Source organism: Kitasatospora sp. NPDC093102 (assembly GCF_040683915.1).
Classification (GTDB): domain Bacteria; phylum Actinomycetota; class Actinomycetes; order Streptomycetales; family Streptomycetaceae; genus Kitasatospora.
The window spans coordinates 115,344-160,370 of record NZ_JBFBFA010000014.1 but is presented as its reverse complement, the minus strand read 5'-3'; the positions used below and the strand labels follow the sequence as shown (position 1 = coordinate 160,370).

The following is a 45,027-nucleotide window of genomic DNA, read 5'->3' as shown; positions in this document are numbered from 1 at the left end:
GGACCGCCGCTCGGCCGCCGACCAGGATCCTGGTCGGCGGCCGATCGGCTACCGCTGTGAACTGTGGAGCATAGGAGACTCGAACTCCTGACATCTGCCTTGCAAAGGCAGCGCTCTACCAACTGAGCTAATGCCCCTCGACGGCACCGCGCGTACCAACGGGCACTAGCGTACCGGTTTCCGGCGCGATTCCCAGCGCCGTCCCCCCCGGGACAGTGCCGTTCCCTGTGGTCGGCCGGTCCGGTTCGTCGACCGGGCCGGCCGGCCCGGGAGGCGCCGACGGGCGCCTCCGGAGTTCGTCGATCGTCAGATCGCCGGGGGCTCAGCGACCGGCCGGGACCGGGTCGGTGGCCTCGGTCCACAGGTCCTGCTCGGCGCGGTCGGCCTGGACCTGACGGTAGACAAAGAAGCCGCCGAGGGCGACCAGGGCGACCAGGAGAAGCTTCTTCACCGCGGGACCTCGTCCTTCGTGCGTTGGTGGACTCAAGAGCGGGAACCGGCCGGACTGACCGGGCCGACGAGTCCAGTTGTGTTTCGAGCGCGAACGGGCGGCCGAGTACCAGACTGCCCTTGCGGCCGATGATACACACCGGTGTCCCAATCGTGACCAGCCGCCGTACGGCCAACCCGGCGGTGCGGTCCCAGGATTGACGCCGCACCTCCCGCCGGGCCGCCCGGCACCACCACCACGGCCGTGCCGTTCACCAGGTCCACCCTGGTCCGTGGCGGTGCCCCCTCGCCCTCCGGGGACGCCCATCGCCCGGAACACCCCCATGTCGTCACCAACCCTCCACCGTCCCTCCCCCGGGGGTAGCGAAAAAGGGCGGGCGGTTCCCGGTCCGGCGGCGGGGAACGCCGAAGGGCCCGGAGTGGATCACTCCGGGCCCTTCGGGGAGGTGGGCCTAACAGGACTTGAACCTGTGGCCTCTTCCTTATCAGGGAAGCGCTCTAACCGTCTGAGCTATAGGCCCTCACCGAACAGAGATCGTACCCGACTCCGGCCGATCCGTGTCCCGCTCGATTTCAGGAAGTGTCGAAGGGCCCGGAGTGGATCACTCCGGGCCCTTCGCGGTGGTGGGCCTAACAGGACTTGAACCTGTGGCCTCTTCCTTATCAGGGAAGCGCTCTAACCGTCTGAGCTATAGGCCCTTGCCGCACTGAAAGATTAGCGGACCGACGGCCGATCTCCCAAATCCGGGTCGGCCGGGGCCGCGGCGACGCCCCCCGCGACCAGCTGCGGCGCGGCGGCGGTGGGGCTCAGCAGCCACTCCTCGCGGGTCGGCGGCAGACCTGCCGCGCCCTCCTCGGTGCTGCGGACGGCAAGGACCTGGTTGATCCCGATCCGGTTCTGCTCGAAGGCGAGCGCGGAGGCCGCCATGTACAGCCGCCAGACCCGGGCCCGGCCGCGCCCGACCAGCCGGACCGCCTCCGTCCAGCGCGCCTCCAGGTTGGCCACCCACTCGCGCAGGGTCAGCCCGTAGTGCTCGCGCAGCGACTCGACGTCCCGGACCTCGAAGCCGGCCTCCTCCAACCGGGCCACGGTGGAACCGACGGGGGAGAGCTCGCCGTCCGGGAACACGTAGCGGTCGATGAACGGGCTGGTGCGGTGCGGCTCGCCGGGCAAGTCGGGGCGGCGGGCGATCTGGTGGTTGAGCAGCCGGCCGCCGGGCACCAGCATCCGGTACAGGCCCTCGGCGTAGACCCGGTACTGCTCGGAGCCGACGTGCTCGGCCATCCCGACGCTGGAGATCGCGTCGAAGGGCCCGTCGGCGATCTCCCGGTAGTCCTGGAGCCGGACCTCGACCCGGTCGGACAGCCCGGCCTCCTCGATCCGGGCGCGGGCCAGCGCGACCTGCTCCCGGGAGATGGAGACGCCGACCGCGGTGACCCCGTAGTGCTTCGCCGCGTGCAGCAGCAGCGAGCCCCAGCCGCAGCCGACGTCCAGCAGGCGCATCCCGGGGCGCAGGCCGAGCTTGCGGCAGATCAGGTCGAGCTTGGCCTCCTGGGCGGCCTCCAGGCTCTTCGCCTCCGGCGTCCAGTAGGCGCACGAGTAGACCATCGAGGAGCCCAGCACGATCCGGTAGAAGTCGTTCCCGACGTCGTAGTGGTGGCTGATGGCCGCGCGGTCCCGGCTGCGGCTGTGCAGCCGCCCGTCGGCCTTGCGGACCTCCTCGCGGGGCGGCTCGGGATCGAGGCCGACCGCTCCGGCCCGCAGCACGGCGGCGAGCACCCGGCGGCCCTTGGCGCCGAGCACGTCGCGCGGCCCGAGGGCCAGGGTGCGGATCTCCGGCCGCTCGGCGAAGCGGGCGACGGCGGAGAGCGTCTCGTACAGATCGGTGCCGGGGGCGAGTTCCAGGTCCCCCGCGACGTAGGCCCGGGCCAGTCCCAGCTCGCCCGGCTGCCAGATCAGCCGGCGCAGTGCCCGGCGGTTGCGCAGGACCACGGTGGGCGCGCCCGGCGGCCCGGCGACGCTGCCGTCCCAGACCTGTACCCGCAGCGGAACCGGGACCCCCAACAGCCCTTCCAGGGCCTCGACCAGTTGACCTGCGAGCTTCGCCACCGCGCGCCTCCGTCCAGTCGTCCTGCGGAACCTCAGCTGACCCGGTCGGGCGGACCGGGGGCGGCCTGCGGCACTCCCAGGCGCGGGACGGGCGGCACCCAGCTAATCCCACCGCGGCCGCCCGGTTTCCGGACGGCGCGCCGCGGGCGGCCGGCTGTCACCCGAAATGCCGACGGGCCCCACCGGCTGCAACAGCCCGCGGGACCCGTGCATTCCGTCCTCGGACGGAGAGCTGAGCGAGGGTCAGGATCCGGCCGGGATCAGTCCTCCTCGGCCAGGGTGAGCTCGACGCCGCCGGTGAAGCCGGCCGCCGCGTTGTAGATGAACGCGGAGAGCGTGGACAGGGCGGTCAGCAGGACGACGTCGACCACGGCGATCAGCGTGGTGAAGGTCATCACCTTGCCGAAGCCGATGTAGTCCATCAGGTTGAGGCCGCCGCTGCTGTCCGAGCCGGTGACGTCCTTGAGGGTCTTGGTCAGCGAGTCGAAGACGCCGAGCGAGTCCAGTGTCATCCACAGCACGGCCGAGGCCACGATGATGATGATGCCGACGGCCAGCGACAGCAGGAAGCTGACCTTCATCACGGACCACGGGTCGACCTTGGTCACCCGCAGCCGGGCCTTGCGGGTCCGGCCGAGCCCGGGGCCGCCACCCGCGGGGGCGGCGGCGGCCGGGCGGCGCGCCGCCCCGGCGGCGGGCGTACCGCCGACCGGGGTTCCACCGGCCGGGGTTCCACCGGCCGGGGTTCCACCGGCCGGGGTGTTGCCCGAGGTCCGGGTGCCCCGGGCCGGGGTCGGCTGCCCCTTGGCGTACGTGGTCGGCTGCGAGAAGCCGCCCGAGCTGCCCTGCGGCTGCCCCCCGTAGGTCGCGCCGCTCTGTCCCGCTCCGCCGACCGGTGGCATCAGCGAGGTGGACGCGGCCGGGTGCTCGGCCGGCGGCTGCGGCACGCCGTACGAACCCCCGCCCTGTGCGCCCGGACGGCCGCCGGAGGTTCCTCCCGCAGCACCCGTGGCTCCACTCACCTGGTCCTCCCGCACTTCCCACCAGGACGGCGGCGCCGCCCTGCTTCGTCACTCGTCATCCAGCGCCCGGCGGGATTGCCCGGAACTGGTCGGCGTCCGGTGCCGCCGCGTCCGTCTACCTTGACGCGGCGGAACCGGTCTGCGGTTCGGTTCAGGCCTCGGCGTCTCCGCCGACCACCGTCTCCGTACCCTCGGCCGTCTCGGTGGACTCGGTACCCGCCACCTCGTCCTCCGCCGTCTCCTCGTCCTCGGCCTCCGCGTTGCGGGCCATGCCCACGACCGCGTCGCGCTTTCCGAGGTTGATCAGTTGGACGCCCATGGTGTCACGTCCGGTTTCACGAACCTCGGAAACCCTTGTGCGGATCACTCCACCCGAGAGGGTGATCGCCATGATCTCGTCGGATTCGTCGACCACGAGCGCACCGACCAGCGAGCCGCGCCCCTCGACGATCTTCGCTGCCTTGGTGCCGTAGCCGCCGCGCCCCTGGACACGGTACTCGTCCACACCGGTGCGCTTGGCGTATCCGCCGTCGGTCGCAGTGAAGACGTAGGTACCCGGACGGACGACGTTCATCGAGAGCAGTTCGTCGTCCTCGCGGAAGGCCATGCCCTTGACGCCGGAGGTGGCGCGGCCGGTGGGCCGCAGCGCGTCGTCGGTCGCGGTGAAGCGGATCGACTGGGCCTTCTTGGAGACCAGCAGCAGGTCGTCCTCGGCGGAGACCAGCTCGGCGCCGATCAGCTCGTCGTCCCGGCCCTCCTCGTCCTGGCGCAGGTTGATCGCGATCAGGCCGCCGGAGCGCGGCGAGTCGTAGTCCTTGAGCGCGGACTTCTTCACCAGGCCGGCCCGGGTGGCGAGGACCAGGTACGGCTTGTCCTCGTAGGTGCGGACGGCCATCACCTGGGTGATGTGCTCCTCCGGCTGGAAGGCCAGCAGGTTGGCCACGTGCTGGCCGCGGGCGTCGCGCCCGGCGTCCGGCAGCTCGTAGCCCTTGGCCCGGTAGACCCGGCCCTTGTTGGTGAAGAACAGGATCCAGTTGTGGGTCGTCGTCACGAAGAAGTGGTCGACGATGTCGTCCTGCTTCAGCTGGGCACCGCGCACGCCCTTGCCGCCGCGCTTCTGCGAGCGGTAGAGGTCGGAGCGGGTCCGCTTGACGTAGCCGCCACGGGTGATCGTGACGACGATGTCCTCCTCGGCGATGAGGTCCTCGATGGAGAGGTCGCCGTCGGAGGGGATGAGGGTGGAGCGCCGCTCGTCGCCGTACTTCTCGACGAGCGCGGCGAGCTCCTCGGAGATGATCTCCCGCTGGCGGGTCGGCGAGGCGAGGATCGCGTTGTACTCGTCGATCTTGCGCTGGAGCTCGTCGTGCTCGTCCATGATCCGCTGGCGCTCCAGGGCGGCCAGGCGGCGCAGCTGCATCTCCAGGATGGCGTTGGCCTGGAGCTCGTCGATGTCGAGCAGGCCCATCAGGCCGGTGCGGGCGGCGTCGGCGCTCGCCGAGGCCCGGATCAGCGCGATGACCTCGTCGATCAGGTCCAGGGCCTTGAGCAGGGCGCGCAGGATGTGGGCGCGCTCCTCGGCCTTGCGCAGGCGGAAGGTGGTGCGCCGGACGATGACCTCGACCTGGTGGTTGACCCAGTGCCGGATGAAGGCGTCCAGCGACAGGGTGCGCGGCACGCCGTCGACCAGGGCCAGCATGTTGGCACCGAAGTTGGTCTGCAGCTCGGTGTGCTTGTACAGGTTGTTGAGCACGACCTTGGCGACCGCGTCGCGCTTGAGCACGACGACCAGGCGGGTGCCGGTGCGCGAGGAGGATTCGTCGCGGACGTCGGCGATGCCGGCGATCTTGCCGTCCTTGACCAGGTCGGCGATCTTCAGGGCGAGGTTGTCCGGGTTGACCTGGAAGGGCAGCTCGGTGATCACCAGGCACTGGCGGCCCTGGATCTCCTCGACCTCGACGACGGCCCGCATGGTGACCGAGCCGCGGCCGGTGCGGTAGTAGTCGTCGATGCCGCGGCGGCCGACGATCAGCGCGCCGGTGGGGAAGTCGGGGCCCTTGATCCGCTCGATCAGGGCCTCCAGCAGCTCCTCGTTGGAGGCCTCGGGGTTCTCCAGGTACCAGAGCGCGCCGGAGGCGACCTCGCGCAGGTTGTGCGGCGGGATGTTGGTGGCCATGCCGACCGCGATGCCGGTGGCGCCGTTGACCAGCAGGTTGGGGAAGCGGGCCGGGAGGACGGTCGGCTCCTGGGAGCGGCCGTCGTAGTTGGGCGCGAAGTCGACGGTCTCCTCGTCGATGTCGCGCATCATCTCCATGGCCAGCGGCATCAGCTTGCACTCGGTGTAGCGCATGGCCGCCGCCGGGTCGTTGCCCGGAGAGCCGAAGTTGCCGTTGCCGTCCACCAGCGGCATCCGCAGCGACCACGGCTGGGCCAGGCGGACCACGGTGTCGTAGATCGAGGTGTCGCCGTGGGGGTGGTAGTTGCCCATGACGTCGCCGACGACGCGGGCGCACTTGTAGTAGCCCTTCTCGGGCCGGTACCCGCCGTCGTACATCGCGTAGAGCACGCGGCGGTGCACCGGCTTGAGGCCGTCGCGGACCTCGGGGAGCGCCCGGCTGACGATCACGCTCATCGCGTAGTCGAGGTACGAGCGCTGCATCTCGGTCTCGAGCTCGACCGGCTCGATCCGCATGGTCGCCTGGGCGGTGGCCTCGGCGGCGGCTGCGGGGGTCTCGGGCTGTTCGCCTTCGGGACGGTTGTCGTCGACCACTGGTGGTCAGTTTCCTTTCACGCGGACTGGTACGTGCGGGGCCTGGGGTGCAGGCGTCACACGTCCAGGAAGCGGACGTCCTTGGCGTTGCGCTGGATGAAGGAGCGGCGGGCCTCGACGTCCTCGCCCATCAGCACGGAGAACAGCTCGTCGGCGCGGGCGGCGTCCTCCAGGGTGACCTGGAGCAGCAGCCGGTGCTCGGCGTCCATGGTGGTGACGCGCAGCTCCTCGGCGTTCATCTCGCCGAGACCCTTGAAGCGCTGGATCGCGTCGTCCTTGGGCAGTCGGCGGCCGGCCTCGACGCCGGCGGCGATCAGCGCGTCGCGCTCGCGGTCCGAGTAGGCGTACTCGAAGTCGTCCTTGCCCCACTTGATCTTGTACAGCGGGGGCATGGCGAGGTAGACGTACCCGGACTCGACCAGCGGCCGCATGAAGCGGAACAGCAGGGTGAGCAGCAGGGTGCGGATGTGCTGACCGTCGACGTCGGCGTCGGCCATCAGGACGATCTTGTGGTACCGCAGCTTGGACTCGTCGTAGTCCTCCTGGATGCCGCAGCCGAAGGCCGAGATCAGCGCCTGGACCTCGGTGTTCTGCAGCACCTTGTCGATCCGGGCCTTCTCGACGTTCAGGATCTTGCCGCGGATCGGCAGGATGGCCTGGGTGCGCGGGTCGCGGCCCTGCTTGGCGGAGCCTCCGGCGGAGTCACCCTCGACGATGAAGATCTCGCACTCGGACGGGTCCTTGGACTGGCAGTCGGAGAGCTTGCCCGGCAGCGAGGCGGACTCCAGCAGGCCCTTGCGGCGCGTCAGGTCGCGGGCCTTGCGGGCGGCGACGCGCGCGGTGGCGGCCTGGATGGACTTGCGGATGATGTCCGCGGCCTCGTTGGGGTTGCGGTCGAGCCAGTCGTTGAGCTGCTCGTGGACGACCTTCTGGACGAAGGTCTTGGCCTCGGTGTTGCCGAGCTTGTCCTTGGTCTGGCCCTCGAACTGCGGCTCGCCGAGCTTGACCGAGATGATCGCGGTCAGGCCCTCGCGGATGTCCTCGCCGGAGAGGTTGTCGTCCTTCTCGCGGAGCAGCTTCTTGTCCCGCGCGTAGCGGTTGACCAGGCCGGTCAGCGCGGCGCGGAAGCCCTCCTCGTGGGTGCCGCCGCCGTGGGTGTGGATGGTGTTGGCGAAGCTGTAGACCCCCTCGGTGTAGGAGGAGTTCCACTGCATCGCGATCTCCACCGAGATCGCCTTGTCCTTGTCCTCGGCCTCGAAGTCGATCACCGAGGGGTGGACGGGCTCGCCCTTGCGGGAGTTGAGGTGGGCGACGAAGTCGGCGATGCCGCCGTCGTACTTGTACGTGACGGAGAGCGGCTTGCCGTCCTCGTCCGCGTGCTCGGGGCGCTCGTCGGTCAGCGAGATGGACAGGCCCTTGTTGAGGAAGGCCATCTCCTGGAAGCGCCGGGAGAGCGTCTCGAAGGAGTAGACGGTGGTCTCGAAGATGTCCCCGTCGGCCCAGAAGGTCACCGTGGTGCCGGTGCGGCTGGTCTCCGCGCCCTTGACCAGGGCGGCGGTCGGCGCGCCCATCTTGTAGTCCTGGGTCCAGACGTGGCCGTCCTTGTGGATCTCCACCGAGAGCCGGGTGGACAGCGCGTTCACCACGGAGACACCCACGCCGTGCAGACCGCCGGAGACGGCGTAGCCGCCGCCGCCGAACTTGCCGCCCGCGTGCAGGACGGTGAGCACGACCTCGACGGCGGGCTTGTCCTGGCCGGGGACGATGTCCACCGGGATGCCGCGGCCGTTGTCGACGCAGCGGATCGCGCCGTCGGCCATGATCGTGACGTCGATGGTGTCGGCGTACCCGGCCATCGCCTCGTCGACGGAGTTGTCCACGACCTCCTGCACCAGGTGGTGCAGGCCGCGCTCACCGGTGGAGCCGATGTACATGCCGGGGCGCTTGCGGACGGCGTCGAGGCCTTCCAGCACCTGGATGTTGCTACCGGTGTAGGAAGCCTGGTCGGACTGGTCTGGGGTCTGGCTGGGGTTGCCGGAATCGGCCACGAAGCGCCCTCTCTGGCACAGCACGGGCCGCATGCCCACCCCGTGCGGGCGGGCGTGCGACCACAGCGTTTCGACTCGGTTGCCACTAGCAACAGTGTTTGGCTTCCAGTCTACCGGTACGACTGACAGAGATGGGCGTTTGGCAGCCCTTGAGGGCAGATATGCCGCCCTGAATCCCCTCTGCACATGTCCCGATACTCGCCCGGGGGGCCCAGGGCGCCTGGAAGGGCTGTCAGGGGTTCCGGAAGATCGCCATCCGATCCGCGCACCCGGCGGCCGTCCGACCACCCGCTCAGCCCCAGGTGTCGCCCGGCCCCTTGCTCCCCGGCGCGCGCAGCCGGCCGTAGCCGCGGGCGGGCGCCGCCGGGCCGAGCACCTTGATGGTCTTGACCGTCCCGTGCCCCAGCTCGTGGTTCAGTCTGGCCACCAACTGCCTTGCCAGCCAGCGCAGTTGGGTGGCCCAGGCGGTGGAGTCGCACTGCACGGTGAGCACCGCGGCCGCTTCGTCGTAGGAGGAGGGGTGGCAGTGCGCGGCGATGTCCGGGCCGACGATCTGCGGCCAGCGGCCCATCACCCCGCCGACGGCGGCCGAGGACTCCCAGCCGCGCTCGGTCAGCAGCCGGTTGAGCGCCGCACCCAGCGGGACCGGGTCGCGGCCGTCCGAACGGGCGCCGCTGCGCAGACCGTGCCGCTTCGCCTCGCGCTTCTCCCGGACCTGCTCGCCGCGCTGGCGGGCCTGGGCGCGGGCCGCCCGCAGCGCGGAGCGGGCGAGGTCGGCGCCGGTCGGCCCGGAAGCGCCGGGCCCGGGGGCTTCGGACTTGGGGGCTTCGGACTTGGGGGAGCGCTCCGCCGACTCGCTCACGGCGATCTCCTTTCCCCAGCCTGTGGACAACGGTCGCGGTCGCGCGCCCGCCGAGCCGTCCAGCCTACGGGAGCGGCCTGGCCCGTCGGGCCGGGGCGGGGGTGCGCGGAAGTGGTCGCGGTGCGGTGACGTCGGTGCGGTGGTGCCGGTGAAGCGGGCGCGGTCAGGCGTCGATCCGGCGCACAGCGCCGTCGGAGACCGCGAACCGGGCGCCGGACAGCGCCTTCGGGACGTCCTCGGCGACCGCCGCGGTCACCAGCACCTGCTCGCCGTCGGCCACCAGCTCGGCCAGCCGGTCCCGGCGGGCGGCGTCCAGCTCGGCGAACACGTCGTCCAGGATCAGCACCGGCTCGCCGCCGTCGGCGCGCAGCAGCTCGTACGAGGCCAGCCGCAGCGCCAGCGCGTAGGACCAGGACTCTCCGTGGCTGGCGTAGCCCTTGGCGGGCAGCGGGCCGAGCTTGAACAGCAGCTCGTCGCGGTGCGGGCCGACCAGGGTGACGCCGCGCTCGACCTCCTGCCTGCGGACCGCCTGCAGCGCGTGCAGCAGTTGCTCCTCGGCCTGCTCGCGGCTGGTCGGCAGCTCGCCCTCGAAGGAGCTGCGGTACTCCAGGGCGGTCTCGCCACCCCCGGGGGCCAGCTGCCCGTACGCGGCCGCCACCAGCGGCTGCAGGGCGGCCACCAGCTGGATCCGGAAGGCCGTCAACTCGGCGCCGGCGCGGGCCAGATGGCCGTCCCAGACCTCCAGGGTGGACAGGTCCGCACCCTTGCCGCCGCCGGCCCGGCGGGCCATCGCGGCGGTCTTCAGCAGGGCGTTGCGCTGCTTGAGCACCCGCTCGTAGTCCTGCCGCACCCCGGCCAGCCGAGGTGCCCGGGCGGTCAGCAGCTCGTCCAGGAAGCGCCGCCGCTCACCCGGATCGCCCTTCACCAGGCTGAGGTCCTCGGGAGCGAACAGCACGGTGCGCAGCAGGCCCAGCACGTCGCGCGGGCGGACGTTGTCGGAGCGGTTGATCCGGGCCCGGTTGGCCTTGCCCGGGGTGAGCTCCAGTTCGATCAGGGTGGAGCGGCCGCGGTCCACCACCGAGGTGCGGACCACCGCCCGCTCGGCACCCAGCCGGATCAACGGGGCGTCGGTGGCGACCCGGTGGCTGCCCAGGGTGGCAACGTAGCCGATCGCCTCGACCAGGTTGGTCTTGCCCTGACCGTTGGGTCCGACGAAGGCGGTCACGCCCGGGTCGAGGGGAACCTCGGCCCGGGCGTACGACCGGAAGTCGGCGAGCGACAGATGCGCGACGTGCATGGCTGTGGACTGCGCCCGCCTTCTCGTGGAGAACCGTCTGGTTACTTGGACTCGACCGCGTGGCCGCCGAACTGGTTGCGCAGCGCGGCGATCATCTTCATCTGCGGCGAGTCCTCCTGGCGGGAGGCGAAGCGGGCGAACAGCGAGGCGGTGATCGCCGGCAGCGGCACGGCGTGGTCGATCGCGGCCTCGACGGTCCAGCGGCCCTCGCCGGAGTCGGCGGCCCAGCCGCGCAGCTTGTCCAGGTGCTCGTCCTGGTCCAGGGCGCGGACGGCCAGGTCCAGCAGCCAGGAGCGGATGACGGTGCCCTCCTGCCAGCTGCGGAAGACCTCGCGCACGTCGGTGACCTCGGGGGCGGCCTCCAGCAGCTCCCAGCCCTCGGCGAAGGCCTGCATCATCGCGTACTCGATGCCGTTGTGGACCATCTTGGCGAAGTGGCCGGCGCCCACCGCGCCCGCGTGCACCGAGCCGAAGTCGCCCTCGGGCTTGAGGGCGTCGAAGACCGGCTGGACCTTGGCGACGTGCTCGGCGTCGCCGCCGTACATCAGCGCGTAGCCGTTCTCCAAGCCCCAGACGCCGCCGGAGACGCCGCAGTCCACGAAGCCGATGCCCTTGGCGGCCAGCGCCTCGGCGTGCTTGATGTCGTCGGTCCAACGGGAGTTGCCGCCGTCGACCACCACGTCGCCGGGGGAGAGCAGCTCGGCGAGCTCGTCGACGGTCGCCTGGGTGGCGGCGCCCGCCGGGACCATGACCCAGACCACGCGCGGGCCCTGGAGCTTGGTGACGAGCTCCTGGAGGCTCTCGACGTCGGAGATGTCCGGGTTGCGGTCGTAACCGATGACGGTGTGGCCGGCGCGGCGGATCCGCTCGCGCATGTTGCCGCCCATCTTGCCGAGACCGATGAGGCCGAGCTCCATGACCAAGTCCTTACCTGTGGTGAACGTGCCTGCCGGCGGCGCCGTTGCCGCACTCCTTGAGCCTACGCGCTGGAGCGGCCCCGGCCGTCTGCGGTCGGCCGAGCGGGGGAGACGTCCACAGGCTGTGCACAGCGGGTGTGCACAGCCTGTGGGTAACCGGACGCGGGTGGATCAGCCGGAGAGGCGGACCGGCATGATCAGGTACTGGTAGGCCTTGTCCTCCTCGGCGTCCACCGAGACCTTGCCGCTGAGCAGCGCGGGCTTGGTCGGGGTGGTGAAGCTGAGCTGGGCGAAGGGGGAGTCGATGGCCTTGAGGCCCTCCTCCAGGTAGCCCGGGTTGAAGGCGATCGAGATGTCGTCGCCCTCCAGGTCGGCCTCGATCCGCTCGGTGGCCTGGGCGTCGTCGCCCGAGCCGGCCTCCAGGGTCAGCACGCCCTGCTCGAAGTTCAGGCGGACCGGGGTGTTGCGCTCGGCGACCAGCGAGACGCGCTTGAGCGCCTCCAGGAAGGGCTGGGTCTGGATCGCGGCGACGGCGCTGAACTCGGTCGGGAACAGGCTGCGGAACTTGGGGAACTCGCCCTCCAGCAGCCGGGTGGTGGTCCGTCGGCCGGCGCCCTCGAAACCGATCAGGCCCTCGCCCGCGCCGCCCGAGGAGAGCGCGATGGAGACGTTGTCGCCGCTGCCCAGGGACTTGGCGATGTCCTGGAGGGTCTTGGCGGGGACCAGCGCGACGGCGGAGATGTCCGACTGCTCGGGCTTCCACAGCAGCTCGCGGACGGCGAAGCGGTAGCGGTCGGTGGCGGCCAGGGTGATCCGGTCGCCCTCGATCTCGACCCGGACACCGGTGAGCACCGGGAGGGTGTCGTCCCGGCCGGCGGCGACCGCGGCCTGGCTGACGGCGGAGGCGAAGACGTCGCCGGAGACGGTGCCGGTGGCGGTCGGCATCTGGGGGAGCGCGGGGTACTCGTCCACCGGGAGGGTGGGGAGGGTGAAGCGGGAGCTGCCGCAGACCACGCTGACCCGCTGGCCGTCGGTGGAGATCTCCACCGGCCGGTTGGGGAGGTTGCGGGAGATGTCGTTCAGCAGCCGGCCGGAGACCAGGACGGTGCCGGCCTCCTCGACGTCCGCCTCCAGCTCGACCCGGGCCGAGACCTCGTAGTCGAAGCCGGACAGCGCCAGGCTGCCCTCCTGCGCGGTCAGCAGCAGGCCGGCCAGCACCGGCACCGGAGGCCGTGCCGGGAGGCTGCGGGCAGCCCAGGCCACCGCCTCCGCGAGGACGTCACGCTCCACCCGGAACTTCACCGGTAACCGCCTCCTGGATCGAGCGCTCCCGCTCGCACTCTGGTTCGTCTGATCTTGATCGTCGGTTCGGCTGTCCGCCGAGCTCCGTCACTCCGCTTCCAGTCGCAAGGACAGTCTGACGTACTCCGCCGACAGACGGGGCAGACGGGCGGAAGCAACCCGAACGCTTGTCGGGGCGCGGTTGTCCACAGATTCGGGGCCCACCCACTTTGAAAGCAAGTCCGGGGTCTAAATGTGTAGTGGTAGTAGTAGGGCCTGTGGAAACCGTGGATAACCCCGTTTCCGCAGGTCAGAGCCCGAATTTTGTCCACAGCGGGTGTGGACGGCGGCTGTGGACGGACAGGCCTCGCTGTGGACAGCCGAGCGTTACCCACAGGCCACGCACGGTATCCACAGGTTATCCCCAGGGCTGTCCCCAGATCCGGGCCCGGTTATCCACGGGCGCCGGTCAACTTTTCGTGACGCCTTTCACACCAGGGTATGAACGCCAGCCCACGGTTGTCGAACTGTGGACGCGGCTGTGGACAACCTGGGGATAACCGCCCCTCCCCTGGGGACAACCGGTGGATAACCCGGACGGCCCACTGGTGGCCCGTCAATTGTCCACACCCTGTGGATAACCGTTGTGCACAAGTCCACAGGCACGTGACCTGCGCGGAAGAGCGTAGCGGCGACGGGCCTGTGGACGAATTCTGGATAACTCCGCACTCCCCACCCTGTGGACGGTGGAGAAGGGGCCGGTCCTGTGGACAACGGCCTTGCGCGCCCCGGGCTTTCGAATCACCGGTCAGCTGTTCGGCGCGGACTGTGGACTGGCGGATCGTCCGCCGACGGCATCCCTGCCCAGTCGGCGCGCGACGCACACCTGTGGATGCGCAAAAGGGCGTCAGGATTCGCTCCTGACGCCCTGAGGGCCCGTCCTGCCGGTCGTTCCCGGGGCCCGGGCCGATCGACGGGACGGGCCCCGGGCCGCACTGCGCGGCGCCGGCTAGCTCTTGATGCGGTTGGTGAGTTCGGTGACCTGGTTGTAGATCGAGCGCCGCTCGGCCATCAGCGAGCGGATCTTGCGGTCCGCGTGCATCACCGTGGTGTGGTCGCGGCCGCCGAACTGTGCGCCGATCTTCGGCAGCGAGAGGTCGGTGAGCTCCCGGCAGAGGTACATCGCGATCTGCCGGGCCGTCACCAGCACCCGGCTGCGCGAGGATCCGCAGAGGTCGTCCACACCCAGGCCGAAGTACGCGGCGGTCTGCTGCATGATGACCTGCGCGGTGATCTCCGGGCCGGCGTCCTCGTCCCCGCCCGGGATCAGGTCCTTGAGGACGATCCCGGCCAACTCCAGGTCCACCGGGGCCCGGTTGAGGTTGGCGAAGGCGGTGACCCGGATCAGCGCGCCCTCCAACTCCCGGATGTTGCGGGTGATCCGGGACGCGATGAACTCCAGCACGTCGGCGGGAGCGTTGAGTTGCTCCTGGATCGCCTTCTTGCGCAGGATCGCGATCCGGGTCTCCAGCTCCGGCGGGGTGACGTCGGTGATCAGGCCCCACTCGAAGCGGTTGCGCAGCCGGTCCTCCAGCGTGGTCAGCAGCTTGGGCGGCCGGTCCGAGGAGAGGACGATCTGCTTGTTCGCGTTGTGCAGGGTGTTGAAGGTGTGGAAGAACTCCTCCTGCGTGGACTCCTTGCTCGCGAGGAACTGGACGTCGTCCACGAGCAGGATGTCCATGTCCCGGTAGCGGCGGCGGAAGGTGTCCGCCTTGCCGTCCCGGATCGAGTTGATGAACTCGTTGGTGAACTCCTCCGAGGACACGTAGCGCACCCGGGTGCCCGGGAAGAGACTGCGCGAGTAGTGCCCGATGGCGTGCAGCAGGTGGGTCTTGCCCAGCCCGGACTCGCCGTAGATGAAGAGCGGGTTGTACGCCTTGGCCGGGGCCTCGGCGACCGCCACCGCCGCCGCGTGCGCGAAGCGGTTGCTGGCGCCGATGACGAAGGTGTCGAACAGGTACTTGGGGTTCAGCCGGGCGGCCGGCTCGTCCTTGCGGGAGCCGCCGGCCGGGGGAGCGCCGGGCGGGGCGGGCACCCCGGGGACGCCGGGACGCTCCGGGCGCTCCGGGGCGGCCTTCTCCGCCGGGCGGCCGCCGGAGGGACGGGAGCCGCCGGCCCGGCGGCCGGCGCCGGTGCGGGGCTGCTCGTTCGGGCCGGGGCCGTAGGCGCCGCCGAAGAGGTCGCCCTGGGTGGTCGCGGGCGGGCCGGGTACGGGCCGCGGCGCCGGGCGGGGCGTGGGCTCCTCCGGATCGCGGTAGGCGGGCGGCTGCTCGTGGTAGCCCTGCCAGCCCTGTCCGCCGCCGGGGCCGCCGTACGGGGCCTGGCGCGGGTCGTAGCCACCGGTGTCGTAGCGGGGGCGCTCGTAGTCCTGCTCGTACGGCTGCCCCTTCTCGTAGGGCTGGCCGTGCTCGTACGGCTGCCCCTTCTCGTAGGGCTGGCCGTGCTCGTACGGCTGCTGGTAGTCCTGGTCGCCGTAGTCGGGGGCGTGCTCCTCGGCCGGGCCCGGGTAGGGCTCGGCGGGGGCCTGGGCGGCGGGTGCGGGGGCGGTCGGCACCGCGTTGGCGTCGACCATCACGGCGATCCGGACCGGGCGGCTGAGCTCACGGCTGAGGGCCTCGGTCAGCTGCGGCAGCAGCCGGCCCTCCAGCACCTGCTTGGCCCGCTCGTTCGGGGTCGCCAGCAGGGCGGTGTCGTGCATCATCCACATCGGCTGGGTGCGCTGCACCCACTGCTTGTCCATCTCCCCGACATCGGGGTCGCTGACCAGCCGCTCGACGACCCTGGCCCAGACCGGGACGAGGTCGCTGTTGACATCAGCCACTGGTGCACGCTTTCCAAGAACAAACCAGACAAGTTCTACAACGGTAGTCAGCGAACAGGGCCGGATCAAGTCGTTGTCCACAGGCTGTGGGCGAAGCGGGGCGGAGGCGGCTGGTTTGACCCTCGCACCCCGTCCCGCGTACCGTAACCAGGTCGAGTTGTCGATGGCCGCTGCCGCATGTCCGCGGGTCCACCCGCTCCATAAGGCGCGCAGCACGGGCGCCGTGGATTGCCTCAGACCCCAGCCGAACTGGGGCGATGGGCCGGATTTCCGAAATCAGGGGAGATCACGCGGACGCACGGTGACGGCCAAGCGACTCCCCGTCATCCTACGATTCACCTCAGGAGCCCCCGAGTGAGCAAGCGCACCTTCCAGCCGAACAACCGTCGCCGCGCGAAGACCCACGGCTTCCGGCTGCGTATGCGTACCCGCGCCGGCCGCGCCATCCTGGCCGCCCGCCGTGGCAAGGGCCGCGCCAGCCTGTCCGCCTGATCCGCGCCAGAGTCTGTTGTGCTGCCCTCCGAGAATCGGCTGCGGCGGCGCCAGGACTTCGCGACCGCGGTGAAACGCGGTCGCCGGGCCGGCCGGCCCCTTCTGGTCGTCCATCTCAGCAGAGAAGGTGACCCCCAGGGGCAGACCGACCGGACCAGCGACTCCCGCCCGCACGTCGCCGAGGGGACTCCTTCGGCGCGTGCGGGTTTCGTCGTGAGCAAGGCCGTTGGCCCGGCGGTCGTCCGCAACCTGGTCAAGCGCCGGTTGCGCCACCTCGTTCGTGATCGTCTGTCCAGGCTGCCCGCCGGTAGCCTGATAGTGGTGCGTGCGCTGCCCCAGGCCGCGACCGCCTCGTACCAGGACCTCGAACGTGACCTGGACGCGGCACTCAAGCGGTTGCTGAGGACGGAGCCCGCCGCCACGGCGCCGACGGGAGCAGGGCGATGAAGTACCTGCTGATGGGTCTGATCAGGGTCTACCAGTGGACCATCAGCCCACTGCTCGGTCCGGTCTGCCGTTATTACCCCTCCTGCTCGCACTACGGCTACGAGGCCGTGAAGGTGCACGGGGCGGTCAAGGGCGGCGGGCTGACCGCGTGGCGCATCCTGCGCTGCAATCCGTGGACGCCCGGCGGGGTCGATCACGTCCCGCCGCGCAAGCATCCGGTGTGGCACCGGCGGTTGCGAGACTGGCTGAAGAGCCGGTCCGCCACCGGAGACCCGGTGACCGCCACCCCCGCCGGTCCGGACCCCGAGGGCCCGGCGACCATTGGTCCCGTGCGGCCAATCCACCTGTCCAAGGAGCCTGACCGGTGACCTTCTCCTTCCTGAATCCCCTGTACACGGCGGTGTCCTGGATCATCGTCCAGTTCCACTCGCTGTACAGCAACATCTTCAACCCGGACGGTGGCTGGGCCTGGGGTCTCTCCATCGCCTCGATGGTGGTCGTCATCCGGATCTGCCTGATCCCGCTCTTCGTGAAGCAGATCAAGGCGACCCGGGCCATGCAGGCGATCCAGCCGAAGATGAAGGCCATCCAGGAGCGCTACAAGAACGACCGGCAGCGCCAGTCCGAAGAGATGATGAAGCTGTACAAGGAGGCGGGTACCAACCCGTTCTCCAGCTGCCTTCCCATCCTCGTGCAGGCGCCGTTCTTCACCGCCCTCTACGGTGTGCTGGCCTCGGTCGCCAAGGGCAGCTCGATCGGTGTGATCCACGGCGACCTGCTGGTGAGCGCCGGCAAGGCGCACATCTTCGGCGCCCCGCTGTCCGCGACCTTCGTCAGCAGCAGTGAGACCAGCGTCAAGATCGTCACCGCCGTGATGATCATCCTGATGTCGCTGTCGCAGTTCGTCACCCAGCGCCAGCTGATGACCAAGAACGTCGACCTCACGGTGAAGACGCCGTTCATGCAGCAGCAGAAGATGCTGATGTACGTCTTCCCGATCATGTTCGCCGTGATGGGCATCAACTTCCCGGTCGGTGTCCTGGTCTACTGGCTGACCACGAACGTCTGGTCGATGGGCCAGCAGCTGGTCGTCATCCACAACAACCCGACCCCGGGCAGCAAGGCTTTCCAGGAGCGCCAGGAGCGCCTGAAGAAGGCCGGCCGGCTGCGTCCGGACGGTACGGAGATCAAGGGTGCGCTCTGGGGCATGCTGCCCCCGTCCAAGGCGGCCATCAGCGAGGCGGCCAGCGCCGCCGCGGTCGTGGAGGAGTCGGTCCGGGCGAGCCGCCAGCAGCCCCGTCGGCAGTCCAAGTCCCAGCGCCAGCAGGGCGGTGCCGGGCAGCCGGCCGCCGACCTGAGCAAGGAAGCCCAGGCCGAGGAGCCTGCCGACACCGTCCCGGCCGAGTCCGGTGGCAAGCCGGCGGCCGCCAAGCAGACCGGGGCCACGCCCGCCGGCACCAAGCAGGGCACCCGGCAGCAGCCGAAGCGCGGTGGCGGCCAGCGGCCGAAGAAGAAGTCCTGACCGGCCCCGAGCCTGGCGTGACTGCCGCGAAGAGCTTCGTTCCCGGCCCGACAGACGGGCCCATCTCCGAAGGAGTCCATCAGTGACGGAAGGCACCACCTCCGCCGTCGAGGCCGAGGCCGCCGCCAGCGCCGACGAGAGCCTCATCTCCCGCCTGGAGCAGGAGGGCGACATCGCGGCGGACTACCTGGAGGGTCTGCTCGACATCGCGGACCTCGACGGTGACATCGACATGGACGTCGAGGGCGACCGCGCCCTGGTCTCCATCGTCAGCGACGGCAACGACCGCGCGCTGCAGCGCCTGGTCGGCCAGGACGGCGAGGTGCTGGAGGCCCTCCAGGAGCTGACCCGGTTGGCTGTCCACCGGGAGACCGGCGAGCGCAGCCGCCTCATGCTGGACATTGCCGGCTTCCGGGCCCGCAAGCGCGAGGAGCTGGCGGTGCTCGGCGCCAAGGCCGCCGAGCAGGCCAAGAGCACCGGCGAGCAGGTCAAGCTGCGGCCGATGACGCCCTTCGAGCGCAAGGTCGTCCACGACGCGGTCGCCGCGGCCGGCCTGCGCAGCGAGTCCGAGGGCGAAGAGCCCCAGCGGTGTGTGGTCGTGCTGCCGGTCTGAGGCCGACAGGTCGACGACCGGCCGCCGCGGCGGCCGGAGAGCTTCACCGGACGCGACCCCGTCCGCCTCGTGCGGGCGGGGTCGTCGTCCCTTCTGGGATGTTTCACGTGAAACAGTGCGTTGAGCGGGTCGGTGGATCCGGGGATCGGAGAGGTCGAGATGGACACGGAGAACGCGGCTGCCGGCCGGCCGGGGGCGGACGTGGACCCGGCCGCTGAGGGGCGGGCCACCGAGCTGGAGAAGCTGCCCGAGGCGCCGGCCGCGGCCCGGGAGGTCTTCGGCGAGCGCTACGACGCCGCGGTCCGCTACACCGAGCTGCTGGCCACCGCGGGTGTGCAGCGCGGGCTGATCGGGCCCCGCGAGGTGCCCCGGCTCTGGGACCGCCACGTGCTGAACTGCGCGGTGCTGGCCGAGTTGCTGCCCTCCGGCATCACCCTGTGTGACGTCGGCTCCGGGGCCGGCCTGCCGGGCATCCCGGTGGCGCTGGCCCGCCCGGACGTCTCGGTGACGCTGCTGGAGCCGCTGCTGCGCCGGACCACCTTCCTGGAGGAGGTCGTCCGGGAGCTGGGGCTGGACAACGTCACGGTGCTGCGCGGCCGCGCCGAGGAGATGGTCGGCAAGCTCGCGGTAGACGTGGTGACCGCCCGGGCGGTAGCGCCGCTGGACCGGTTGGCCGGCTGGGGCATGCCGCTGCTGCGCCCGCACGGTCAGATGCTGGCGCTCAAGGGGGACAGCGCGGAGCAGGAACTGGCCGACTCGAGGGCCGGACTGGCCAAGCTGGGTGCGGTCGAGTGGAGTGTCATCGGGGTGGGCGAGGGCACCCTGGAGACCTCGACCCGGGTGGTCCAGGTGAAGGCGGGGGAGAGCCCCGGCGGGGTGAAGGCGGCCACCCGGCGAGCCAAGGCGGCCCGGGCGGGCCGCAACGCGAGCGTCCGGACCGGCGAGCGCGGCCGGGGCGGGCGGCGTCGCGGCCGCTGAACCGGCGTGACGCCGGACACGTACCGAGCACGGGCGGACGCGCCTCCTGAACGGGAGGGGCGTCCGCCCGCGGTCGTTCAGGTGACGGGCGGGTCGACAGCGGGACGCCGGAGTGTCGCAACGTCAGATTTCCGGCATAGCGGGCATGGTGTTTCACGTGAAACGTCGCTCCTTGCTCTCGGGCATCCTCCGCCGTGACCGGGCGGCGACTGTTGCCGCTCCGGTTTCACGTGAAACACTGACCCCCATGCAGGACTCGGAGACCGTCGACCATATCGATGACACGCCCATCGCACGGGCTGCCCAGGCTGCGGTTCAGGCGATCGGCCGAGCGGGCGCGGGACTGCCCCGGCCCGCCGCCACCCGGGTGATCGTGGTCGCCAACCAGAAGGGCGGGGTGGGCAAGACCACCACCACCGTGAACATGGCCGCCTCGCTCGCCATGCACGGCCTGCGCGTCCTGGTCGTCGACCTCGACCCGCAGGGCAACGCCTCCACCGCGCTCGGTATCGACCACCACGCCGAGGTGCCGTCCATCTACGACGTCCTGGTGGAGGGCAAGCCGCTGGCCGACGTCGTGCAGCCGGTGCACGATGTCGAGGGGCTGTTCTGCGTCCCCGCCACCATCGACCTGGCCGGCGCCGAGATCGAGCTGGTCTCTCTGGTGGCCCGGGAGAGCCGGCTCCAGCGCGCCATCGCCGCCTACGAGCAGCCGCTCGACTACATCCTGATCGACTGTCCGCCCTCGCTGGGCCTGTTGACGGTCAACGCCCTGGTCGCCGGCAGGGAGGTGATGATCCCGATCCAGTGCGAGTACTACGCGTTGGAGGGCCTCGGCCAGCTGCTGCGCAACGTCGAGCTGGTGCGGGCGCACCTCAACCCCGCACTGCACGTGTCGACCATCCTGCTCACCATGTACGACGCCCGGACCAGGCTGGCCGCCCAGGTCGCCGAGGAGGTCCGGACCCACTTCCAGCAAGAGGTGCTGAGCACGGCGATCCCCCGCTCGGTGCGCATCTCGGAGGCGCCCAGCTACGGGCAGACGGTGCTCACCTACGACCCGGGCTCGACCGGGGCGCTCTCCTACCTGGAGGCCGCCCGCGAGCTCGCGCTGCGTGCGGTGGGCCAGGGCGGACCGCTGGTGGGTCAACAGCGGGACGGCCACCAGGGGCACGGCGCCCCGGTGGCACAGTACGGCACGACGGAGGGTCATCAGTGAGTGCTCGCAGGGTTGGTCTGGGCCGAGGGCTGGAGGCGCTGATCCGCCCCGCCGCGCCGGTGGACGGCGGGGCGGAGGCGAAGCCCGCGACAGCCGCGCCCGTACCGGCCTCGGTGACGCCGCTGCCGAGCGGCCGTGGCACGGTGGCGGCCCGGGCGGCCGCGGAGAAGCAGGCGGAGCAGGCACAGCCTGCCAGTGCCTACTTCGCCGAGCTGCCGCTGGACGCAATCACCCCCAACCCGCGCCAGCCGCGTGAGGTCTTCGACGAGGACAAGCTGGCCGAGCTGGTCACCTCCATCAAGGAGGTCGGCCTGCTCCAGCCGATCGTGGTGCGCCAGGTCGGTGCCGACAGCTTCGAGCTGATCATGGGCGAGCGCCGTTGGCGCGCTTCCCGGGAGGCCGGGCTGGAGCGGATCCCGGCGATCGTCCGGGCCACCGAGGACGACAAGCTGCTGCTGGACGCCCTCCTGGAGAACCTGCACCGGGCCGAGCTGAACCCGGTGGAGGAGGCCGCCGCGTACGACCAGCTGCTGCGGGACTTCTCCTGCACCCACGAGGAGCTGGCCGACCGGATCGGCCGCTCGCGCACGCACGTCTCCAACACCCTGCGGCTGATGAAGCTCCCGCCGTCCGTTCAGCTCCGGCTGGTGGCCGGGACGCTGATGGCCGGGCACGCCCGGGCGCTGCTCGGACTGTCGGACCCCGAGCAGCAGGAGCGGCTGGCCGCGCGGGTCAACGCCGAGGGCCTCACGGTGCGCAACGTCGAGGAGATCGTCGTGCTGATGCGCTCGGAGGAGCCGGAGAAGCAGAAGCGCCAGACGCCGAAGGCGGGCAAGCTGAACTCCCCGGCGTTCAACGACCTGGCGAGCCGGCTGTCCGACCGCTTCGACACCCGGGTCAAGGTCGAGGTGTCGCAGCGCGGAGGCAAGCTGGGCAAGGGCAAGGTGGTGCTGGAGTTCGGCTCGGTGGAGGACCTGAACCGGATCCTGGACAGCATGGCCCCGGGTGAGGACGGTCTGCGGCTGTCGCAGGGCTGAGCCGGACCGGCCGGCCGAGGGCAACGACCCGATGGGTGCGTGTTCCACGTGAGCGCTGTTTCACGTGAAACATGCACCCATCGGTGTTCGTGGGGGAATGCTCGACCGTGAAAGGGAGGAGGAGGTGCGGCCATGGGACGCCGGATCGCTCCGCTGACGCTGGACAACCTCGGGGACCTGCCGACCGGCTGCCGCTCCTGCGTGTTCTGGGAGCTGGACCCGGTCAGCGCGAAGCAGGCGGTGGAGTCGGGCAAGCCGGAGCTGGAGAAGGAGGGATGGATCTCCACGGTGTTGCTGGAGTGGGGCTCCTGCGGCCGGATCGTCTACGTGGACGACCGGCCCGCCGGGTTCGTGTTGTACGCGCCGCCCGCCTACGTCCCCCGCTCGCAGTCCTTCCCGACCAGCCCGGTCTCGCCGGACGCCGTTCAGCTGATGGTCAGCCGGGTGCTGCCGGGCTACCAGCGCCAGGGGCTCGGCCGGGTGCTGGTGCAGACCGTGGCGAAGGACCTGATCGGGCGCGGGGTGCGGGCGATCGAGGCCTTCGGCTCGGCCGGGCGGGTGCCCACCAGCTGCGTGCTGCCGGCCGACCACCTGCTCGCGGTCGGCTTCAAGACCGTCCGTCCGCACCAGCGCTACCCGCGGCTGCGGCTGGAGGCGCGGACCACGCTCTCCTGGCGGGGCGACGTGGAGGGGGCGCTGGAGCGGCTGCTGGGCGGCGGGCGCAAGGAGCCCGCGCTGCGGCCGTTCTAGGAGAAGCCCGGAAGACGACGGCGGCGGGGCTCCCCCATTGGAGGGGAGCCCCGCCGCCGTGTGGTCGACGAGCGGAAGACCTAGATGAACTCGGCCAGCTCGCGCAGCAGCGCGGCCTTCGGACGGGCACCGGTGATGGACTTCACCGGCTCGCCGCCCTTGTAGACGATCAGGGTCGGGATCGAGATGACGCCGTACTGGGCGGCGGTCGCCTGGTTGGCGTCCACGTCGAGCTTGGCGATGGTCAGCTTGTCGCTGTGCTCGGCCGCGATCTCGTCCAGGATCGGGGCGACCTGGCGGCACGGGCCGCACCAGGTGGCCCAGAAGTCGACCAGTACGGGCTTCTCGCTCTCCAGGACGTCGGCCTGGAACGTCGCGTCGGTGACTGTGGTGGTGGCGCCGGCCACGGGAACTCCTCGGGTTCGGACGGAGGGGGCTGCTACCAGGAGAACAACGGGTGGGTCCGTTCTGTTTCTGCCCGGCCGGGGCGGGGGTGTTCCACGTGGAACACCCCCGCGGGATGGATCGGGGGAGGGGCTCAGACCGCGACGGCGGCGGCCTTGGCCTCCAGGTCGTCCAGCGCCGCCAGGTAGCGCTCGGCGTCCAGGGCGGAGGAGCAGCCGGTGCCGGCGGCGGTGATGGCCTGGCGGTAGGTGTGGTCGACGACGTCGCCGGCGCCGAAGACGCCCGGGATGTTGGTCCGGGTGGAGGGGGCCTCGACCTTGAGGTAGCCCTCGGCGTCCAGGTCCAGCTGGCCCTGGAAGAGCTCGGTGCGCGGGTCGTGGCCGATCGCGATGAACAGGCCGGTGACGGCCAGCTCGCGGGTCTCGCCGGTGGTGGTGTCGCGCAGGGTGACGCCGCTCAGCTTCGGGTCGCCGTGGATGGCCTCGACCGCGCTGTCCCACTCGAAGCGGATCTTCGGGTCGGCGAAGGCACGCTCCTGCATCGCCTTGGAGGCGCGCAGGGTGTCCCGGCGGTGGATGATCGTGACGCTCCTGGCGAAGCGGGAGAGGAAGGTCGCCTCCTCCAGGGCGGTGTCGCCGCCGCCGACCACCGCGATGTCCTGGTCGCGGAAGAAGAAGCCGTCGCAGGTGGCGCACCAGGAGACGCCGCGGCCGGACAGCTTGTCCTCGTTCGGCAGGCCGAGCTTGCGGTGCTGGGAGCCGGTGGTGACGATCACGGCGCGCGCCTTGTGCACGTTGCCCTCGGAGTCGGTGACGGTCTTGATGTCACCGGTGAGGTCGACCGCGACGATGTCGTCGGGGATCAGCTCGGCGCCGAAGCGCTCGGCCTGGGCCCGCATGTTGTCCATCAGCTCGGGGCCCATGATGCCGTCCCGGAAACCCGGGAAGTTCTCGACCTCGGTGGTGTTCATCAGCGCACCACCGGCGGTGACGGCCCCCTCGAAGACCAGCGGCCTGAGGGAGGCACGGGCCGTGTAGAGAGCGGCCGTGTACCCGGCCGGGCCGGAACCGATGATGATCACGTTACGGACGTCGCTCACTGCTTCTCCTGGTTCGCATCGCGACCCGCGTTTGCTGCGGGGAGGGCGGTCCTGCTCCGCCGCCCGGGACAACGACTGACCAGTGTCTCGCATTCCCAGGCGGATCAGTACCAGGTGCCCGAAGTCCGGAAGCGGCGTGGCGCAGTTGGCGTGGATCGCATGGGAACCGTCGGTCAGCGGCTGGGAACGGCCTGGTGCAGGAGGACCGGGCCGCAGCCGGTGGAGCGCAGGTAGACGTCGACGAAGCCGGGCCGGCCGGGCAGCGGGTAGACCAGGACGTCGACCGGGGCGCCCCGGTAGCTGCCCCGGTCGGTGGCCAGCGGGCTGCCGGCGGCGGGGGCCGGGCAGCCCGGGTCGGCGGAGGCGGGGGAGTCGGGCTCCGGTCGGGCACCGTCGGCGGGCAGGGCGCCCTCGGACTTGGCGGGCCCGGTGGCCCGCAGCCCCGGGACGGTCTCCGAGCGGGCCAGCAACTGCTGGACCTGGGCGGCGAGTTCGTCCTCGCGGTAGTCGGTGCCGGCACCCGCTGCGTGCGGGGTGCGGGCGCCGTGGTCGTCGGCGGTCGGGGCCCCGCCCGCGGTGGCCGTCACAGTGCCGGACCGGTCGTCGGGGTGCAGCAGCAGTGCCCCGCCGAGCCCGAGTGCGGCCAGGGCGGCCGCCGTGCCGAGCAGCAGGGCGAAGCGCCGCCGACGGGGACGGGAGCGGCCGGGGCCGGTGGCCGCGTCGGCCCGGCCGGCGGGTCGGTCCGCGGGCCGGGAGGGGGCGTCGGAGGAGGCCGTGACGGGCTCCGCGGCGGCGCGTGCGGGTCGGTCCGGGGTTCCGGTCCGCCGGCCGGCCGCGGGGTCCTCCTGCGGCCGGCCGGCGGCCTCGCGGTCGCTCCCGGCGGCGGCCTCGGCCAGCGCCGCGTCCAGCCGGGCGGCGACGTCGGCCGGCATCGGAGGGGCCACGACGTCGCCGAGCAGCGCCTGGACCTCGGCGAGCGCGTCGACGGTCTCCCGGCACTCGGCGCAGCCGTCCAGGTGCTGCCGCAGCGCCCCGGCGGTGTCCGGGGAGTCGATCAGCCCCTCGGCGAGGTCGGCGAGCTGCTCCACCAGGGGGTGGCCGTCGGCGGGGTCGGGGAAGGAGGGGTGGGCGTTCATCGGGTGCTCGCGTCTCCTTCCAGAACCGTCCGACCGGTGCTCGGGCCCGTCCCTGTGACGGTGCCGGGGCGCTGCGGGTTCCCCGGGGTGTCCCGGCGCGATGGGGCCGAGCCGGGCGCGGGCGGTGTTTCACGTGAAACATCCGGCTCGCGCAGGTGCCGGACCAGCGGGAGGAGCCGGGCCCGACCGCGTGCGCAGCGGCTCTTCACGGTGCCCACCGGGACGCCCAGCAGCTCGGCCGCCTCGGCCACCGGGTAGCCCTGCATGTCGACCAGCACCAGCGCGGCCCGCTGCTCGGCGGGCAGCTCGGCGAGCGCCGCGGTCAGCTCGCGGTGCAGCTCGGCCCGGACCACGGGGGAGTCGGCCGGCTCGGCGGTGCCGATGAGGGTGTCCAGCCGCTGAGGGTCCTCGTCGAGCGGGGTGGTGCGGCGGGTGGCGCTGCGCCTCGCGCGGTCCAGGCAGGCGTTGACCACGATCCGGTGCAGCCAGGTGGTGACCGCCGAGCGGCCCTGGAAGCCTGCGGCGGCACGGAAGGCGGAGACCAGGGCGTCCTGGAGGGCGTCGGCGGCCTCCTCGCGGTCGCCCAGGGTGCGCAGGGCGACCGCCCAGAGCCGGTCGCGGTGGCGGTCCACCAGCAGGCCGAAGGCCGCCGGGTCGCCGGCGACGTGCCGGGCGAGCAGCGCCGCGTCGTCGTCCGTCCGGTCCACCCCGTCCGTCACCGTCCCCCTCCGTCCCGGCCGTTCGCCCGTGTCGTCCGACGCGTGTCGCAGGACGCGTCACCGCGGTCACCGGGTCAGCCGAAGGCCTTGACCTCGGCGACGTGGCCACGGAACTTGCCGTCGGAATCCTTCGGCAGACTGGTCAGCCAGATCAAGAGGTAACGCGTGGTGACCGGGTTGTCGAGGGTGAAGTCGGCCGTGCCGCCGCTCTTCTTGCCGACCACGGTGAAGTCGTTGAGCGGGGCGCCCTTCGGATTGGCCGCGGCCGAGGCGTTGGGCACCCGGAGCTCCGCCGTGTGGTTCCCGGCGAACTGGACGTTCACCGAGCTGACGGCCTGCGGCGAGCCGAGGTCGAGCAGCAGACCGGTGCCCGCCTTGTAGAGGCTGGGGGAGAACTGGTCCTCGTACCACTGGGTGGTCCACTGGGTGTCGGGCTTGCCGTCGATGGCGTTGGCCAAGGTCTCCTTGCCCTCGGCCCCGTCGCCCAGCGGGTTGTACGACTGCGCGTCCTTGATCGCGATCGGTACCGGGTTGTGGGTGCTGGCCTGCGGGCTCGGTGCGGTGCTGGTGGCCGAGGGGAGCGGGGGCGTGACGGCCGGCGGGGTGTGGCGCAGGCCGTCGACGAACTGCCAGGAGGCGACGCCGATCGCGCCCAGCGCGATCGTCCAGGCGGTGGCCTTGACCACCCGGCGCAGCCGCCGCTTGGTGCGCCGGGAGGAGGCCGGGCGGGACGAGGCCGGCAGCGGGGCGACGGTGGTGTCGGCCACCCGGGTCGGGTTGGGCGCGGTGGGCAGCGCGTGGGTGTTGTGCCGGGGCGGGGTCGGGAAGTCGGGCAGCTCCGGCTCGGGCTGGCGGATCCGGGGCAGCTGGGCGATCGCCCGGACCAGTTCCTCCGGGGTGGTGATCGGCTTGGCGTGGTGCGGCGGCTGGTCGAACAGGGCCCGCGCGGCGAGCTCGGACAGGCCCTTGTGGACGCCGGCGCGGACCTGGTCCGGCGCGGCGTTCTGGAGGCCCTTGGGCAGGCCCTGGAGGTCGTAGCGGTCCTCCGGGTACGGCCAGCGGTGGGTGAGCGCGGCGAACAGCAGTGCGCCGATCGCGCGGGTGTCGGCCCGCTGGGCGTCCTCGGCGTCCTCGGCGGGCAGCCCGCGCAGGGCGGCGTCCACTGCGATGCCGTTGATCCGGTACTGGCCGCTGTCGGTGCGCAGGACGCAGCGCGGGGTGAGCCGCAGGTGGGCCTGGCCGCGCTGGTGGGCGGCCGCGACGGCGTCGGCGACCTGGCGGACCATCTGGTACGCCTCGTGCGGCTCCATCGGGCCGTTCACGAGCAGCTTGGCCAGGTCGGAGGAGTGCGGCAGCCACTCCCGCACGATGTAGACCAGCTCGCCCTCGTGGACGGCGTCCAGCACCTGGACGAAGCGCGGGTCGCCGAGCAGGGCGGCGGACTTGGCCGCGGCCAGCACCTTGCGGGCCCGCTGGTGGCCGGAGGCCATCAGGTGGACGCCGACCGCCCGGCGCAGCTTCTCGTCGACGGCGCGCCAGCTGCTGAAGGTCTCGGTCTGGGAGATGCACTCCTCCAGCCGGTACCGGTGGCCGATCATGTCGCCGCTGCGGCGCTGCGGGGCGGGAAGGGTGCGCGGGAGGGTGGCGGTGTCGCGCGGGTCGACCGTGGGCTGCGGGTCGGTGGGGCGGCGCGCGGGGCGGGCGGGTTCGGGGGTGGCCTTCTTCCGGGGGGAGCCGGCGGCCAGTTCGGCGCGGATCTCCTGGACCGAGAGCGGGGCGGTGATCTCCGAGGTCTCCTCGCTGACGGCGGACTCCCGGTCCGGGCCTGTGGCCGGCTCGTCGTCCCCGTCCCCGTCCCTGTCCTCGTCCGTGTCCTCCTCCGCGTCGGTGCGCCCGGGGGCGGCGGCAGCGGTGGCGCCCCCGCGGGCGTCCGCGGGGGCGCTCCCGGTGGCGTCCTCCGAGCCCGCGAGCTCGTCGATCGCCGCGGCCAGCGCGGCCTCGTCCGTCGCCGCGTCAGCTGCTGACGTGTCGACGACGGCCTTGGTGCCATCAGCCACCGTGGTCCTGCCTCCCCTTGTGTCGCCCCGGCCTGAGAGAGTCGCTGGAGCCCGAGGGTCGGCAGCCCTGTGCTCCAGGACAATTGTGCCCACTCTTCTCCACCGGGTACGACCGCTGAGACGCCCGCTCGGTTGCACGCGGGTGGAGAGATGTGGTGCAGATCCGACACCGGGTCGCCATTCGGCGTTCGGGCGGACCCGAACCAACCGGTGACCCGGCATTCGGCCGGACGAGCGGAGGAGCGTCCCGCTCCGGTTGACGCCCGGTCGGGGCGCCCGCTCGTCCGGCCGGTGGTCGGACGGTCAGCGGCCCAGTCGGCCGCGGACCATGCCCAGCATGGCGTTCAGCTCCTCGATCCGCAGGCGCTTCGCGATGAGCACGAAGACCGCCAGCTGGAGGCCGCCGGCCACGACCAGGGACGCCACGCTGCCCGGCCAGCCGCCGAGCACCCGCTGGATCCCCAGGCTGGCGCCGACGCCGACCACGGTGGCCGGGACGCAGGCGGCGGCCAGCCGGCTGTACGTCCTGCCGATCCGCTTGGTGTCCAGTCCGCCGATCCGCTTCTTCAGCTTCGGCATCGCGACCGCCACTCCGACGGCGTAGGCCAGGCCGTAGCCGAAGGCGATTCCGGTCACCGTCCACTCGGCGGGCAGCAGCAGCCAGCACAGCAGCGCGAAGCCGGCCTGGCAGGCCGCGACCCAGACGGTGTTGGAGAACGGCGTGCGGGTGTCCTCGTAGGCGTAGAAGCCGCGCAGCATCACGTACTGGGCGGAGTACGGGATCAGGCCCAGCGCGAACGCGGAGAGCATCAGACCGACGTTGGTGGCGTCGCTCAGGACGGTGTCGTTGCCGCCGACCGCGTAGATCGCCCGGCCGATGACCGGGCCGAGCGACAGGAACAGGAAGGCCGCCGGGACGACCGCCACCGCGGTGGTGCGCAGCCCGTAGGAGATGTCGTCGCGCACGGCGCCGGCGTCCTCGTCGGCCGCCGCACGGGAGAGCCGGGGGAGCACCGCGCTCATGATCGAGACGGTGATCACGGCCTGCGGGAGCTGCCAGATCAGCAGTGCGTTGGAGAACGCGGCCAGGCCGACGCCGCCGTGTCCGGCCGCCGACGCGGCGTCGCCCGCCTTGGTGGACAGCTGGGTGATCACCAGGTAGCCGGCCTGGTTGGCGAGCACGAAGAAGAACGTCCACTTGGCCAGCCGGGCGGCCTTGCCCAGGCCGTGGCCGCGCCAGTCGAAGCGGGGCCGGTAGCGGAACTCCGCGGCCCGCAGGTACGGGATCATCGCCAGCGACTGGACGACCAGACCGACCAGGGTGCCGAGACCGAGCAGCCGCACGCCCTCGGGGGAGACGCCCTCCGGGGTGACGTGGGTGGTGCCGAACCCGCCGTAGACCCAGATGTAGGCGGAGAAGGTGAAGATCACCACGATGTTGTTCAGGACCGGGGTCCACATCATCGCGCCGAAGCGGCCACGGGCGTTCAGGATCTGGCCCATGACCACGTGGATGCCCATGAAGAAGATGGTCGGCAGGCAGTAGCGGGCCATCGCCACCGTGGTGTCGGCGCGCTCCGGGTTGGCCATCATCGGGTGCGCGATCAGCTGCACCAGCACGGGTGCCCCGAGCACCGCCAGGAAGACCACGCCGCCGAGCCCGACCATCACCAGGGTGAGCAGTCGGCTGGCGTACGCGGTGCCGCCGTCCTCGTCGTTCTTCATGCTGCGCACCAGCTGCGGCACGAAGACCGCGTTCAGCGCGCCGCCGCCGATCAGGATGTACAGCAGGGTCGGCAGGGTGTTCGCCGCGTTGTACGAGTCGCCCATCACGCCGACGCCGATGGCCGCGGTGATCACCATGGTCCGGACGAAGCCGGTGCCCCGGGAGACCAGCGTGCCGGCCGCCATGATCGCGCTGGAGTTCAGCAGGCTGGAGACCTTGCCGCCGCCGGCCGCCTTGGCGGGCTCGGCGGCGGGTGCGGGCGCCTGTTCCTCGGCGATGACGTCCGCCGACGGCTCGACCGCCGGGGGCACCGCGACGGCGGCCACCTGCATGGTGGCCTCCTGCTCGGAGAGCGGCGGGTCGAACTCGATCGGCGGCACGAAGTGGTGCTGCCCGCCCGGAGCGCCGCCGTGCTGCGGCTGCACCGGGTAGCCGCCCATCGGCGGATACGGCGCGTGGCCGGCCGCAGGGGCGGCCGGCTGGGGGGCCGGGGCGGGCTGCGGGACCGGCGGCTGGGCCGCGGCCTGAGCCGGGTGGCCGCCGAACAGCGCCTCCACCCCGACGTACTCGGTGGTCTCGGTGTCCCAGGCGGAGTGCGCCGGGCCCGGCTCCCACTGCGGCCGGGGCTGCTCGGCGCCGCCCCAGTGGCCGCCGGCCTGCGCCGGGGCCGGATCCTGCTGCCAGGCGGGCTGCACCGGGGTGTCCCAGCCGGGCTGCACCGGCGGCACCGGGGCCGAGAACTGCTCCGGGGCCTGGTAGGGGGTCGGCGGCACCGGCGTCGGGTAGCCGCCGACCTGCGGCGGCAGCTGCGGCGGCACGTCGTACGCGGCGGCCGGCGGCTGGGGCGCGGCAGGCCGACCGGCCTGCAGGCCGTACGGGTCCTGACCGTTCTGCGGGTGCCCGTAGGCGTCCGCCGCGTACGGGTCCTGGGCGTAGGTGTCGGCCACGTACCAGTCGCCGGACGGCGACTCGGCGCCCGGCCGGCTCTCACCGCGGCCCGGCGGCCTCTCCTCGCTGCGCCCGGTCATGTCACCTCTTCGCTGTCGTGGGGGAGGCCGGCCCGGCGGTGCAGGGGGTCGGCGGTATCAAGGACCAACCTTCTCATCACTGGCGGCCCGATCCCGGCCATCCGGGCTGCTGCCACGCGGTGTCTGCGCAGGACCGTCACCAGGGGTGTCGTCCGTCCCGCCGGTCCCGTCCGCTGTCGGGGCCCCGGCGGAATCCGCGGTGGACTCCTTCGCCGCGCCCTCCGCCGCGCCCTCCGCCGGCGGCTGCGGAGCGGGCCCGGCAGCCGTGGCGCCGCCCGCCGCCGGGGCGTCCCCGACCGGCTGGTCGCCGTCCTCGTGCGGCTGCCCGCCGCGCCGCTTGCGCTGGCGCACGAAGCGCAGCGCGGCCAGCAGCAGCAGGACGCCGGCGCCCGCGAAGACGTACAGCACACCGTTGGTCACCGAGGTGACGTCCACCGTGAACTTCTGGGCCTCGCCGTACGGCCGCGAGTCGGGGCCGGTGGTCCACAGCTGGGCGGTCATCGCGACCGGCCCGTTGTTGTGCGCCTCGGCGTTGAAGCGCAGGGTCACGCTCTGCGAGGGCGGGAGGACCAGCTCCTCCTCCTTGCTCACCCGCAGCCGGTTCGGCTGGGCCGAGGTGAGCACCAGCTTGAGGTTGGTGACCGTCTGGGTCAGGTCGTTGCGGACGCTGACCTGGAGCAGACCGGTGTCACCGGCCAGGGTGACCACGTTCTTCTTCGGCACCTGGACGGCTTTGGTCAGCTCCTTCAGGTACTCCGTGACGCCGGTGCGGTAGGCGCTCCCGGCCGGTGGCTGGCTGCGCCACTCGGTGGACAGCGAGCGGACCATCGCGGCGCTGAACGGGCCGCGCACCCGCTGCGGCAGGGTGAGCACCCGCATCAGGGTGTCGAGGTCGTGCTGGATGTCGTCGGTGCGGCTCAGGTCGGCCGCGGGCAGCTCCGAGGCCCGGGCCTGGGTCGGGTAGTCGGTGGGCGCCGGGACGGCGGTGTTGGCCTTCGGGTCGGGCGCGGACTGGGCCACCGCGTCCAGCTTGACCGAGGAGATCCACTTGCCGTCCGCCGTCTGGAGGGCGGTCGCCAGTGCCTTGGCGCCGGCGGCGCTCAGCTCGCGCGGCGGCATGACCAGCAGCCCGCGCTGGTTCTGCGGCTGCTCGTGGGTGATCGCGAAGGTCTCGGCGAGGAAGCGCTGGGTGGCCTCGGTCTGCGCCTGCGGGCTGCTCAGGTCCTTGTCGAAGAGCGCGGACACGGTCTCGTCGGCCACCACGGCGTTCTGCCCGTTGCCGATCGGGCGGACGGCGGTCGGGGTGTAGTTGAGCGAGTCCGGCTCCGGCATGCTGCCGCCGTTGACCAGCAGCAGCCCGCTGCCCGACTGCTGGGCGAGGGCCGCGATCTGCTGGTCGAGGTAGCCCTGGAACGGCCAGGCGACGTCCGAGCGGGTGTCCACGGAGAGCCGGCCCTCGACGGTCAGCCGGCCGGCCGTGGTCGCCTTGCTCAGCGCGGTGGTCACTCCGGTCAGGTCGGAGCCGTTGTGCGCGATCGAGGCGAGGTCCGGGTCGGCGTACGGCAGCGAGACCACCTGGCTGCCCGGCTTGGCGACGGCGGCCCGCAGCTTGTCCAGCCAGGCGACGGCGGCGGCCGAGGGGGGGAGCTGGACGGTGTTGTCGTCCTTGGCCGACTTGCCCGACTCCTCGGTGCCCGGCTTCTGCACCCGGTAGGTCTTGGTCATCGCGAGCGCGGCGTCCAGCAGATCCGGGTCGATCACCCAGGTCAGCCCGTTCAGCTTGGCGCCGGTGTCGACCAGCTCGTACAGCCGGCCGCCCGGGGCGAACTCGGTGGCCAGGCTGTCGTCGCGCAGCACCGAGACGGTCTGGTCGTTGTCGGCGACGGTCTGGGCGGCCATCACCGGCGGGTGCACCAGCGGCCAGATCGTGGTGACCTTCGTCGGCTGCGCCTCGGCGCCGCCCGGGTTGTACGGCAGGAAGGTCCGGGCGATGCCCAGGGCACGGTCGCGCGGGTTGTCGGCGGTCGCGCCCCAGGCGTCCACCGCCAGCTCGTACGCGCCGCTCGTGGAGAATCCGAGGTCGCTCACCGCGACGCTCAGGGTGTACGCCTGGCTCTGCCCCGGGTTCAGCTCCGGCAGGGCGTACTGCGGGCTGTCCAGCTCCACGCCGTCCTTGCCGTCCGGCGTGGAGCGGTCGGCCACGTTGGCCAGATCACTGCGCCGGTCCAGCGGCTTGCCGGTGTTCGGCTTGCGGACGGCCGCGTGGGCCCCCTTGACCGCCGACCTGCCCTCGTTGGTGACGTGCCCGGTGATCGTCACGATGCCGTTCGGGGTGGCCACCTGGGGGCTCAGCACGTCGATGGTCACCACCACCGGGTACTCGGCCGTGACGGAGGAGTCGGCGGCCGGGCGGACGTTGCCGCCGGTGGGCAGCGCACCGGCCGGGACGGCCGTGAACAGGGTCAGGACGGCCGCACAGGCGGCGGCGGCCCGCAGGCCCGCACGGCGCACCCGGCGGGCCGGATGACGTCCCTCGGCGGGGCGCTCGGCCCGTCCAGGCTGTCGGTGCGCCCCCAGGCCCGAGTGCCGTGCCGGCTCACTCACTCGCTTCGCCCTCGCCGTTCTCGATCGTTCGCTGCTGATGCTGTCCGTCCGGCGCGGTCCGCCCGACGGTCTTCGCTTGACTCTTTTGGAACTCTTCGCCCGACGCCGTCGCCGCACCGCTGCCGCGGGGATTCCGCGGGTGGTGGCGGCACGCGGCACCGCATCCCCTGTCCGGTGCCCGAGACTCGTCCACCGGCATGGTAACGATGCGGCCCGCGGTGCAGTGTTGCGGGCTGTGGGGTGAGACGCCCAGAACGCGCGGGCGGTTGACCTGTCGGGGCACGTACCCTTGTGAGCCGTGTCCACTGCCAATGAGCCCACCGCGCGCACCGACCGTTCCAGCACCGCCGTCCAGGTCGTACCAGGCCTGAGCGAGGCCCAGACCCTCGGCCTCCAAGAGCTGCTGCGGGTGTCGCCGGTCGCCGACGAGATCGCCCGCCGGTTCCAGGCGGCCGGTCACCGGCTGGCGCTGGTCGGCGGGTCCGTCCGGGACGCGCTGCTCGGCCGGCTCGGCAACGACCTGGACTTCACCACCGACGCCCGTCCGCAGCAGGTGCTCAAGCTGGTCAAGGGCTGGGCGGACGCGGTCTGGGACGTCGGCATCGCCTTCGGCACGGTCGGCGCCCGCAAGGACACCCCCGAGGGCTCCTTCCTGATCGAGATCACCACCTACCGCTCCGAGGCGTACGACCGCACCTCGCGCAAGCCCGAGGTCAGCTACGGCGACACCATCGAGGAGGACCTGGTCCGCCGGGACTTCACGGTCAACGCGATGGCCGTCGACCTGCCCGGCCGCGGCTTCGTCGACCCGCACCACGGCCTGGAGGACCTGGAGGCCCGGGTGCTGCGCACCCCCGCCACCCCCGAGGAGTCCTTCTCCGACGACCCGCTGCGGATGATGCGGGCCGCCCGCTTCGCCGCCCAGCTGGACTTCGACCCGGTGCCCGAGGTGGTCGCCGCGATGACCGCGATGGCCGAGCGGATCACCATCGTCTCCGCCGAGCGGGTCCAGGCCGAGCTGAACAAGCTGCTGCTGGCCAAGCACCCGGTGAAGGGCCTGCGGCTGCTGGTCGACACCGGCCTGGCCGGGTACGTGCTGCCCGAGCTGCCCGCACTGCGGCTGGAGCGGGACGAGCACCACCGGCACAAGGACGTCTACGAGCACTCGCTGACCGTTCTGGAGCAGGCCATCGACCTGGAGCAGGACGGTCCGGACCTCAGCCTGCGGCTGGCCTCGCTGCTGCACGACATCGGCAAGCCGCGCACCCGCCGCTTCGAGTCGGACGGCCGGGTCTCCTTCCACCACCACGAGGTGGTCGGCGCCAAGATGACCCGCAAGCGGATGCGCGAGCTCAAGTACTCCAAGGAGCTCACCGAGGACGTCTCGCGCCTGGTCGAGCTGCACCTGCGCTTCCACGGTTACGGCGGCGGCGAGTGGACCGACTCCGCGGTGCGCCGCTACGTCTCCGACGCCGGGCCGCTGCTGGAGCGCCTGCACAAGCTGACCCGCTCCGACTGCACCACCCGCAACAAGAAGAAGGCGGCCGCGCTCTCCCGCACCTACGACGGTCTGGAGGTCCGGATCGGCGAGCTGAAGGCGCAGGAGGAACTGGACGCCATCCGCCCGGCGCTGGACGGCAACCAGATCATGGAGCTGCTCGGCCTCAAGCCCGGCCCGCAGGTCGGCAAGGCGTACAAGCACATGCTCGAACTCCGGCTGGAGCACGGCCCGATGGAGCACGACGAGGCGGTCGCGGCGCTGCGGGCCTGGTGGGCCGGGCAGCCGCAGGGCTGAGGAACGCGAAGAGGGGGTGGCCCGGACTCGGGCCACCCCCTCTTCGCGTTCCTCAACCGACCGCCTTCAGGCACAGGACGTAGTCGAGGGACGGAAGGAGGGGGTGCTTGACCCAGTACGTGCTGGTCGTCTTCGGCTGCTTGCTGCAGGACTCCTTGTCGGACGTGCCGGTGTACTTGTAGATCACCTTGTACTGGGCCTTGGTGTCCGTGCAGGGCAGCACGGTCATCTTCGGCTCGGTGTCGGTTCCGTCGTTGTGCAGGCAGTCTCCGGCCTTGGCGGCGTCGGCCGGGTCGGCGGCCGGCGGGGTGTAGGACGGCAGGGTGTACGTCGGGGTGGGCAGCGGCGGCGGGGTGTAGGGCGGCAGGGTGAAGGTGGGGCTGGGCAGCGGCGGCGGGATGGTGTACCGGCTCGGGCTCGGCAGGGGGTCGACGACCGTGTGCGGGTCGTCGGGCTTCTGGCCGATCACCCCGGTGAGGAGCAGGGTCAGGGTGACCGCCAGCGAGACGGGCACCAGCAGCATCGCGGTGTGCGGCCGGCGGGTCAGCGGGACGCCCGGGTTCAGCTGCGGGCCGTGGCTGCCCGGGACGGGCGGCGGCAGCTGCTTGAACTTGTTGTGCGGGCCGAGGTTCAGCAGCAGCGTGATCGGGGTCAGCAGCCAGGACAGCAGGCTCCACCAGCCCTGGACCAGCGTCCGGGCCGACATGTCGCGCACCGTCGCGGTGCCGCAGGTGCGGCAGAACGGGCCGGTCATCCGCAGCATCCGGTAGGCGATGATCAGGCCCTGGTGGCCGCGGACGGTGGCGTTCACCGCCGGGTAGCCGCCGCAGAACCGGCAGGTGGTCCCGTCCATCGGGGGCGGCGGCGGGTACCCGTAGCCGTAACCGCCCGGCGGGGGCTGGACGCCGTACGGCTGGTCGGGCGGCGGCGGTGCGCTCGGGTAGCCGTACCCGGGCGGGGCCGGCGGTGGGGGCGGGGCGCCGTAGGAGCCGCCGGAGGCGTACGGGTTGCCGTCGCCCGGTGGCGGGCCGTACGGCATCTGGGGCGGAGGCGGAGGCGGAGCGGACAAGGAGGTCCCCCGGAAAGGAGAAGAAGCGGAAGGGTTCAGGACTTCTTCACCGGCGGGACGCCGGTGATGGCGGGTGTCAGCGAGCCGAGGCAGAGCACGTACCGCTTCTTGTTCCAGCGGCGGCCGCTCTGGCCCGAGACCGTGCTCGTGGTCTGCGGCGTCTGGTTGCAGCGGGTCACGTCCGTGGTGCCCTCGAACTTCGACAGCACGCGGTAATTCGCTTTGGAATCAGTGCACTTGACGATCTCGACGTCGCGGGAGCCGCTCGCCCGCACGCAGTCGCCGGGCTTGGCGCTGCTGACGCTCGGCCCGGCCACGAAGTAGCCCACCGCCAGCGCCACGCAGCCGCCGACCACCCCGACGATCCGCAGCTTGGACCGGATGCCGCGCCTGGCGGCCGGCGCGGTCGGCGTCGTCGGGGCGGGCTGCGGCTGTCCGTACGGCCCGGGACTCGGCTGTCCGTACGGCCCGGGACCCGGCTGTCCGTACGGCCCGGGACCCGGCTGTCCGTACGGCCCGGGACCCGGCTGTCCGTACGGCCCGGGGGGCGGTTGCTGCCCGTACGGTTGCTGCCCGTACGGCTGTTGGCCGTAGGACTGCTGCCCGTAGGCCGGCGGCGGTCCGTAGCCGGGCGGGGCCGGTGGCGCGGGCTGCCCGTAGGCCGGCGGCGGTCCGTAGCCGGGCGGGGCCGGCGGAGGAGCGGGTGCCCCGTACGGCGGGGGGACGGGTGCCCCGTACGGCGGGGGGACGGGCGGGCCGACCGGAGCCGGCGAGGGCGGTCGGTACGGATTGGGCGGTGTGCTCATCAGATCGTCCCCCGAGAAAGAGTTCTGTCGTTACGACAGGCTCGAGTACCTTAGCGAGTCGATCGGACGCCATCGGCCCCGAACCCCCGAGGGGCCCAGGAGTCCTGGTCACCGGGGGAGCGGGTTCCGGCGGGCGGCGCGCAGGTAGAGGACCGCCGTCAGGGCGTACACCCCGGCGAGCCCGAGCACCACCGGGACCGAGCGGCCGGACAGCGGCAGCACCAGCGCGGTGACCAGGGCGGCGGCCACGAAGGCGACGTTGAACAGTACGTCGTAGATGGCGAAGACCCGGCCGCGGTAATCGTCCTCGACCGACTCCTGCACCACCGTGTCGGCGCAGATCTTGGTGCCCTGGGTGACCACTCCGAGCAGCAGGGCGGCGAGCAGGCAGGGCACCAGCGTGAAGCTCAGCCCCAGGGCGGGGACGAAGACCACCGGGGCGACCAGGCAGGCCGTCATCCACCCGGCCAGGCCCAGCCTGCGGGTGCACCAGGGGCTGACCAGCGCGGCGACGAAGAACCCGGCGGCGGACAGACCGACCGCCTGGCCGAGGGTGACCAGCCCGGCCGCGCTGTCGGTCGGGTCGTTGAAGGTGTACCGGGCGAGCATCACCACGACCACGATCAGCACGCCGTAGCAGAACCGGGCCGCGGTGACGGCGGCCAGCGCGTGCACGGCGGGCCGGCAGTCCCGGACCAGGTGGCGCACCGCGGCACCGAGTTCGACGGCGGCCCGGACCAGCGCCTGGCCGATCCCGGGCCGGTCCTCGTGCTGCTCCGGGCCGAGCAGGTCGCGGTCCATCCGCCGTGCGGCCAGCGCGGCGGACAGGTAGAGCAGTGCGGCCACCGCGACCAGGGCGGCGTCGGCCTTCGGCCCGGGGACCATCAGCTGGTGCAGCAGGAAGCCGATGAGCCCGCCCGAGGCGGCGGCGACCGTTCCGAGGGTGGGGGAGAGGGCGTTGGCGGTGACCAGCTGTTCCTGCTCCACCACCCGGGGCAGGGCCGCGGACAGGCCGGCCAGGATGAACCGGTTGAGCGCGGTGACCAGCAGGGCCGAGGCGAAGAACAGCCAGGTCGGCGCCTCCGCCAGCAGCAGCGTGCCGGTGCCCAGGCCCAGCCCGAAGCGGGCCAGGTTGCCGAAGTAGAGCACCTGGCGGCGGCGCCAGCGGTCCAGCAGCACACCGGCGAACGGGCCGATCACCGAGAACGGCAGCAGCATCACGGCCAGCACCGAGGCGATGTCGGCGGGGGAGGACTGCTTCTCGGGGGAGAAGACCACGTACGCGGCGAGCGAGACCTGGAAGACGCCGTCCGAGAGCTGGGAGAGCACCCGGGCGGTCAGCAGCCGCCGGAAGTCACGGCCCTTCAACAGGACGACGAGCGTGGCGCTGTGCGCGGACTGGTGGGTGCTGCCGTTCTCGGTGATCGCCACCCGCCCAGAGTGCCATGGAACCGGCCGCCGTTTCACGTGAAACATCGGCCGCGAAAACGTGAAGGGCCCACGATCCGAAGACCGTGGGCCCTTCCGACGAGCTACGGGCGGTCAGCCGCTCAGCGCTCGACCTCGCCGCGGATGAACTTCTCGACGTTCTCCTTGGCCTCGTCGTCGAAGTACTGGACCGGCGGGGACTTCATGAAGTACGAGGAGGCCGACAGGATCGGGCCGCCGATGCCGCGGTCCTTGGCGATCTTCGCGGCGCGCACGGCGTCGATGATGACACCGGCGGAGTTCGGGGAGTCCCAGACCTCGAGCTTGTACTCCAGGTTCAGCGGGACGTCACCGAACGCGCGACCCTCCAGGCGGACGTAGGCCCACTTGCGGTCGTCCAGCCAGGCCACGTAGTCCGAGGGGCCGATGTGGACGTTCTTGGCGCCCAGCTCGCGGTCGCGGATCTGCGAGGTGACGGCCTGGGTCTTGGAGATCTTCTTGGACTCCAGGCGCTCGCGCTCGAGCATGTTCTTGAAGTCCATGTTGCCGCCGACGTTCAGCTGCATGGTGCGCTCGAGGATGACGCCGCGGTCCTCGAAGAGCTTGGCCATCACGCGGTGCGTGATGGTCGCGCCGACCTGGGACTTGATGTCGTCACCGACGATCGGCACGCCGGCCTCGGTGAACTTGTCGGCCCACTCCTTGGTGCCCGCGATGAACACCGGCAGGGCGTTCACGAAGGCGACCTTGGCGTCGATGGCGCACTGGGCGTAGAACTTGGCCGCGTCCTCGGAACCGACGGGCAGGTAGCAGACCAGGACGTCGACCTGCTGGTCCTTGAGGACCTGGACGACGTCGACCGGCGCCTCGTCCGACTCCTCGATGGTCTCCAGGTAGTACTTGCCCAGGCCGTCGAGGGTGTGGCCGCGCTGGACGGTCACGCCGGTCGGCGGCACGTCGCAGATCTTGATGGTGTTGTTCTCGCTGTTGCCGATGGCGTCGGCCAGGTCGAAGCCGACCTTCTTGGCGTCGACGTCGAAGGCGGCGACGAACTCCACGTCACGGACGTGGTAGTCACCGAACTGGACGTGCATCAGCCCGGGGACCTTGCCGGCCGGGTCGGCGTCCTTGTAGTACTCGACACCCTGCACCAGCGACGCGGCGCAGTTGCCCACGCCCACGATGGCTACGCGAACCGAACCCATTCCGGTTGCTCCCTGTGATCTCATGAGGACCGCCGGGGTCGGCGGAACTCGTCCTGCTTCTTCGATGACTGCATGTACGGGCGCGAGGCGCCCAATCCTGCCGCGCGGCGCAGGGCTGGCGCGGTGTCAGCGCTCCTGGGCGGAGCGCCCCGGGCGGTCGTACGGTGGCCCGGACGGGTCCGGGGACCCGCCCTCCTGGCCACGGCCGTCCGAAGTCTTGCGGGGGTCGGCGGCGGTGCCGCCGGTGTCGGGGCCGGTCCGGCCGGTGCGGTTGGACCGCTCGGTCTCGATCAGCTCGTTGAGCCAGCGGACCTCGCGCTCCACCGACTCCAGCCCGTGCCGCTGGAGCTCGACGGTGTAGTCGTCGAACCGCTCGCGGGCGCGGGCCAGCGAGTTGCGCATCCGCTCCAGCCGCTCCTCCAGCCGGCTGCGGCGTCCCTCCAGTACGCGCATCCGCACGGCGCGGTCGGTCTGGCCGAAGAACGCGAAGTGCACGCCGAAGTGCTCGTCCTCCCAGGCGTCCGGGCCGGAGTCGGCGAGCAGCTCCTCGAAGCGCTGCTTCCCCTCGGCGGAGAGCCGGTAGACGATCTTGGACCGCTTGCCGTTGAGCGCGGTGGCCGGGACGTACTCGACGTCCGGGTTGTCCTCGACCAGGAAGCCCTGGGCGACCAGGTTCTTCAGGCAGGGGTAGAGCGTCCCGTAGGAGAGCGCCCGGAACGTTCCGAGCAGGATGTTCAGCCGCTTGCGCAGCTCGTAGCCGTGCATCGGGGCGTCATGGAGCAGTCCGAGGACGGCGAACTCCAGCACTCCTGAGCGTCTGCCCACTGCCGTCGTCCTCCTCCCTCTCGGCGTCCGCCCGGCCGCTGCATCCGGCGGTATTCCGCTTCGATGTATCGGCTCGATATATCGAGAACAGTAAACCCGGCCCCCGGAACGGGCAAGGGGGGCACGCGTGAATGTGATCACAAGCCGACGCGCGGGTGGGGTTGGCAACGGGCGTGTAATGATCTGCCGCCGTTTTGCGGGCATTGGCAACTGATGTCCGATTAGTTGTATTTCCGCGCTGCGTACGCTGTCGCGTGTGCACGAGGACCACCTCCGTGATCAGGGCGGTTTGCGGGCATCGGACGTGAACCCTGCCTTCAGGCTGGAAACGCCTGGCGAGGAGTGGCTGGAAGATGAGCGAGCGACGGCGAAGGACGCCCGACCCGGGCGGTGACGGGCAGCAGCCCCCGGGTGGCGGCGGCCGTCGAGGAGGTGGGCCGGGGCCCGACGAGCTGCGCTCGGACGGCGTCGGCCGACGACGACCCCCGGGGGTCAGGGAGACCGCGCAGCAGCCCCGGATGACCCGTGCGGAGATGCGCAAGGCTGCCCAGAAGAAGGGCAAGGGGGGCGGCCGGCGCGATGCCGCCGCGGCCTCCGCAGCCGCGGCCGCCGGCCCCGGCAAGAAGCGCTTCATCGACTACCCGCGGTTCGGCAAGACCGGCGTCCGGCGCTGGCTGCCGTCCTGGAAGCAGTGGCTGAGCGGCTTCCTGCTGGTCTTCGGCTGCTTCGTGGGCCTGGTGTTCTACCTGTACCAGACCACCGAGGTCCCTGAGCTGAACAAGCTGGTGAACAACCAGAACACGATCTACTACTGGGCCGACAACACGGAGATGACCCGCAAGGGCCAGACCAACCGTCAGATCGTCGAGCTCAAGGACATCAGCCCCAACCTCCAGAACGCCGTCATCGCCGCGGAGAACAAGAGCTTCAAGACCGACAGCGGCATCGACCCCAAGGGCATGCTCCGCGCCGTCTGGAACATGGCGAAGGGAGGTGAGACCCAGGGCGCCTCGACCATCACCCAGCAGTACGTGAAGAACGCCTACCTGAGCCAGGAACAGACCCTCAGCCGCAAGGTGAGGGAGTTCTTCATCACGCTGAAGATCAACCAGGACAAGGAGAAGGACGAGATCCTCACCGGCTACCTGAACACCAGCTGGTTCGGCCGCGGTGCGAACGGTGCCCAGGCGGCCGCCGAGGCGTACTACGGGGTGAACGCCAAGGACCTCAACGTCTGCCAGAGCGCCATGCTGGCCGGTCTGCTCAAGGGCGCGACGTACTACGACCCCACCAACCCGGCCAACAAGGAACGGGCCCAGGGCCGGTGGAACTGGATCCTGGACCAGATGGTGGACACCAAGGCCATCACGCCGGAGGAGCGCGCCAAGTGCGCCACCTTCCCGGACCCGATCCCGCAGAAGCCCAGCTCCAACATGAACGGTGAGATCAGCTACCTGGTCGACACCGCCAACAAGTACGTGATGGCCACCGACAAGACGATCACCCCGCAGATGATCGACCGCGGCGGCCTGAAGATCTACACCACCTTCGAGAAGGACAAGGTCGACGCGCTGAAGAGCGCCGTCGACGCCGTCAAGGCGGAGAACCTCAACCCGCAGAAGCGGCCGGACAACGACACCAACATCCAGTTCGGCTCCGCCAGCATCCGCCCCGGCGACGGCGCGATCGTCGCCCTCTACGGCGGCGACGGCGTGGAGAACGGCCACTTCGACAACAACGCCGACGCCACCGGCGTCCAGGTCGGCTCGACCTTCAAGCCCTTCGTGCTGGCCACCGCGATGCAGACCGGCGTGCAGACCGCGAAGGACGACAAGGGCAAGCCGAAGCGGATCAACGCCGACAGCCGCTACCTCGCCGACGACATGTCCGAGATCCGCAAGCCGGACGGCTCGCTGGTGATCGGCGACGACGGCAAGCCGTACCGGCAGAAGAACGAGGACTCCGGCAAGCGCGGCTACGTCTCGCTGCGGATGGCCATGCAGTACTCGTACAACGTGCCCTTCGTCCAGCTCAACCAGGACGTCGGCGGCCAGAACGTGGCCGACATAGCGGTGCAGATGGGCGTCAAGAAGGACAGCCTCGCCGACCCGAAGACGGCGACCTTCCCGCTCGGCACCTCCACCATCAGCCCGATCCGGATGGCCACCGCCTACGGCACCCTGGCGGCCAGCGGCAAGGAGGCCGAGCCGTACTCGGTCACCAAGGTCGAGGTGAGCGGCGTGGAGCGCCCGGGCTTCGGCAAGAAGGACCTCAAGGTCGCGCTGGAGCCGGCCGTCGCCGACAACGTCACCGACGTGCTGGTGAACGTGGCGGCGAACGGTACCGGTAAGAAGACCAAGGACCTGGGCCGCCCGGTGGCCGGCAAGACCGGTACCACCGACCAGAACAAGTCGGCCTGGTGGGTGGGCTACACCCCGCAGCTGGTGACCAGCGTGGCGATGTGGCGCGAGGACCCGGCCAAGCACGAGCGGCAGTCACTCAACGGCACCGGCGGCAAGGAGTCCATCCACGGTGGTGACATCCCGACCGACGTCTTCACCCGGTACATGAAGGCCGCGCTGGCCAACGAGAAGAAGATGGACTTCCCGACCCCGCAGCCGGTCGGTACCGAGGTGGACTCCTCCGGCGCGCCGTCCACGGCCACCGCGACGACGGCCCCGAGCACGACCGACAGCCCGTCGGCCCAGGCGCCCCAGTCGCAGGCGCCGCAGCCGCCGGCGCAGCCGCAGCCCACCCAGACCTGCGTACCCGGTGTCGACTGCCCCGGTGACCAGCCGAGCCCGTCGAACAGCAGGAACCCGCACCCGGGCAACACCTGTCTGCCGCTGATCAACTGTCCGACGCAGCCGACGGCGCCGACGGACACCACGTCGCCGGGCAACGGTGGCGGCGGGGGCGGCAAGCCGGGCGGCGGTGGCGCCGGTGGCGTCGGTGGCGGCGGTGGCAAGCCGACGACGGGCAACGCCGGCGGCCAGCAGGGCATGCCTCCCGGGCAGTAGCCCGGCGGAACCCGGAACGGCGGTGGCGGTCCTCCTCGGAGGGCCGCCACCGCCGTTTCCGTCGCCGCCCCCGTTCGCGCCCGGACCGCCGCCGTCCGCGTCACGGCCGTTTCGTCGTGTTCGGCGGGCCGCCCGCCGCGCAGGGGCGCAGACCGTTGCGGGGTCCTCCTCGTCCTGGCGGGACCGGTGCGGCAGGATGTCCGGCATGACGTCGAGCGATCGTGACGAAACCGCCGGCCCGGTCGGGTCCGGCGCCGCCGCAGGGCCCCACCCGGCAGCCGTCGCCACGGCCGCGCCGCCGGCCAACACCGTGGTCGTCCCGGCCGACGAGGACCCGGTGGCGGCGGCCGGCAGCGAGGTGTTCGGCGGGCCCCCGGGCCGCCGGGCGCTGCTCGGCGTCTCCTGGTGGATCCCGGCCCGCTTCCTGGCGCTCGCGGTGATCGTGGTGTCGGTGCTCGGCATGGTGCAGAAGCTGCCCTGCTACGAGCAGGCCTGGTTCCAGCCGGGCTCGCCGCAGTACATCCACGCCTGCTACAGCGACATCCCGCACCTGTTCTCCGGGCGCGGCTTCGCGGCCGGGCTGCACCCGTACGTGGATCGCATCCCGGGCTCCTCGGGGGACCTCCAGTACCTGGAGTACCCGGTGCTCACCGGCCTGTTCATGCAGGTCGCGGCCTGGCTGACGCCCGGCGGCGGGGACCAGCAGAGCCAGGAGCAGTGGTTCTGGGCGATCAACGCCGGGATGCTGATGGCCTGCGCGGTGGTCGCCGTCGTGGCGCTCTCGCGCACCCACCGGCGCCGTCCGTGGGACGCGCTGCTGTTCGCGCTCGCCCCCGTCCTGCTGCTCAACGGCACCGTCAACTGGGACCTGCTCGCGGTCGCCCTGGCCGCCGTGGCGATGGCCTGGTGGGCGGGCGCCCGGCCGGGCTGGGCCGGCGTCTTCATCGGCCTGGCCACCGCGGCCAAGCTCTATCCGCTGCTGCTGCTCGGCCCGCTGCTGGTGCTCTGCTGGCGGGCCGGCCGGTGGCGCGAGTTCCGGCTGCTGCTGGGCGGTGCGGTCGGCTCGTGGCTGGTGGTCAACCTGCCGATCATGCTGGCCAACTGGCGGGGCTGGTCGACGTTCTACGTGTTCAGCAAGCACCGCGGCGAGGACTACGGCTCGTTCTGGCTGGTCCTGATGCAGCGCCGCGGCGCCGGGCTGGCCGACCTCGACGTCTACATCGGCGTGCTGATGGTGCTGGGCTGCCTGGCCATAGCGTGGCTCGGCTTCTCGGCCCCGCGCCGGCCGCGCCTCGCCCAGCTGGCCTTCCTGGTGGTCGCGCTGTTCGTGCTGGTCAACAAGGTGTACTCGCCGCAGTACGCGCTCTGGCTGCTGCCGCTCGCGGTGCTGGCCCGGCCGCGCTGGCGGGACT

General features: G+C 71.6%; 34 protein-coding genes and 3 tRNA genes (1 of these 37 cut by a window edge). 12 read left to right on the top strand and 25 right to left on the bottom strand.

The window, feature by feature from the left end:
- Window positions 1–64: 64 nt before the first annotated feature.
- From AB0O11_RS20525 to dnaA, 13 genes are all read right to left on the bottom strand, one after another.
- Window positions 65–137: transfer RNA gene (locus tag AB0O11_RS20525), tRNA-Ala, on the bottom strand.
- A gap of 185 nt (window positions 138–322) precedes the next feature.
- A complete protein-coding gene (locus AB0O11_RS20520; protein ID WP_014137031.1) occupies window positions 323–451 on the bottom strand; it encodes a DLW-39 family protein in 129 nt (42 codons plus the stop codon).
- A gap of 446 nt (window positions 452–897) precedes the next feature.
- A tRNA-Ile gene (locus tag AB0O11_RS20515) sits at window positions 898–971 on the bottom strand.
- A gap of 101 nt (window positions 972–1,072) precedes the next feature.
- Window positions 1,073–1,149, bottom strand: a tRNA-Ile gene (locus tag AB0O11_RS20510).
- A 16-nt stretch (window positions 1,150–1,165) separates the two neighbouring features.
- Window positions 1,166–2,560, bottom strand: coding sequence for a cyclopropane-fatty-acyl-phospholipid synthase family protein (locus tag AB0O11_RS20505; RefSeq protein WP_363388695.1), 1,395 nt, complete (start codon window positions 2,558–2,560; stop codon window positions 1,166–1,168).
- A 260-nt stretch (window positions 2,561–2,820) separates the two neighbouring features.
- Window positions 2,821–3,507 carry a DUF3566 domain-containing protein gene (locus tag AB0O11_RS20500; protein ID WP_363388693.1) on the bottom strand — a complete coding sequence of 229 codons (687 nt, stop codon included), beginning with the start codon at window positions 3,505–3,507 and terminating at the stop codon, window positions 2,821–2,823.
- A 226-nt stretch (window positions 3,508–3,733) separates the two neighbouring features.
- Entirely contained in the window at window positions 3,734–6,271 is a 2,538-nt protein-coding gene (gene gyrA / locus AB0O11_RS20495) for a DNA gyrase subunit A (RefSeq protein WP_363388711.1), read from the bottom strand.
- Between the two features lie 134 nt (window positions 6,272–6,405).
- Window positions 6,406–8,421 (bottom strand): DNA topoisomerase (ATP-hydrolyzing) subunit B, encoded by a 2,016-nt coding sequence (gene gyrB, locus AB0O11_RS20490; protein ID WP_363388690.1) that lies wholly within the window; start codon window positions 8,419–8,421, stop codon window positions 6,406–6,408.
- A gap of 268 nt (window positions 8,422–8,689) precedes the next feature.
- Window positions 8,690–9,265: a DciA family protein gene (locus AB0O11_RS20485; RefSeq protein WP_363388709.1), complete on the bottom strand. Its 576-nt coding sequence runs from the start codon at window positions 9,263–9,265 to the stop codon at window positions 8,690–8,692.
- A 157-nt stretch (window positions 9,266–9,422) separates the two neighbouring features.
- Window positions 9,423–10,556 (bottom strand): DNA replication/repair protein RecF, encoded by a 1,134-nt coding sequence (gene recF, locus AB0O11_RS20480; RefSeq protein ID WP_363388687.1) that lies wholly within the window; start codon window positions 10,554–10,556, stop codon window positions 9,423–9,425.
- 41 nt (window positions 10,557–10,597) lie between these two features.
- On the bottom strand, window positions 10,598–11,473 hold the full coding sequence (gene gnd, locus AB0O11_RS20475; RefSeq protein ID WP_363388684.1) for a phosphogluconate dehydrogenase (NAD(+)-dependent, decarboxylating): 876 nt from the start codon (window positions 11,471–11,473) through the stop codon (window positions 10,598–10,600).
- Window positions 11,474–11,644: 171 nt separating this feature from the next.
- Window positions 11,645–12,775: a DNA polymerase III subunit beta gene (dnaN, locus tag AB0O11_RS20470; RefSeq protein WP_224284069.1), complete on the bottom strand. Its 1,131-nt coding sequence runs from the start codon at window positions 12,773–12,775 to the stop codon at window positions 11,645–11,647.
- A gap of 988 nt (window positions 12,776–13,763) precedes the next feature.
- Window positions 13,764–15,635, bottom strand: a complete 1,872-nt coding sequence (gene dnaA / locus AB0O11_RS20465) for a chromosomal replication initiator protein DnaA (RefSeq protein WP_363388680.1) — start codon at window positions 15,633–15,635, stop codon at window positions 13,764–13,766.
- A gap of 354 nt (window positions 15,636–15,989) precedes the next feature.
- On the opposite strand from dnaA, the gene rpmH reads away from it, so the two are divergent.
- The 9 genes from rpmH (at window position 15,990) to AB0O11_RS20420 (ending at window position 22,693) form a co-directional block, all read left to right on the top strand.
- Window positions 15,990–16,127 (top strand): 50S ribosomal protein L34, encoded by a 138-nt coding sequence (rpmH, locus tag AB0O11_RS20460; protein WP_030059672.1) that lies wholly within the window; start codon window positions 15,990–15,992, stop codon window positions 16,125–16,127.
- 18 nt (window positions 16,128–16,145) lie between these two features.
- Complete coding sequence (gene rnpA, locus AB0O11_RS20455; protein ID WP_363388677.1) at window positions 16,146–16,574, top strand: ribonuclease P protein component; 429 nt, start codon at window positions 16,146–16,148, stop codon at window positions 16,572–16,574.
- Window positions 16,571–16,942: a membrane protein insertion efficiency factor YidD gene (gene yidD / locus AB0O11_RS20450; protein WP_224284463.1), complete on the top strand. Its 372-nt coding sequence runs from the start codon at window positions 16,571–16,573 to the stop codon at window positions 16,940–16,942. Before rnpA ends, yidD begins: the two co-directional genes overlap by 4 nt.
- Window positions 16,939–18,096 carry a membrane protein insertase YidC gene (gene yidC, locus AB0O11_RS20445; protein ID WP_363388673.1) on the top strand — a complete coding sequence of 386 codons (1,158 nt, stop codon included), beginning with the start codon at window positions 16,939–16,941 and terminating at the stop codon, window positions 18,094–18,096. Before yidD ends, yidC begins: the two co-directional genes overlap by 4 nt.
- Window positions 18,097–18,178: 82 nt before the next feature.
- Window positions 18,179–18,709 (top strand): R3H domain-containing nucleic acid-binding protein, encoded by a 531-nt coding sequence (locus tag AB0O11_RS20440; protein WP_224284461.1) that lies wholly within the window; start codon window positions 18,179–18,181, stop codon window positions 18,707–18,709.
- Between the two features lie 159 nt (window positions 18,710–18,868).
- The gene (rsmG, locus tag AB0O11_RS20435) at window positions 18,869–19,687 is read left to right on the top strand and encodes a 16S rRNA (guanine(527)-N(7))-methyltransferase RsmG (RefSeq protein WP_363388670.1); all 819 of its coding nucleotides are present in this window, start codon (window positions 18,869–18,871) and stop codon (window positions 19,685–19,687) included.
- Window positions 19,688–19,961: 274 nt separating this feature from the next.
- Window positions 19,962–20,906 (top strand): ParA family protein, encoded by a 945-nt coding sequence (locus AB0O11_RS20430; protein WP_363388706.1) that lies wholly within the window; start codon window positions 19,962–19,964, stop codon window positions 20,904–20,906.
- On the top strand, window positions 20,903–21,943 hold the full coding sequence (locus tag AB0O11_RS20425) for a ParB/RepB/Spo0J family partition protein (RefSeq protein ID WP_363388667.1): 1,041 nt from the start codon (window positions 20,903–20,905) through the stop codon (window positions 21,941–21,943). The genes AB0O11_RS20430 and AB0O11_RS20425 overlap by 4 nt, the downstream gene beginning before the upstream one ends.
- Before the next feature lie 132 nt (window positions 21,944–22,075).
- Window positions 22,076–22,693 carry a GNAT family N-acetyltransferase gene (locus AB0O11_RS20420; protein ID WP_363388664.1) on the top strand — a complete coding sequence of 206 codons (618 nt, stop codon included), beginning with the start codon at window positions 22,076–22,078 and terminating at the stop codon, window positions 22,691–22,693.
- A gap of 80 nt (window positions 22,694–22,773) precedes the next feature.
- Here AB0O11_RS20420 and trxA read toward each other — a convergent pair whose 3' ends face one another.
- From trxA to AB0O11_RS20385, 7 genes are all read right to left on the bottom strand, one after another.
- On the bottom strand, window positions 22,774–23,100 hold the full coding sequence (gene trxA, locus AB0O11_RS20415; RefSeq protein WP_224284274.1) for a thioredoxin: 327 nt from the start codon (window positions 23,098–23,100) through the stop codon (window positions 22,774–22,776).
- 131 nt (window positions 23,101–23,231) lie between these two features.
- On the bottom strand, window positions 23,232–24,197 hold the full coding sequence (gene trxB / locus AB0O11_RS20410) for a thioredoxin-disulfide reductase (RefSeq protein ID WP_363388660.1): 966 nt from the start codon (window positions 24,195–24,197) through the stop codon (window positions 23,232–23,234).
- A 173-nt stretch (window positions 24,198–24,370) separates the two neighbouring features.
- Window positions 24,371–25,333, bottom strand: a complete 963-nt coding sequence (locus AB0O11_RS20405) for a hypothetical protein (protein ID WP_363388657.1) — start codon at window positions 25,331–25,333, stop codon at window positions 24,371–24,373.
- Window positions 25,330–26,052, bottom strand: a complete 723-nt coding sequence (gene sigM / locus AB0O11_RS20400) for an RNA polymerase sigma factor SigM (RefSeq protein ID WP_363388654.1) — start codon at window positions 26,050–26,052, stop codon at window positions 25,330–25,332. Before sigM ends, AB0O11_RS20405 begins: the two co-directional genes overlap by 4 nt.
- 74 nt (window positions 26,053–26,126) lie before the next feature.
- Window positions 26,127–28,109, bottom strand: a complete 1,983-nt coding sequence (locus AB0O11_RS20395) for a discoidin domain-containing protein (protein ID WP_363388651.1) — start codon at window positions 28,107–28,109, stop codon at window positions 26,127–26,129.
- 303 nt (window positions 28,110–28,412) lie between these two features.
- Window positions 28,413–30,863 (bottom strand): murein biosynthesis integral membrane protein MurJ, encoded by a 2,451-nt coding sequence (murJ, locus tag AB0O11_RS20390; protein WP_363388648.1) that lies wholly within the window; start codon window positions 30,861–30,863, stop codon window positions 28,413–28,415.
- Window positions 30,864–30,920: 57 nt separating this feature from the next.
- Window positions 30,921–33,467, bottom strand: coding sequence for a DUF6049 family protein (locus AB0O11_RS20385; protein ID WP_363388645.1), 2,547 nt, complete (start codon window positions 33,465–33,467; stop codon window positions 30,921–30,923).
- A 367-nt stretch (window positions 33,468–33,834) separates the two neighbouring features.
- Here AB0O11_RS20385 and AB0O11_RS20380 point away from each other — a divergent pair, with 367 nt between their 5' ends.
- Window positions 33,835–35,262, top strand: coding sequence for a CCA tRNA nucleotidyltransferase (locus tag AB0O11_RS20380; RefSeq protein WP_363388704.1), 1,428 nt, complete (start codon window positions 33,835–33,837; stop codon window positions 35,260–35,262).
- Between the two features lie 52 nt (window positions 35,263–35,314).
- Here the strand turns inward: AB0O11_RS20380 and AB0O11_RS20375 are convergent, their stop codons facing one another.
- From AB0O11_RS20375 to AB0O11_RS20355, 5 genes are all read right to left on the bottom strand, one after another.
- Window positions 35,315–36,301: a hypothetical protein gene (locus AB0O11_RS20375; RefSeq protein ID WP_363388642.1), complete on the bottom strand. Its 987-nt coding sequence runs from the start codon at window positions 36,299–36,301 to the stop codon at window positions 35,315–35,317.
- 65 nt (window positions 36,302–36,366) lie between these two features.
- Window positions 36,367–37,137 carry a hypothetical protein gene (locus AB0O11_RS20370; protein ID WP_363388639.1) on the bottom strand — a complete coding sequence of 257 codons (771 nt, stop codon included), beginning with the start codon at window positions 37,135–37,137 and terminating at the stop codon, window positions 36,367–36,369.
- 108 nt (window positions 37,138–37,245) lie between these two features.
- Window positions 37,246–38,568, bottom strand: a complete 1,323-nt coding sequence (locus AB0O11_RS20365; protein ID WP_363388636.1) for an MFS transporter — start codon at window positions 38,566–38,568, stop codon at window positions 37,246–37,248.
- Between the two features lie 119 nt (window positions 38,569–38,687).
- A complete protein-coding gene (locus AB0O11_RS20360; RefSeq protein ID WP_363388633.1) occupies window positions 38,688–39,770 on the bottom strand; it encodes an inositol-3-phosphate synthase in 1,083 nt (360 codons plus the stop codon).
- Window positions 39,771–39,896: 126 nt separating this feature from the next.
- Entirely contained in the window at window positions 39,897–40,595 is a 699-nt protein-coding gene (locus AB0O11_RS20355) for a helix-turn-helix transcriptional regulator (RefSeq protein WP_363388630.1), read from the bottom strand.
- 353 nt (window positions 40,596–40,948) lie between these two features.
- Here AB0O11_RS20355 and AB0O11_RS20350 point away from each other — a divergent pair, with 353 nt between their 5' ends.
- Window positions 40,949–43,615, top strand: a complete 2,667-nt coding sequence (locus AB0O11_RS20350) for a transglycosylase domain-containing protein (RefSeq protein ID WP_363388627.1) — start codon at window positions 40,949–40,951, stop codon at window positions 43,613–43,615.
- A 205-nt stretch (window positions 43,616–43,820) separates the two neighbouring features.
- Window positions 43,821–45,027, top strand: partial view of a glycosyltransferase 87 family protein gene (locus tag AB0O11_RS20345; RefSeq protein ID WP_363388625.1) — the 5' portion only. The gene runs 371 nt beyond the window's last position; 1,207 of the gene's 1,578 nt are visible here — the first part of the coding sequence; its start codon is at window positions 43,821–43,823; its stop codon lies off the right edge, out of view.

What these genes read in the sequence shown, in the direction of transcription:
- gnd (WP_363388684.1), bottom strand. Translation starts at nt 11,473, where the DNA reads ATGGAGCTCGGCCTCATCGGTCTCGGCAAGATGGGCGGCAACATGCGC.
- AB0O11_RS20375 (WP_363388642.1), bottom strand. Translation starts at nt 36,301, where the DNA reads ATGCCGTACGGCCCGCCACCGGGCGACGGCAACCCGTACGCCTCCGGC.
- murJ (WP_363388648.1), bottom strand. Translation starts at nt 30,863, where the DNA reads ATGACCGGGCGCAGCGAGGAGAGGCCGCCGGGCCGCGGTGAGAGCCGG.
- AB0O11_RS20370 (WP_363388639.1), bottom strand. Translation starts at nt 37,137, where the DNA reads ATGAGCACACCGCCCAATCCGTACCGACCGCCCTCGCCGGCTCCGGTC.
- AB0O11_RS20405 (WP_363388657.1), bottom strand. Translation starts at nt 25,333, where the DNA reads ATGAACGCCCACCCCTCCTTCCCCGACCCCGCCGACGGCCACCCCCTG.
- yidD (WP_224284463.1), top strand. Translation starts at nt 16,571, where the DNA reads ATGAAGTACCTGCTGATGGGTCTGATCAGGGTCTACCAGTGGACCATC.
- rsmG (WP_363388670.1), top strand. Translation starts at nt 18,869, where the DNA reads ATGGACACGGAGAACGCGGCTGCCGGCCGGCCGGGGGCGGACGTGGAC.
- AB0O11_RS20350 (WP_363388627.1), top strand. Translation starts at nt 40,949, where the DNA reads ATGAGCGAGCGACGGCGAAGGACGCCCGACCCGGGCGGTGACGGGCAG.
- AB0O11_RS20360 (WP_363388633.1), bottom strand. Translation starts at nt 39,770, where the DNA reads ATGGGTTCGGTTCGCGTAGCCATCGTGGGCGTGGGCAACTGCGCCGCG.
- AB0O11_RS20420 (WP_363388664.1), top strand. Translation starts at nt 22,076, where the DNA reads ATGGGACGCCGGATCGCTCCGCTGACGCTGGACAACCTCGGGGACCTG.
- gyrA (WP_363388711.1), bottom strand. Translation starts at nt 6,271, where the DNA reads ATGCGGATCGAGCCGGTCGAGCTCGAGACCGAGATGCAGCGCTCGTAC.
- recF (WP_363388687.1), bottom strand. Translation starts at nt 10,556, where the DNA reads ATGCACGTCGCGCATCTGTCGCTCGCCGACTTCCGGTCGTACGCCCGG.